The 57,671-nt window shown below is 38.5% G+C and carries 57 protein-coding genes, 1 other RNA gene, 1 pseudogene and 2 other annotated features (2 of these 61 cut by a window edge); of the genes and pseudogenes, 53 read left to right on the top strand and 6 right to left on the bottom strand.

The features are described from left to right. The 22 genes from C8K15_RS10910 to pheA form a co-directional block, all read left to right on the top strand. A protein-coding gene (locus C8K15_RS10910) for a sensor domain-containing diguanylate cyclase (RefSeq protein WP_233260447.1) crosses the window boundary here: on the top strand, window positions 1-137 show its end. 1,540 nt of this gene lie to the left of the window's left edge; only the last 137 of its 1,677 coding nucleotides appear in the window; the start codon falls outside the window, past its left edge; its stop codon occupies window positions 135-137. A 239-nt stretch (window positions 138-376) separates the two neighbouring features. Continuing rightward, the gene (locus tag C8K15_RS10905; RefSeq protein ID WP_108586439.1) at window positions 377-928 is read left to right on the top strand and encodes a LysM peptidoglycan-binding domain-containing protein; all 552 of its coding nucleotides are present in this window, start codon (window positions 377-379) and stop codon (window positions 926-928) included. A gap of 134 nt (window positions 929-1,062) precedes the next feature. After that, complete coding sequence (locus C8K15_RS10900) at window positions 1,063-1,818, top strand: prepilin peptidase (RefSeq protein WP_108586438.1); 756 nt, start codon at window positions 1,063-1,065, stop codon at window positions 1,816-1,818. Window positions 1,819-1,905: 87 nt separating this feature from the next. Then, complete coding sequence (locus C8K15_RS10895) at window positions 1,906-2,541, top strand: hypothetical protein (protein ID WP_108586437.1); 636 nt, start codon at window positions 1,906-1,908, stop codon at window positions 2,539-2,541. Between the two features lie 95 nt (window positions 2,542-2,636). Continuing rightward, window positions 2,637-3,248, top strand: a complete 612-nt coding sequence (locus tag C8K15_RS10890; RefSeq protein ID WP_108586436.1) for a Maf family protein — start codon at window positions 2,637-2,639, stop codon at window positions 3,246-3,248. Further along, window positions 3,238-3,936, top strand: coding sequence for a RadC family protein (gene radC, locus C8K15_RS10885; protein WP_108586435.1), 699 nt, complete (start codon window positions 3,238-3,240; stop codon window positions 3,934-3,936). Before C8K15_RS10890 ends, radC begins: the two co-directional genes overlap by 11 nt. Window positions 3,937-4,030: 94 nt before the next feature. Beyond that, window positions 4,031-5,047: a rod shape-determining protein gene (locus C8K15_RS10880; RefSeq protein ID WP_108586434.1), complete on the top strand. Its 1,017-nt coding sequence runs from the start codon at window positions 4,031-4,033 to the stop codon at window positions 5,045-5,047. Between the two features lie 14 nt (window positions 5,048-5,061). After that, window positions 5,062-5,949 (top strand): rod shape-determining protein MreC, encoded by an 888-nt coding sequence (gene mreC / locus C8K15_RS10875; protein WP_108586433.1) that lies wholly within the window; start codon window positions 5,062-5,064, stop codon window positions 5,947-5,949. Continuing rightward, a complete protein-coding gene (gene mreD / locus C8K15_RS10870; RefSeq protein WP_108586432.1) occupies window positions 5,946-6,470 on the top strand; it encodes a rod shape-determining protein MreD in 525 nt (174 codons plus the stop codon). The genes mreC and mreD overlap by 4 nt, the downstream gene beginning before the upstream one ends. Before the next feature lie 25 nt (window positions 6,471-6,495). Beyond that, the gene (minC, locus tag C8K15_RS10865) at window positions 6,496-7,167 is read left to right on the top strand and encodes a septum site-determining protein MinC (protein WP_108586431.1); all 672 of its coding nucleotides are present in this window, start codon (window positions 6,496-6,498) and stop codon (window positions 7,165-7,167) included. A 1-nt stretch (window position 7,168) separates the two neighbouring features. Next, the gene (gene minD, locus C8K15_RS10860; RefSeq protein WP_108586430.1) at window positions 7,169-7,966 is read left to right on the top strand and encodes a septum site-determining protein MinD; all 798 of its coding nucleotides are present in this window, start codon (window positions 7,169-7,171) and stop codon (window positions 7,964-7,966) included. Between the two features lie 47 nt (window positions 7,967-8,013). Continuing rightward, complete coding sequence (locus tag C8K15_RS10855; protein ID WP_233260446.1) at window positions 8,014-8,994, top strand: nuclease-related domain-containing protein; 981 nt, start codon at window positions 8,014-8,016, stop codon at window positions 8,992-8,994. A gap of 728 nt (window positions 8,995-9,722) precedes the next feature. Beyond that, window positions 9,723-9,980, top strand: a complete 258-nt coding sequence (locus tag C8K15_RS10845; protein WP_158268297.1) for a hypothetical protein — start codon at window positions 9,723-9,725, stop codon at window positions 9,978-9,980. Window positions 9,981-10,081: 101 nt separating this feature from the next. Then, complete coding sequence (locus C8K15_RS10840; protein WP_108586427.1) at window positions 10,082-10,642, top strand: hypothetical protein; 561 nt, start codon at window positions 10,082-10,084, stop codon at window positions 10,640-10,642. A 7-nt stretch (window positions 10,643-10,649) separates the two neighbouring features. Next, window positions 10,650-11,228, top strand: coding sequence for a metalloprotease (locus C8K15_RS10835; RefSeq protein WP_233260445.1), 579 nt, complete (start codon window positions 10,650-10,652; stop codon window positions 11,226-11,228). A 39-nt stretch (window positions 11,229-11,267) separates the two neighbouring features. Next, window positions 11,268-11,343, top strand: a sequence feature (ribosomal protein L21 leader region). A gap of 14 nt (window positions 11,344-11,357) precedes the next feature. After that, window positions 11,358-11,666: a 50S ribosomal protein L21 gene (gene rplU / locus C8K15_RS10830; RefSeq protein WP_108586425.1), complete on the top strand. Its 309-nt coding sequence runs from the start codon at window positions 11,358-11,360 to the stop codon at window positions 11,664-11,666. A gap of 12 nt (window positions 11,667-11,678) precedes the next feature. Beyond that, window positions 11,679-12,014, top strand: a complete 336-nt coding sequence (locus C8K15_RS10825) for a ribosomal-processing cysteine protease Prp (protein WP_108586424.1) — start codon at window positions 11,679-11,681, stop codon at window positions 12,012-12,014. Between the two features lie 15 nt (window positions 12,015-12,029). Continuing rightward, entirely contained in the window at window positions 12,030-12,320 is a 291-nt protein-coding gene (gene rpmA, locus C8K15_RS10820; RefSeq protein WP_024534383.1) for a 50S ribosomal protein L27, read from the top strand. Window positions 12,321-12,432: 112 nt separating this feature from the next. Next, entirely contained in the window at window positions 12,433-12,963 is a 531-nt protein-coding gene (locus C8K15_RS10815) for a Spo0B domain-containing protein (protein ID WP_108586423.1), read from the top strand. A 3-nt stretch (window positions 12,964-12,966) separates the two neighbouring features. Then, on the top strand, window positions 12,967-14,256 hold the full coding sequence (gene obgE / locus C8K15_RS10810; RefSeq protein ID WP_108586422.1) for a GTPase ObgE: 1,290 nt from the start codon (window positions 12,967-12,969) through the stop codon (window positions 14,254-14,256). 17 nt (window positions 14,257-14,273) lie between these two features. Next, window positions 14,274-14,729, top strand: a complete 456-nt coding sequence (locus tag C8K15_RS10805) for an ACT domain-containing protein (RefSeq protein WP_108586421.1) — start codon at window positions 14,274-14,276, stop codon at window positions 14,727-14,729. Between the two features lie 12 nt (window positions 14,730-14,741). Further along, window positions 14,742-15,614, top strand: coding sequence for a prephenate dehydratase (gene pheA / locus C8K15_RS10800; RefSeq protein WP_108586420.1), 873 nt, complete (start codon window positions 14,742-14,744; stop codon window positions 15,612-15,614). A 134-nt stretch (window positions 15,615-15,748) separates the two neighbouring features. Here pheA and C8K15_RS10795 read toward each other — a convergent pair whose 3' ends face one another. Then, window positions 15,749-16,282, bottom strand: a complete 534-nt coding sequence (locus C8K15_RS10795) for a transcription repressor NadR (RefSeq protein WP_108586465.1) — start codon at window positions 16,280-16,282, stop codon at window positions 15,749-15,751. A 122-nt stretch (window positions 16,283-16,404) separates the two neighbouring features. Here C8K15_RS10795 and C8K15_RS10790 point away from each other — a divergent pair, with 122 nt between their 5' ends. Then, a complete protein-coding gene (locus C8K15_RS10790; protein WP_233260444.1) occupies window positions 16,405-17,442 on the top strand; it encodes a LysM peptidoglycan-binding domain-containing protein in 1,038 nt (345 codons plus the stop codon). A gap of 39 nt (window positions 17,443-17,481) precedes the next feature. Continuing rightward, window positions 17,482-18,294 (top strand): phosphotransferase, encoded by an 813-nt coding sequence (locus C8K15_RS10785; protein WP_233260443.1) that lies wholly within the window; start codon window positions 17,482-17,484, stop codon window positions 18,292-18,294. 175 nt (window positions 18,295-18,469) lie between these two features. Here the strand turns inward: C8K15_RS10785 and C8K15_RS10780 are convergent, their stop codons facing one another. After that, window positions 18,470-18,655: a hypothetical protein gene (locus C8K15_RS10780; protein ID WP_108586417.1), complete on the bottom strand. Its 186-nt coding sequence runs from the start codon at window positions 18,653-18,655 to the stop codon at window positions 18,470-18,472. A 199-nt stretch (window positions 18,656-18,854) separates the two neighbouring features. Here C8K15_RS10780 and ruvA point away from each other — a divergent pair, with 199 nt between their 5' ends. The 6 genes from ruvA to C8K15_RS10750 all read left to right on the top strand — a co-directional run bounded on the left by ruvA (window position 18,855) and on the right by C8K15_RS10750 (window position 24,003). Further along, window positions 18,855-19,475 (top strand): Holliday junction branch migration protein RuvA, encoded by a 621-nt coding sequence (ruvA, locus tag C8K15_RS10775; protein ID WP_108586416.1) that lies wholly within the window; start codon window positions 18,855-18,857, stop codon window positions 19,473-19,475. 18 nt (window positions 19,476-19,493) lie between these two features. After that, window positions 19,494-20,495, top strand: a complete 1,002-nt coding sequence (ruvB, locus tag C8K15_RS10770; RefSeq protein ID WP_108586415.1) for a Holliday junction branch migration DNA helicase RuvB — start codon at window positions 19,494-19,496, stop codon at window positions 20,493-20,495. A 21-nt stretch (window positions 20,496-20,516) separates the two neighbouring features. Further along, window positions 20,517-21,575: a tRNA preQ1(34) S-adenosylmethionine ribosyltransferase-isomerase QueA gene (queA, locus tag C8K15_RS10765; protein ID WP_108586414.1), complete on the top strand. Its 1,059-nt coding sequence runs from the start codon at window positions 20,517-20,519 to the stop codon at window positions 21,573-21,575. After that, on the top strand, window positions 21,572-22,711 hold the full coding sequence (gene tgt, locus C8K15_RS10760; protein WP_108586413.1) for a tRNA guanosine(34) transglycosylase Tgt: 1,140 nt from the start codon (window positions 21,572-21,574) through the stop codon (window positions 22,709-22,711). The genes queA and tgt overlap by 4 nt, the downstream gene beginning before the upstream one ends. 272 nt (window positions 22,712-22,983) lie before the next feature. After that, on the top strand, window positions 22,984-23,256 hold the full coding sequence (gene yajC / locus C8K15_RS10755; RefSeq protein ID WP_108586412.1) for a preprotein translocase subunit YajC: 273 nt from the start codon (window positions 22,984-22,986) through the stop codon (window positions 23,254-23,256). A 99-nt stretch (window positions 23,257-23,355) separates the two neighbouring features. Further along, window positions 23,356-24,003 carry a DUF421 domain-containing protein gene (locus C8K15_RS10750; protein WP_108586411.1) on the top strand — a complete coding sequence of 216 codons (648 nt, stop codon included), beginning with the start codon at window positions 23,356-23,358 and terminating at the stop codon, window positions 24,001-24,003. Here the strand turns inward: C8K15_RS10750 and C8K15_RS10745 are convergent. Then, on the bottom strand, window positions 23,990-25,495 hold the full coding sequence (locus C8K15_RS10745) for a putative polysaccharide biosynthesis protein (protein WP_108586410.1): 1,506 nt from the start codon (window positions 25,493-25,495) through the stop codon (window positions 23,990-23,992). The two genes, C8K15_RS10750 and C8K15_RS10745, sit on opposite strands and share 14 nt — an antisense overlap. A gap of 95 nt (window positions 25,496-25,590) precedes the next feature. Between C8K15_RS10745 and C8K15_RS10740 the strand changes: the two genes are divergently transcribed. The 7 genes from C8K15_RS10740 to dtd all read left to right on the top strand — a co-directional run bounded on the left by C8K15_RS10740 (window position 25,591) and on the right by dtd (window position 36,101). After that, window positions 25,591-25,941 (top strand): post-transcriptional regulator, encoded by a 351-nt coding sequence (locus tag C8K15_RS10740; RefSeq protein ID WP_108586409.1) that lies wholly within the window; start codon window positions 25,591-25,593, stop codon window positions 25,939-25,941. A 106-nt stretch (window positions 25,942-26,047) separates the two neighbouring features. Continuing rightward, on the top strand, window positions 26,048-28,327 hold the full coding sequence (gene secDF, locus C8K15_RS10735; protein ID WP_108586408.1) for a protein translocase subunit SecDF: 2,280 nt from the start codon (window positions 26,048-26,050) through the stop codon (window positions 28,325-28,327). 103 nt (window positions 28,328-28,430) lie between these two features. After that, on the top strand, window positions 28,431-28,805 hold the full coding sequence (locus C8K15_RS10730) for a LapA family protein (RefSeq protein WP_108586407.1): 375 nt from the start codon (window positions 28,431-28,433) through the stop codon (window positions 28,803-28,805). Window positions 28,806-29,661: 856 nt separating this feature from the next. Next, window positions 29,662-32,022: a single-stranded-DNA-specific exonuclease RecJ gene (gene recJ / locus C8K15_RS10725; RefSeq protein ID WP_108586406.1), complete on the top strand. Its 2,361-nt coding sequence runs from the start codon at window positions 29,662-29,664 to the stop codon at window positions 32,020-32,022. Beyond that, window positions 32,013-32,525, top strand: a complete 513-nt coding sequence (locus C8K15_RS10720; protein WP_108586405.1) for an adenine phosphoribosyltransferase — start codon at window positions 32,013-32,015, stop codon at window positions 32,523-32,525. The genes recJ and C8K15_RS10720 overlap by 10 nt, the downstream gene beginning before the upstream one ends. A 929-nt stretch (window positions 32,526-33,454) precedes the next feature. Then, window positions 33,455-35,650: a RelA/SpoT family protein gene (locus C8K15_RS10715; RefSeq protein WP_108586404.1), complete on the top strand. Its 2,196-nt coding sequence runs from the start codon at window positions 33,455-33,457 to the stop codon at window positions 35,648-35,650. A gap of 10 nt (window positions 35,651-35,660) precedes the next feature. Next, window positions 35,661-36,101, top strand: a complete 441-nt coding sequence (gene dtd, locus C8K15_RS10710; protein ID WP_108586403.1) for a D-aminoacyl-tRNA deacylase — start codon at window positions 35,661-35,663, stop codon at window positions 36,099-36,101. 115 nt (window positions 36,102-36,216) lie between these two features. On the opposite strand, the gene C8K15_RS10705 is transcribed toward dtd, so the two are convergent. Next, window positions 36,217-37,971, bottom strand: coding sequence for an alpha-glycosidase (locus C8K15_RS10705; RefSeq protein ID WP_108586402.1), 1,755 nt, complete (start codon window positions 37,969-37,971; stop codon window positions 36,217-36,219). Window positions 37,972-38,299: 328 nt separating this feature from the next. Between C8K15_RS10705 and C8K15_RS10700 the strand changes: the two genes are divergently transcribed. From C8K15_RS10700 to C8K15_RS10675, 6 genes and pseudogenes are all read left to right on the top strand, one after another. Further along, window positions 38,300-39,586 (top strand): extracellular solute-binding protein, encoded by a 1,287-nt coding sequence (locus tag C8K15_RS10700; protein WP_108586401.1) that lies wholly within the window; start codon window positions 38,300-38,302, stop codon window positions 39,584-39,586. 312 nt (window positions 39,587-39,898) lie between these two features. Continuing rightward, a complete protein-coding gene (locus tag C8K15_RS10695) occupies window positions 39,899-41,182 on the top strand; it encodes a carbohydrate ABC transporter permease (protein WP_108586400.1) in 1,284 nt (427 codons plus the stop codon). Between the two features lies 1 nt (window position 41,183). Next, window positions 41,184-42,026, top strand: coding sequence for a sugar ABC transporter permease (locus tag C8K15_RS10690; RefSeq protein ID WP_108586399.1), 843 nt, complete (start codon window positions 41,184-41,186; stop codon window positions 42,024-42,026). 38 nt (window positions 42,027-42,064) lie between these two features. Continuing rightward, window positions 42,065-42,280, top strand: a pseudogene (locus C8K15_RS20775) (alpha-amylase family glycosyl hydrolase); the annotation flags it as partial. A gap of 174 nt (window positions 42,281-42,454) precedes the next feature. Beyond that, complete coding sequence (locus tag C8K15_RS10680) at window positions 42,455-44,116, top strand: glycoside hydrolase family 13 protein (RefSeq protein WP_108586398.1); 1,662 nt, start codon at window positions 42,455-42,457, stop codon at window positions 44,114-44,116. A 128-nt stretch (window positions 44,117-44,244) separates the two neighbouring features. Next, the gene (locus C8K15_RS10675) at window positions 44,245-45,267 is read left to right on the top strand and encodes a LacI family DNA-binding transcriptional regulator (protein ID WP_108586397.1); all 1,023 of its coding nucleotides are present in this window, start codon (window positions 44,245-44,247) and stop codon (window positions 45,265-45,267) included. A 52-nt stretch (window positions 45,268-45,319) separates the two neighbouring features. Here the strand turns inward: C8K15_RS10675 and C8K15_RS10670 are convergent, their stop codons facing one another. After that, complete coding sequence (locus C8K15_RS10670; protein ID WP_108586396.1) at window positions 45,320-46,885, bottom strand: N-acetylmuramoyl-L-alanine amidase family protein; 1,566 nt, start codon at window positions 46,883-46,885, stop codon at window positions 45,320-45,322. A 116-nt stretch (window positions 46,886-47,001) separates the two neighbouring features. Further along, window positions 47,002-47,242, top strand: a binding site (T-box leader). Window positions 47,243-47,298: 56 nt separating this feature from the next. Between C8K15_RS10670 and hisS the strand changes: the two genes are divergently transcribed. The 5 genes from hisS to C8K15_RS20305 all read left to right on the top strand — a co-directional run bounded on the left by hisS (window position 47,299) and on the right by C8K15_RS20305 (window position 52,428). Beyond that, entirely contained in the window at window positions 47,299-48,591 is a 1,293-nt protein-coding gene (gene hisS / locus C8K15_RS10665) for a histidine--tRNA ligase (RefSeq protein ID WP_108586395.1), read from the top strand. Next, window positions 48,588-50,360 (top strand): aspartate--tRNA ligase, encoded by a 1,773-nt coding sequence (aspS, locus tag C8K15_RS10660; protein ID WP_108586394.1) that lies wholly within the window; start codon window positions 48,588-48,590, stop codon window positions 50,358-50,360. Before hisS ends, aspS begins: the two co-directional genes overlap by 4 nt. Window positions 50,361-50,418: 58 nt before the next feature. After that, a non-coding RNA gene (gene ssrS, locus C8K15_RS10655) (6S RNA) lies at window positions 50,419-50,603 on the top strand. 96 nt (window positions 50,604-50,699) lie between these two features. After that, window positions 50,700-51,461: a tRNA threonylcarbamoyladenosine dehydratase gene (locus C8K15_RS10650; protein WP_108586393.1), complete on the top strand. Its 762-nt coding sequence runs from the start codon at window positions 50,700-50,702 to the stop codon at window positions 51,459-51,461. Between the two features lie 742 nt (window positions 51,462-52,203). Continuing rightward, window positions 52,204-52,428 carry a hypothetical protein gene (locus C8K15_RS20305; protein ID WP_233260442.1) on the top strand — a complete coding sequence of 75 codons (225 nt, stop codon included), beginning with the start codon at window positions 52,204-52,206 and terminating at the stop codon, window positions 52,426-52,428. Here C8K15_RS20305 and C8K15_RS10645 read toward each other — a convergent pair. Beyond that, a complete protein-coding gene (locus C8K15_RS10645; protein ID WP_108586392.1) occupies window positions 52,409-53,698 on the bottom strand; it encodes a replication-associated recombination protein A in 1,290 nt (429 codons plus the stop codon). The genes C8K15_RS20305 and C8K15_RS10645 overlap by 20 nt on opposite strands. Before the next feature lie 135 nt (window positions 53,699-53,833). On the opposite strand from C8K15_RS10645, the gene cymR reads away from it, so the two are divergent. From cymR to recD2, 5 genes are all read left to right on the top strand, one after another. Continuing rightward, entirely contained in the window at window positions 53,834-54,253 is a 420-nt protein-coding gene (gene cymR, locus C8K15_RS10640) for a cysteine metabolism transcriptional regulator CymR (RefSeq protein WP_108586391.1), read from the top strand. Window positions 54,254-54,399: 146 nt separating this feature from the next. Further along, window positions 54,400-55,542, top strand: coding sequence for a cysteine desulfurase family protein (locus C8K15_RS10635; protein WP_108586390.1), 1,143 nt, complete (start codon window positions 54,400-54,402; stop codon window positions 55,540-55,542). Between the two features lie 194 nt (window positions 55,543-55,736). After that, on the top strand, window positions 55,737-56,858 hold the full coding sequence (mnmA, locus tag C8K15_RS10630) for a tRNA 2-thiouridine(34) synthase MnmA (RefSeq protein ID WP_108586389.1): 1,122 nt from the start codon (window positions 55,737-55,739) through the stop codon (window positions 56,856-56,858). An 18-nt stretch (window positions 56,859-56,876) separates the two neighbouring features. Next, window positions 56,877-57,533: a tetratricopeptide repeat protein gene (locus tag C8K15_RS10625; RefSeq protein WP_108586388.1), complete on the top strand. Its 657-nt coding sequence runs from the start codon at window positions 56,877-56,879 to the stop codon at window positions 57,531-57,533. A 21-nt stretch (window positions 57,534-57,554) separates the two neighbouring features. Beyond that, window positions 57,555-57,671: the beginning of an SF1B family DNA helicase RecD2 gene (gene recD2 / locus C8K15_RS10620; RefSeq protein ID WP_108586387.1), read on the top strand. It continues 2,307 nt past the right edge of the window; 117 of the gene's 2,424 nt are visible here — the first part of the coding sequence; the start codon lies at window positions 57,555-57,557; the stop codon falls past the right edge of the window.

Below are 57,671 nucleotides of genomic sequence, written 5' to 3'. Positions count from 1 at the left end.
TTACAACAAGCATTGGCGTATCAACAGCACCTGAAGACTGCGACGAAGCCATGGCCCTCATCCGCAACGCCGATCGCGCACTTTATATTGGAGCGAAGCGGGAAGGTAGGAACAGGGTTGCTGAGTATGTGAAATAGAAGAAACGCGGAGGCAAATAGTCTCTGTATTTTTTTGCGCAAATGTATCGAAAGAACGATATAATTCATTTTGAGAAAAAAATATTATACATATGGATCTGCTGAGTATGTTAAATAAACATTAATTGACAAAAGATTTTATAATAATGGCTATTTTTCTATTTATTGAGAATTTTATCGACATTTTCCTCTAACTATTAGATAATCATACTATAATACTAGGGGAGTGTGACTTTAGGATGAAAATAAGTGCTCCATTATCACGGCAGAATGGATTATCACTTGTTGAAGTTTTGGCAGCCCTAGTCCTTTTAGGAATCGTATTTGTCGGAATCATGACTGTGTTTCCTCAGATGACACTTTTTAATGAACGGACAGATGCCAAACTGGATACTATGAACCTTGCAAGATTAGAAATGCAACATCTACAAGGATTACCCATAAAATTAAACGATAACTCAACCATTAGTACTATCTATTCAGCTTCAAATTATAAGAACGTATTAATAGATGCTTTTCCGGTTGCTCCTGCTGTGGCTACCCATAAAAAAATCAAATTCACATCAAACGGTTACGATTTTGAGATATTAATTAACCTCACTAGAGAACATTTATCTGATATTGAAAAAAATATGAAGTTGGATTCAGTCAAAGTAAAACGTGGAGACACTTTGTTCTCGATTTCGCAGAAATTTTATGGAAGTCGCTCAGGCGAAAGGAAAATCAAACGAGCAAATGGCTTACTGTCGAATAAAGTCATGACTTATCAAACTCTATACATCCCAAAATAATCACGCAAAACTGGAGAGCGCATCATCTCTCCAGTTTTTGTTTCACTACTGTTCTGGTGAATTTCAGGAAATAACTTAAAATCATAATTAAACGTTAGCAAGAGTACTTAATTGTTGAAGATTGAGAGGCATTTATGGAAATCCTATATACAATTTTATTTTTTATTTACGGACTTATTTTTGGCTCATTCTTTAATGTTGTCGGATTGCGCGTACCTAAAAACGAATCAATCGTAACGCCACCTTCACATTGCACAATATGTGATCGTCGTTTGACGTTTAAAGATTTAGTTCCCGTGTTTTCTTTTGTTTTTCTAAAAGGCAAATGCCGTGGCTGTGGCACAAAAATTAATTGGATTTACCCGGTGATTGAACTGACAACTGGAGTGTTATTTGCATTTGCTTTCTGGGAAATCGGGTCTTCATTTGAGCTTATCGTAGCGATTCTATTTATTTCCATGCTAGTAATCATCACCGTATCTGATTTGGCATATATGCTGATTCCAGACAAAGTCTTGTTATTCTTTGGCGTATTATTAATTATTGCTCGTGCCTTTTCTCCACTAGAACCATGGTGGGATAGTATCATCGGTGCTGTTGGAGGGTTTGGTCTTTTGTTGTTAATTGCGATATTGTCGAAAGGTGGCATGGGTGGTGGCGATATCAAATTATTTGCGGTTATTGGGTTAGTTTTAGGGATCATTCCTACACTGTTAACGCTGTTCTTGGCCGCATTTATTGGAGCAATCGTTGGTGTTATTCATTTGCGACGTTCGAAGCAAGGACGGAAAACACCAGTCCCATTTGGTCCATCAATCGCACTTGCCGCTATTATCGTTTATTTTTACGGGACACAAATGCTCGACTGGTATACGAATTTGTTAGTTTAACTCGAAAACTTTTTTAGGCAAGCCGACACCGGTCTTGTCTTTTTTTATTGTTCAAATGTTAGCGTTAAAGAAAAACGAGGTGATAAAATGCGTTTTTCGAAAAACTTCTCAAAGTTTTCCTATACTCTCGCAATTTTACATGGCTTTTTTATCGGAGTTGTGTCGATCGGTATATTTGCGATTTTAATTCAATGGCAAGATATCTCTACTGCCGAAAAAGCTGGAACTGCATCTGAGAATCCGGAGAAATCTGAACAAATAGCTGTAGATGCACCTGGCAAGGACGGAACGACTCAATTCTTTGCAAAACAACATGGAGTTTTTACGACTGCTGAAGGTGCGACAGAGCTATTGCAATCAAGTCCTGCTATGAAGTCTGCGGCCATTATCATTGCGGGCGGCCAGTACTATGTGTGGTCAGCAGCGAGTGTCGTGGAAAGTGAAGTGAAAATCGAAGGTAGTACAGATTCGTTTGTAAAGCCATTCCAGATAAATTCAGCAGCTTGTACAGAAAAAGCTATGAAAAATCTGCCTGTTTTCCTGGCAAATCCAGACCCGGCAAAATTTAATTTTGAGAGTACTGGAAATAAGGATGCAATTCCAAAGGATTGGACAGCTAATATTGCAGCTATATCAACACTTTCAAAGGATTTTAACATCATCCGTGTGCAACTTTTATCGCACTATTCTACTCAAAATGACTGCCTCAAAATTGAATTATGACGGTAGTTAAGTAGGTAAAATTAAATTATTGCCCTTTTGACACATTTTTCAACGGAGAAATAGTTCTGTATGATGTCAAAAAGGAGCTGATTTGAATGAAATTTAAGACAACCAAACCGTTAATTTTAGCATCTGCCTCACCGAGAAGAAAAGATCTACTATCCTTGCTTGGTGCACCATTTGATGTGAAGACAATGGAAGTGGACGAGCACTCAGTTTTCGGTCTATCACCAGCCGAATTAGTTTGTAACATTGCCATGGAGAAAGGCTTACAAGTGGCGGAACACAATCAACAAGCGATCGTTATCAGTGCGGATACCATGGTATTTATCGACGACGAGGCATTAGGGAAACCGGAAAATGCGGAAATGGCGAAAAATCATTTACGCAGATTGTCTGGAAGAACGCATACCGTAATTACAGGTGTGGCTATTTATTTTGACGATATATGCAGCGTGTTTTTTGAGAAGACAAAAGTCACTTTCTTCACATTGTCCGAGGAATGGATTAGTAATTACGTAGCTAGTGGTGATTGTTTTGACAAGGCCGGGGCATACGGCATCCAAACCGTTGGTGCATTAATGGTAGAACATGTAAATGGAGATTACAACAACGTAGTAGGCTTACCAATTGCTGGACTTTATCGAGAATTAAAACATTTAGAACTTATTGAACACGTGACAGCTGGAGCGCGTTATGATAACTGATGTCAAACCAACGTTAATGATCCGAGATGTGCCAGCTTCTGATCGCCCGCGTGAAAGACTAATGAATCAAGGTGCAGTAGCTTTGTCAAATCAAGAGTTGATAGCGATTTTGTTGCGAACAGGCACAAAACAAGAATCTGTTCTACATTTAGCCAATCGAGTTTTAGTGTTTTTCGAACAACTGCACGAATTGAAAAATGCGACGATTGAAGAAATAATGTCCGTAAAAGGAATTGGGGAAGCAAAAGCAGTTCAATTACTCGCGGCAGTCGAACTCGGACGTCGCTTAGCTCAGCAACAAACAGATGGAAAATTCACCGTACGTTCCCCAAAAGATGCAGCCACTTTTTTAATGGCGGATATGACGTCTTTAAAGCAAGAAAATTTTGTTGTATTATTTATGAACGTTAAAAATCAAGTGTTACACAAACAAACTATCTTTATTGGTAGTTTAAATGCAAGTATTGTTCACCCACGAGAAATATTCAGGGAAGCGGTAAAACGTTCTGCTGCCTCGATTATTTGCGCGCATAATCACCCTTCAGGGAACCCGTCTCCATCACCTGAAGACATAGAGGTAACGAAGCGAATTCAAGAAGCTGGACAGATCATGGGTATCGAATTACTTGATCATGTAATTATCGGAGATCATCAATTTATTAGTTTGAAAGAAAAGGGTTACATGTGACACTGTGATTTTCTCTTTTTATCCGTTATAATCAAAGTTATGGTTTAAACTAAGCTAAGATTAACTGGCTAAGGATAGAAAGGAAGAACAAAACGTGTTTGGATTCGGAGCAAAAGATGTCGGGATAGACCTTGGCACAGCCAATACTTTGGTATTTATTAAAGGAAAAGGGATCGTATTACGCGAACCTTCAGTAGTAGCTAAAAACACAAATAATGGTGACATCGTGGCAGTAGGAAACGATGCTAAAAATATGATTGGTCGTACTCCAGGTTCAATCGTTGCCATTCGCCCAATGAAAGACGGGGTTATTGCGGATTTTGATATTACTACAGCGATGATTCAGTATTATTTAAAAGAAGCAATGAAAGCGTCAGGCGGTACTTGGAAAAAGCCAAACGTAATGATTTGTGTGCCTTATGGAATTACATCTGTTGAGCGTCGTGCAGTAATTGATGCAGCTCGTCAAGCTGGCGCAAGAGATGCAGTTACAATTGAAGAGCCATTTGCAGCAGCAATCGGTTCAAACTTACCAGTGTGGGAACCAACAGGTAGTATGGTGGTCGATATTGGTGGCGGTACAACTGAAGTTGCAGTTATCTCACTTGGCGGTATTGTGACAAGTGAATCAGTACGTGTAGCTGGTGACGCGATGGATCATGCGATTACTAGTTATATTCGTAAAATGTACAACTTAACTATTGGTGAACGTACTGCCGAAGCTATTAAAATAGAAATCGGTTCTGCTAGAGTCATTGAAAATGTTGAGAAAATGGAAATTCGTGGCCGTGATTTAGTGACGGGTCTTCCAAAAACACTTGAAATCTCTTCTGAAGAAATTGCCGAATCATTGAAAGAGTCTGTTACAGCAATTATCGATGGAGTGAAAAAAACATTAGAACAAACGCCTCCTGAATTATCTGCGGATGTAATGGAACGTGGAATCGTCTTAACAGGCGGTGGCGCATTACTTAAGAACTTGGACAAAGTGATTAGTGATGAGACAAGCATGCCGGTCTTCATTGCAGAGAATCCGTTAGACTGCGTTGCAATTGGTACGGGAATGGCGCTTGATCATATGAATATGATTCGCCAAAATTCTAAACATTAAGGAGGACCGTTCTAATGCCACAATTTTTTTCGAATAAGCGATTAATTTTGCTGCTTGTCGGGGTCATCTTTCTTGTGGCATTGATCAGCTTCTCTCTCAGAGATCGTGATAATGCGTCGTTACCTGAACAAATTATTAAAGATGTGGTTGGTTTTGGGCAATCTATTTTCTCAAAACCAACACAGTACATAACAGGTGTTTTCGATAATGTTGATTCTTTGTTAAATACGTATGAAGAAAATAAACGATTGAAAGGTCGTTTAGAAGAATTTGCGAAATTGCAAGCAGACGTCAACGATTTAGCATCAGAGAATACGAGATTAAGAGAAGTTGTAGACAAGCAAGACGATCTTCGAAAGTATGAACCGATTCAGGCAACTGTAATCGCAAGAAATCCTGATCAATGGGAAGAAAAAATAATACTCGATAAAGGAGAAGTTCACGGAGTCGAAAAGAACATGGCAATTATGACTGCGCAAGGATTAATTGGAAAAGTTGTACTAACGACGCCATTTACTTCTACTGTTGAACTTTTATCGACACAAAATCCAAACTATCGTGTATCTGCGATGGTGACGGGCGAAAAAGAAGTATTCGGCTTAATTGAAGGATACGATGATGAGCGAAAAGAACTAATTCTAAAACGAATCGATTCAAACATTGAAATCAAAAAAGGTCAAAAAATCATGTCATCTGGACTAGGCGGGATTTTTCCTAAAGGTATTTTAATCGGGGAAATTACTGAAGTATCGACAGACGATTTCGGCTTAACGAATATGGCTTATGTTAAACCAGCAGCTGATTTTGCTCTACTTGACCACGTGATGATTGCAAAACGCGTTATGACAACCGTCGATGGGACAGATGGAGAAAATACTGCGATTGATGAGGATGAATCATGAAGCGTTTTATCGTTCCAGCCATTGCTGTCGTCTTGTTTTATCTTGAACCCGTATTCGGGCTATTTTCTCCCTTAGACATTAATGGGGAGTATCGGTATTTAATCCCTCGATTTCTCATCATGTATTTGATATTCATTTCCATCTACTATAGTCGCAACCGCGCGATGGTGTATGCATTACTTTTTGGGCTCTTGTATGATGTGTTTTTCATTGATATTATTGGATTGTATTCATTTTTATATCCATTAATTTGTTTACTAGCTAGTTATATCGTGAAATTCATTCACCAGAATTTATTGGTGACAACAATCGTGTCACTTGTATTAGTTGCTGGTCTTGAATTCGCGTTATTCCAATTCTTTTCATTTATTGGATTGACCGATATTTCGTTACAAGCTTTTGTTAGCGAACGTCTCATTCCAACGATGATTGCAAATTCAATATTCTTAGTGGTGCTAGGCTGGGCATTTAAATATGTAATCAATGCACGATTGTTGCAACGATTAAATCAGCCAAATTAATTCTACGCGTGAGGTGACGCATTTGATGACGAAAAAGCAACTAGTCTATATAAAAGGGACAAAAGACGGTCTAGTGCTTCGGCTTGATGATCAAAGCGCATATGCCGAACTGGTGGATGAACTAAAGCTAAAAGTTTCGGACGAAGGCATCGATGGACAAGCAGAGGTATTATTACAACTTGGAAATCGATACTGCTCAGAAGAACAAATAAAAGAACTCATTGCAAGCGTGCACACGTCTCCACATTTACGTGTCTCAAGAGTGCAAAGTGATGTGATTTCCATAGAAGAAAGCAATCGCCGCATCTTAGAGCGTCAATCGGAAACTTACGTCGGCATCGTTCGTTCTGGTCAAGTTATCAAAGCAGAAGGTGATTTAGTTGTCGTAGGAGATGTAAACCCAAATGGCAAAATCATAGCTGGCGGCAATATTTTTGTGCTTGGCCGCTTAAAAGGTAGCGCACATGCAGGGGCGAATGGCAATAAAGAAGCAGTCATCGCGGCGTCTTGGTTAGAAGCGACACATATTAAAATTAATGAAACACTTGAAACTATGACGGATGAATTGACGATTCTTTCGGAACAACCCGAAATGGAATGTGCATATTTGCATGCAAATGGCTTCATTGCAATCGATCGCTTACAAGAACTACGTTTATTAAGACCGCAATTATCTACATTTAAAGGAGGAAGCTAATGTGGGAGAAGCTATCGTAATTACTTCAGGTAAGGGAGGTGTTGGCAAAACAACAACAACCGCCAACCTGGGGACTGCATTGGCACTTCAAGGCAAGAAAGTTTGTTTAATTGATACTGATATCGGCTTACGTAACTTAGACGTTGTCCTTGGATTAGAAAACCGAATTATTTATGATTTGGTTGACGTAATCGAAGGCCGTTGTAAAGTTCACCAAGCTTTAGTAAAAGATAAACGTTTTGAAGACAAATTGTATCTACTTCCAGCAGCGCAAACAACAGACAAACACGCTATAAACCCCGCACAAATGAAAGAACTTGTAACGGAATTAAAACGTGACTACGATTATGTCGTAATCGACTGTCCTGCAGGTATCGAACAAGGATATAAAAATGCAGTCGCTGGTGCAGACCGTGCAATCGTCGTTACCACACCTGAAATTTCAGCCGTGCGTGATGCGGATCGTATCATCGGTTTGCTTGAACAAGAAGATATTGCCCCGCCAAAATTAATTATCAACCGTATTCGTCAACATTTAATGAAAGCCGGCGATGCGTTAGATGTTAATGAAATTACTACACACTTATCCATTGATTTACTTGGCATCATCATGGATGACGAAAGTGTTATTACTTCTTCCAACAAAGGTGAGCCAGTAGTAATGGACCCAACAAACCGAGCAGCTCAAGGCTACCGCAACATTGCGCGTCGTATTTTAGGTGAATCGGTACCTTTAATGTCTATGGACGTGCAGAAAAAAGGCATATTCTCAAAAATAAAAGCCGTTTTTGCTAAATAAATTAGCTAAATCCTCCACTTTTGATCGAGTGGAGGATTTTTTTAGGAGTGATAAGACTGAATAATCAAAAAACATACGAGTTTAATGTGTTAAGAATGTGTGTAGTGTATTCGCGATTTAGTGATAAGCGATTGCTTAGTGAAGATTACCGGACGACGAAAGCAGGATTTGCTGGAGAAGATAAAGTATCAAGATTTCTAGAGGAAGTAGTTCTGACTCCCAAGGTTGAAATTTATCGAAATATCATGATAGGCAATACGCAAATGGATGTCATTGTAGTGACGCCAAAGATGATTTGCATTTTGGAAGTGAAAAATATGAAAGGGGAGTTTTATTTTGATTCCATTTCAAAACAATTTTATCGAATAATTGATGGTAAAAAAGAAGGTATGAGAAATCCGGAACTTCAATTGCAACGAGCAGTAAAAGTATTACAGAGAAAATTAAATCTAAAAGGAGTTCAAATACCTGTTCAAGGCTTAATTGTGTTTGCAAGTCGAGCCGGGATTGTCATTCAGCCGCCAACACTTTTCAAATCTATTCCCATCGATGCCGTGTGCGATACGCTCGAAGAAATGGAAGTGAAAAGTAAAGAAATGATATCAAACGAGGAGTTGAAAAAAGTAAGTCATATTCTGAAACGTGGAACTTGTACTATCCATGATGACGTACTAATGGGACGATTGGGAATTGAACGGAAAGGGATTCGTCCAGGTGTCAAATGCAGAAAGTGTTTTGAAGTAGGGATGAAGCGAGTATACGCTACATGGGTGTGCGGTTATTGTGGTTGTCACGACAAGGAAGCACATGTAGCGACATTGCAAGAATACCAACTACTATTTGGCAGTGAAACTACAAGTAGGGATGTAAAATGGTGGTTAGGTATTGATAACAAAGATTTAATTTCGAGAATTTTAAAGAGTTGCATAGCGAAATATACCGGTAGTCATAAAAATAGAATATATACATTGAAATTTGAACCATGGCGCTTGGAACCATTTTTAGCATTTGAAATGAAGAAGAGATAAGCAATTTCAAAAGTTTGTTGGAGTAGAATTAACCTTCTAAACACAATGAAGTTAAAATCTTAATTTGGCAGCCCAACGCTTTCGCGAAGGGCTGCGTTTTTGTGGGAAGAAAATCGAGTGGGAATTAGGAGGGAATTGGATAGTTGCGACAATAAAGGAAGAAGTTGCGACAATACAGCTAAGAGTTGAGACGATACCACGAGAAGTTGCGATAATACGAGCAATAGTAGCGTCAATATCGAAGAAAGTTGCGGCAATACCCTATCCACGCAAAGTGTTGAAATCTTAATTCGGCAGCCCAACGCTTTCGCGAAGGGCTGCGTTTTTTGTGGGAAGAAGATCGAGTAGGAATTAGGAGGAAATTGGATAGTTGCGACGATAACGGAAGAAGTTGCGACAATACAGCTAAGAGTTGAGACGATACCACGAGAAGTTGCGATAATACGAGCAATAGTAGCGTCAATATCGAAGAAAGTTGCGGCAATACCCTATCCACGCAAAGTGTTGAAATCTTAATTCGGCAGCCCAACGCTTTCGCGAAGGGCTGCGTTTTTTGTGGGAAGAAGATCGAGTAGGAATTAGGAGGAAATTGGATAGTTGCGACGATAACGGAAGAAGTTGCGAAAATACAGCTAAGAGTTGAGACGATACCACGAGAAGTTGCGATAATACGACCAAAAGTCGCGACAATATCAAAGAAAGTTGCGACAATACCTATCCACACAAAAGTGTTAAATCTTAATTTGGCAGCCCATCGCTTTCGCGAAGGGCTACGTTTTTGTGGGAAGAAAATCGATTGGGAATTAGGAGGAAATTGGATAGTTGCGACAATAACGGAAGAAGTTGCGACAAAACGACCAAGAGTTGAGTCAATAACACGAGAAGTTGCGCCAATACGACCTATAGTTGAGACGATACTACGAGAAGTTGCGACAAAACGAACAAGAGTTGCAACAATTCCTCGAGAAGTTACGCCAATCCCCTAAATCTTGTCTTCATCCTGTATAGCCCCACTCTAAAATCCATATATCAATAGAAATATATAAAACCACGTCTGCATATACTACCGGAAAAGGGGGGCTGCGGCATGAAATCTGTACAAAAATGGATTATCGCATGTATATTTACCGTTGGCATCATTGCAATTGTTCAAATCCAAGAGCAAAAAGGTGGAACTTCACAACTTCGCACAATATTTACCCAAGGGAAGGATATTCAAATGGTTCGCGAATTTGTAATCGCACAGTTACCAAGAGATTATCGTCCTGAACTTATTCCTGTGGCAGCGACTCCCAAAGACTCTATGATTCCGACGATGGCGACTTACGAGTCTATGCAACCTTATGAAGAAGGCGTGCTAGTTTCGTACACTACACCGATTCAAGTCACTGCGAGAGAAGATGGTATCATTCTCTTCACTGGACATACACGCCATACGGGGAAAACGATGACAGTTCTTTACGATGGTGGAGATATTGTGACATATGGTTTTGTTGAAAACTTTTCTAATTTACCTTATACAGCTGTCGGAGAGAATGACTTAATTGCAGAAGTGCAGCCAGGATCAATGTTTGTGAAAATAGAACGCGCAGGTAAAAATCTTGAACCCTCTGCGGTTACAGAATGGATGACGGATGTACTTTACTAAAATCCGCATGCATCCCATAATGATTCCTATTATTATTTACTTAATTGCTACTGCGCAGCTGGCGCACTATAGCATTATTATTTGTTCTTTACTTTTTCACGAATTAGGCCATATTGCGGCAGCTAAATGGACGGGCCTTAAGATGTCCAGTTGTACCATTCTTCCATATGGTGGGGCCATTAAACTGAAAAATCTTCAACTTGCTCCGCCGCATCATCAATGGCTTATTGCGATTGCTGGTCCACTCGCAACGGCAATCCTCTATTTAACTGCGCAATTTTTTTATTTTCCGGGACAAGCTTTTTTTAATGAAGTTCAATTGACCATTCTTGCGCTTAATTTAATCCCCATTTTGCCATTAGATGGTGGACAAGCATTGAAGGCCATTATTCCTAAACATCATCAAAATACACATTTAGCCCTGTCTATCTGCCTTTCAGTCCTGCTATTATTAGCTACATATAACAAATTGCATCTCGCATTTATATTTTCATTTATTGCATTTCAAAATATTCGTTCGTGGCAATACCGAAAATATGATGAAGCTTTCAATAAAATTGTCACGAAGCAGTTGACGCTACCCTAGCATTATGGTAAAGTTTTAATGTTATTGTTTGTAGCACCCGTGCTACTACAACCGCTCTGAAGAGGTCAAAGTATCTGAAAAGATCACCTTATTTAAGGCGAGTCTGAGTCTAAGAGGAGGTGCAGTAAAATGTACGCAATTATTGAAACTGGTGGTAAGCAAATCAAGGTTGAAAAAGGTCAAGAAATCTACATCGAAAAATTAGGTGTTGAAGCTGATGACGTTTTCACATTTGATAAAGTATTATTCGTAGGTGGAGACAATGTGAAAGTTGGAGTTCCTTTCGTTGAAGGAGCGACAGTTAAAGCGACAGTCGTGAAAAACGGCAAAGCTAAAAAAATCACTGTTTTCAAATATAAAGCTAAAAAGAACTATCATCGTAAACTAGGTCATCGCCAACCTTACACGAAACTTGTGATTGATTCGATCAATCTATAAGATGTGTAAAAGATGATTAAAGTAACGATTGATAAAAATCAATCCAATGACATTCGTTCTTTTGAAATGAAAGGACATGCAGATTTTGCTGAACATGGAAAAGATTTAGTTTGTGCAGCCGCAACAGCTGTTTCTTTTGGAGCAGTTAATGCAATCGTTGAACTTACAAAAGTGATTCCTGATGTGAAGCAAGGACAAGACGGCGGGTTTCTCAAAGTCTCGTTTTCTGATGACTTAGTTCCAAAAACGAATGAACAGGTACAATTAATTGTACAAGCGATGATTGTTTCTTTACAAACGATTGAAAAAGATTATGGACAGTATATAAAAATAACCTTCAAAAAGTAGGGGGTGAAACAAATGATGTTAAGATTAGATCTTCAGTTTTTCGCTTCGAAAAAAGGAGTAGGTTCGACTCGTAACGGACGTGACTCACAATCAAAACGCCTTGGCGCTAAACGCGCTGATGGTCAACACGTTTCTGGTGGTTCAATTTTATACCGTCAACGCGGTACTAAAATTTATCCAGGTGAAAACGTAGGCCGTGGTGGAGATGACACACTTTTTGCGAAAGTTGACGGTATTGTACGCTTTGAGCGTTATGGCCGCGACAAGAAAAAAGTTAGTGTATATCCTGTAGCTCAAGAAGCTTAATTCAAACAGCCAAAGGACTGCATAACTGCAGTCCTTTTTCTTTTGCAACAAAATCGCTTCATTTCTTGGTATACTAATGAAATGAGATTAGCATAATGGAGAGTGTGATTATATGACCGACAAAGCGTTTTCAGTAAATGAAGCATTGCGATTTGCAAGACATGATTTTCTAAATCAGTTGCAGCTTATTAAAATGAATATTGATCTAGCACGACTGGATGATGCGAAAGAGGTTATTGATCACTATACCACTGAAGTTAAAGCATTCTATGAATTAGCGAAGTTAAACTTACCTCTTACTTCTGAATGGCTACAAACCATGAATTGGCGTTTTGCCGGTTTTCAAGTGAACATATCTAGTCAAATTGAGTCTACCTGTAACACCTTATTAGATGCCTCTATTCGTGATGTGCTGGAACAAGCAATTACACTTTTGCACACACAATTAAGTCCGTTTAAAGAACAACATCTAAACATTCATATATTGTGTACTCAGTCTGAATTTAAACTTACGTTTGAAACAATCGGAGAATGGGAACCAATACAGCACGAAATTAACCACGAACCACTAGTTACATTGACTCATGAATGCAAAACGGCCACGAAATGGCGTTTTCATATAGAAGAAAGCAAGGAGGGATAGTCTATGTTTGTAGATCACGTAAAGATATCCATTAAAGGCGGAGATGGCGGAGATGGTATGGTCGCGTTTCGTCGTGAGAAGTATGTTCCAAACGGTGGACCCGCAGGCGGAGATGGTGGCCGCGGAGGAAGCGTAATCTTTGAAGTTGAAGAAGGTTTACGTACATTAATGGATTTCCGTTACAAACGATTTTTTAAAGCGGATCGTGGAGATCACGGACAAAGTAAAGGCATGCACGGCCGTGGTGCTGAAGATTTAATCGTTAAAGTTCCACCCGGTACAGTAGTAATGGCTGAAGAAGGAGGACCAGTTTTAGCTGATTTAGTCGAACATGGTCAAAGAGCGGTCATTGCAAAAGGTGGACGTGGAGGACGCGGAAACTGTCGTTTTGTAACACCTCAAAATCCAGCACCTGAACTGTCTGAAAAAGGTGAACCAGGATTTGAAATTGATGTGGTTTTAGAGCTTAAAGTATTAGCAGACGTTGGACTAGTTGGATTCCCAAGTGTTGGTAAATCTACATTACTGTCTGTTGTATCTGCAGCGAAACCGAAGATTGCTGCTTATCATTTCACAACGATTGTCCCTAACTTAGGAATGGTTGAAACGACTGATGGCCGTAGCTTTGCAATGGCAGATTTACCAGGTCTTATTGAAGGCGCTAGCCAAGGTGTTGGTCTAGGTCACCAATTCTTACGTCATATTGAACGTACACGTGTAATTGTGCATGTTATCGATATGTCTGGAATTGAAGGTCGTGATCCATATGATGATTATGTGACAATTAACGAAGAACTTCGTCAATATAACTTGCGTTTAACTGAGCGTCCACAATTAGTGGTTGCCAATAAAATGGACATGCCGGATTCAGAAGAAAACTTAGCAGAATTCCGTAAGAAATTACCGGAAGATGTGAGGATTTTCCCGATTTCAGCACTTTCACGTAAAGGGTTAAACGAACTTTTATTCGCCATTGCCGATTTACTTGAAGTAACAGAAGATTTCGTAATGCATGAAATGGCTGAAGAAGAATCTGACAAAACAGTTCTTTACAAACATACATCAGAACGTGAAGGTTTCGACATTACACGTGATGACGATGGTGCTTATGTATTAAGTGGTTCATCGATCGAACGTTTATTCAAAATGACCGACTTCTCACGTGAAGATTCAATTCGTCGTTTCGCACGTCAACTACGTGGTATGGGCGTTGATGAAGCACTTCGTGAACGTGGTGCAGAAAACGGTGATACTGTGAGACTTCTTGAATTCGAATTTGAATTCATCGAATAGAAAGTGAGGATGGGAACATGAAAGACGTATCTGAACAACGATATTTTTTAGTACGCGAAGATGTGTTGACAGAAGCAATGCAAAAAACCCTTGAAGCCAAGGAGTTGTTGCAAAGTGGAGAAGTCGCGTCAATTTGGGACGCGGTGAAAAAAGTGGACTTATCACGTAGCGCTTTTTATAAATATCGAGATGCCGTCTTCCCATTCCATTCCATTGTGCGCGAACGTATATTAACGGTGTTTTTGCAACTAGAGGATCGCAAAGGAACTTTGGCGACGTTGCTTCATACAGTTGCTGAGTCACATTGTAATGTGCTGACGATTCATCAAACCATTCCTATCCAAGGACGTGCTAATGTGACGCTTTCTCTGGATGTAACGGCGATGAATGTGCAATTGGATGATTTCATTCAACAATTGAAACGTTTAGATTTTGTGGAGTCAGCGGAAGTTATTAGTTCGGGTGCATCTTAAGGAGTGTTTAACATGGTAAAACAAGCGTGGGAATCACGAGTAGCTTATTTAGGTCCAGAAGCATCCTTTACACATTTAGCAGCAGGTGAAGTGTTTGAAGGGGAGTGGCTGATGCCATATACGACCATTCCAGAGTGTATTGAGGCAGTTGCGAACGATGAAGTCGAATATGCTGTTGTACCTCTAGAAAATGCTCTAGAGGGCTCTGTACCCCTAACTATTGATTATTTGTTTCATGATGTGAAATTACATGTGTCAGCAGAAATTTTATCACCGATTGAGCAACATTTTATGGTACATCCTGAGCAAGTGCCGAACTGGCAAGATATCGAATCGGTATTTTCCCATCCTCATGCGCTAGCACAGTGCCATAAATATTTGTATTATCGTTTCCGTGGGATACCTTTAGAACAGACGACGTCGACTGCAGCTGCAGCGAAATTTGTTTCTGAACATCCTGAAAAAACGTATGCAGCAATCGGTAATGAATTTGCTGCGAAGAAATATGGATTAACCATTGTGGAATCGAATATACATGATTTTCATTTCAATCATACACGATTTTTTGTCCTTCAAAAAGCAAACAGAAAGCTGACTAAAGCAGGTCATGACGAATCGCCTAAAACGACACTTATGATCACGTTACCAGTCGATGATCGATCGGGTGCACTACATCAAGTGTTATCTGTATTTGCATGGCGTCAGTTGAATTTGAGTAAAATTGAATCGCGTCCATTAAAAACAGGTCTTGGTCATTACTTCTTTATCGTGGATGTCCTAGAAGATGAAAATGTAACGATGATGCAAGGTGCTAAAGAAGAATTACGTGCTTTAGGGTGCGAAGTAAAATCTCTAGGTACATATTTTACATACAAAAAGGAATGACTGCAGACTCTGCAATCATTCCTTTTTGTATTTATTGGATAATGATTGTCGCAACTTCTTTGTTTATCGTCGCAACTTCTTCGATTATTGTCGCAACTAACCAATTATCTCCTAATTCGCACGTAGAGCACTACCTATTGGTCATCCGCTAAAAATCCTTTAGATCTCATGCCTTCAATAGCTGCTTCTAAGAATTCACTTGAAGTGGCCGCGATCAAATGTAAATGAATGCCGCCTGTCAATTCGGATAAATAACTAGCACCGGTTTCTTTTACACGACTCAAAAATAAATCCACTTCATGACGATTGGAAACCATAATGGATGCAGTTAATTCACCGTAGACAGGGTGTTCGACCGTGACGTTTTTTACTACCACACCTGCATCAACAAGGGTATATAATTCTTCTTGCGCATCATGAGGTGTGTGAACACACGCTAATTGACGCTCAAAAGCAAGGCTGGTATTTGATTGATTCATATAAATGTATCCTTGACTGGTAGCTAAAATGGGCTCATTGCGTGCTTTTAATAGGGTCATGTCGCCAACTATGACTTGTCGGCTAACGCCTGCTTTTTTCGCAAAGTCGGTTCCTTTAATAGGCTCGGTTGCCAACTTTAACAGTTCAAGTAATTTTTGTCTTCGTTCTTCACCTAATAATTTCTTCAATACAATCCCGTCCTTTTCATGCATAACTATAGCACTTGTTCTCATAGTTTATCATGTACACCAAAAAAGTGACCAAATCAAATCTTCATTCATACGATACATGGATGAGAGGGGGAAGTATTTTGCACGTACATGTTGTGCAAAAAGGAGATACACTATGGAAAATTTCAAGACAGTATGGTGTATCTTTTGATGAAGTAAAACGTTTAAACGCGCATTTGGCAAATCCCGATTATATCGTTCCGGGGATGAAAATTTTTGTACCGGAAAAATCGAAAAAAATGCATGAGATGAAAGAACACCCGTATAGCAATGAGCGGCCGGTTAAGAAGAGTAAGGAGGAGTACACAGCTCAGCCAGCTCCAAAACCGATGCCACAACCTGCGCCGAAACCAATTTCTAAACCAAGCATGAAGCCGATGCCAAAGCCATTACCAAAGCCGATCCCGCAACCGATGCCACAACCGATGCCACAACCGATGCCAAACCAGATGCCAAACCTGATGCCACAACCGATGCCGCAAATGATGCCTCAACCGATTAATAATCAAAATTTAATGATGACTCAGATGATGCCTCAGTTTATTCCTTATGGTTGGATGCCAGTTCCTGATATGGATGTTAATCTTCACGTTCAACTGCCTGCTCAAGCTGCGCCACCGCCACCACCACCAATACCTGCACCAACTCCAGTACCGAAGCCAATGCCAGTACCGAAGCCAATGCCAGTACCGAAGTCAATGCCATTGCCAACACCAACACCAAAACTAAAACCTACACATGGTTGGGAATTAGATGATACAAGTTCTTTCCGTGATTCTTCTTCACTAGAAATTCCAATGTTGCCTCCACACTATCAAAACTATCAACACCAACAACCGCCATGTGGTTGTGCACCACCACCACCGCGACCTTGCAGATGTGGATGTGGATGTGGACATCATCAACCTGTACAACACGGTTTCGCTCAATATCCATATCCACCGCAAACACTTGGAGAAAGCCAAGGTCAAAATAATATGATGCCTGAAAATAATATGATGCCTCAACATATGATGATGCCTCAGCACATGGCTCCGTATATGGCATGCGCGCCTTGTCACATGTGGCCTGGTCCACAAGGGCAATGGGGATACCAAAATCCCGTTCGCCCCTACTGAAAAGTGGAGCGAGGGAATTATGTTCAATTAAAGCCGAATGTGTGGAAATGGCAAATTGGACCCCAAACATATTCATTAAAGAAATACGAACGTCATGATGATGCAGCAAAAATCCGCTTCATTCATGATCAATTAAAAACTATTGGTGCTGATTTTATTGTGCCGGTAGAGCCATACCCAGATGCACTGGTCATTCAACAACCATGGATTGATAGTGGTCGTAAAGTAAAGTTTAGTTTGCCAGAAGACCGCATTAAATCACTTTCTTTAATACAGCAACTCCATGATACAAGAAAAAAAATTGCTTGGCACAATTCTATATATTTTCATGAAATCGATTTAAATCGAAAATGGGCACATCGTTTAGAAAAATGGCAACAACTTGAACCGTTTTTATTTCAAAAACTCGGTCCGTCAAAAACACAGAGAATCACACAACTTGCGAAAGCTTCTTTAGATCAGCTTGAACCAGTTAAAAGTGACCACTTAACACTTTTACATGGTGATATCGTTCATCATAATTTTGTAATCGATAAAAAAGACGAAATGTACATCATTGATTTTGACTTGGCTTGCATAGGTCCAGCCGAGGTCGAACTAATTTTATGGTCACATCGAGTGTTACCTCATTTTGATTATGATTTACAAGCACTTATTCAAGAGAATCCATCTCTGCGTAAAATTGATTGGAATTATTTATTATTTCCAAACGAACTGATGCGTGAGTGGTTGTATGCTAGTACATTATCTGAATTGCAACTACGTGGATTTTTACCGAAATTAAAAGTTTTCACTGACAAAGCATTAAAACATATGCCACAATTATGGGATGATTGTGGTAGGTTCTCGTAAACAATCGAACAGCTACGGTTATCAAATGAGCTCAATAAATTGCGAAATCGTCGCGTTGAAAGTGATTAGTTCGAAAAAACGATGCAATATGTTTGACATAAATGTAATTAAATTACGATAAAAATAAAACAACACCCGTGATTATTGAAATCACGGGTGTTGTTTGCTTTTATGTCTATTCTTTAGAATCTTCCACACTTTGTTCATTTTGTTCAATTTCTACCTTTTCATTTTCTTCACGGTTGCTATGTTCCTGATTATACTGTAGCTTTTTACGCTGTAATTCATTTACTTCGCCTTGTTCATTTTGATTGTTGTGTTGATTGTTTTGGTGAGTAAAGGTATCATTATTTTTCCCCATCTAAAACCGCCTCCAATTTAGTAGAATAGTTGATGAGAATCTTTTCCCATCTATACTCAGATTGAAACATTTTATATAAAAGATTGTCCGGTACCTAGTAAAATACGAAGCTTTATACATGGATGATTGCTAGGTTTCTTCCTGCGAACATCCGTTTTATATGCTATAATCAGTACGTTGAATGTGAGGAGAGACTTAAATGTACGATTACATAAAAGGTGTAGTTACACGAATAACACCTGAATATATGACGGTGGAACAACAAGGCATAGGGTGGCAAATATTCACACCAAACCCATATGCTTTTCGTGTGTCGCCAGAACCAAAACAAATCTTTACACATTTAAATGTTCGTGAAGATGCCCAGTTACTTTTTGGCTTCGTTTCACTTGATCAACGCGAACTTTTCCGTAAACTAATTCAAGTCTCTGGTATTGGACCGAAAGGCGCGTTAGCCATACTTGCCAGTGGACAACCGTCCCAAGTAGTACAAGCTATTGAGCGAGAAGATGAGACCTTTTTAGTGAAATTCCCGGGAGTTGGGAAAAAAACAGCGCGTCAAATGATTCTTGATTTAAAAGGAAAACTAGGCGACTTATCCATTGACTTTGAAATGCCAAGTGGTGAAGATGAACTTCAATTATTCCCTGAAACGTCAGGAAAGCTTGAGCTCGAAGAAGCATTCTTAGCACTTGCTGCACTTGGATATTCAGATCGTGAACTAGTGAAAGTACGTCCGCAATTAGTATCCTTACCAGAGGCACTTGATACAGAAGGCTACATGAAAAAAGCATTACAATTGCTATTAAAACAAGGCTGATGAAGGGAGGTCATAGGCATGGAAGAACGTGTCATTTCGACTGAAGTCTCGGAATTTGATGAACGATTTGAGCAATCACTTCGCCCACAATATTTGTCTCAATACATTGGCCAAGATAAAGTCAAAAATAATTTAGATATTTTTGTGAAGGCAGCAAAAATGCGCAAAGAAAGTTTGGATCATGTTTTATTGTATGGACCTCCTGGACTTGGGAAAACTACGTTAGCAGCAGTAATTGCTAATGAAATGGAAGTCAATATTCGAATGACGAGTGGACCTGCCATTGAACGCCCAGGCGATTTAGCGGCGATTGTCAGTTCACTTGAACCAGGCGATGTCTTATTTATCGATGAAATTCATCGTTTAAATCGTTCAATTGAAGAAGTATTGTATCCCGCGATGGAAGATTTTTGTCTTGACATTGTGGTTGGAAAAGGACCATCAGCTCGTTCAGTGCGGCTTGATCTACCACCTTTCACGTTAATTGGAGCCACCACGAGAGCGGGCGCATTATCTGCTCCACTCCGAGATCGCTTTGGGGTCCTACTACGTCTTGATTATTATGATAATCATGCGTTAACTGAAATAGTGTCTCGAAGTGCAACACTTTTTGACGCTGAAATTGACCATCCTTCTGCAGGTGAAATTGCCAGTCGTTCTCGAGGAACGCCTCGTATCGCCAACCGCTTATTAAAAAGAGTGCGAGATTTTGCACAAGTCAGAGGAAACGGAACCATTTCAATTGATGTTGCACAAGATGCCCTTGAATTGTTGCAAGTAGATGCACTTGGTCTAGATCACATCGACCACAAGTTATTGGTTGGCATGATTGAACGCTTTCGAGGTGGTCCGGTTGGACTGGATACAATTGCTGCAAGTATTGGGGAAGAATCGACGACGATTGAGGATGTCTATGAACCATACTTATTACAAATTGGTTTCTTACAACGGACACCAAGAGGCCGTGTCGTAACGAAACTCGCGTATGATCATTTTAATTACCCTTATTACGAGGAATAAAGATAAAAAGGAAGTATACCTATGCAAGTAGAAGATTTTGATTTTCATTTACCAGAAGAATTAATAGCGCAAACACCGCTTGCCGACCGCACATCGAGCAAGCTTTTAGTACTGGATAAAGATAGTGGTGAAGTTTCTCACCACACGTTTAAAGATATTCTCCATGAATTTCAAGCAGGCGATTGCCTTGTGTTAAACGATACCCGTGTGCTCCCAGCGCGTCTTATGGGAATTAAAGAAGAGACTGGAGCCAATATTGAAATCCTTCTCTTAAAGCAAACGGAAGAAGATGTGTGGGAAACTTTAGTGAAACCATCAAAGCGAGTTAAAATTGGTACAGTTGTATCCTTCGGCGAAGGCTTACTGCGAGCACAATGTGTTGGTGAAGCAAACCACGGAGGTCGTCTGTTCAAATTCACTTATGAAGGTATTTTTTATGAAATTTTAGATCAATTAGGCGATATGCCATTGCCTCCTTATATTCGGGAGAAATTAGATGATAAAGATCGCTATCAAACTGTCTTCGCTAAAGAAAGAGGTTCTGCAGCTGCACCTACAGCAGGTCTTCATTTTACAGACGAGTTATTAGATGACATTAAATCAATGGGTGTGGAAGTCGTATTTATTACACTTCACGTAGGGCTCGGTACGTTTAGACCTGTAAGCGTCGATTCTATTGATGACCATGAAATGCATTCGGAGTTTTATCGACTTTCGAAAGAAACAGCAGATACTATTAATCGAGTAAAAGCTGCAGGTGGTCGTGTTATTTCGGTAGGAACTACATCTACTCGTACGCTTGAAACGGTTGCTAACAAATTTAATGGTCAATTACAAGAAGACAGTGACTGGACTTCGATTTTCATTTTCCCAGGCTATGAATTTAAATGCATTGATGGGTTGATTACGAATTTCCACTTACCAAAGTCTACACTTGTCATGTTAGTAAGTGCCTTAACTTCACGCGACAAAATACTACATGCTTACGAGCAAGCTATAACTCACAATTATCGATTTTTCAGTTTTGGAGACGCGATGTTCATTCGCCCATCCGCTAATCAGAAAGGAGTTCGTGCATGACAGCCATTCGATACGAACTAATTAAAACATGTAAACAAACAGGTGCACGTTTAGGCATTGTGCATACGCCACACGGTTCATTTGAAACACCAACATTTATGCCAGTTGGAACACAAGCGACGGTAAAAACAATGTCTCCTGAAGAATTAAAAACCATGGAAGCAGGAATTATTTTAAGTAACACGTACCATTTATGGTTGCGTCCAGGTAACGATATTATTAAAGAAGCGGGCGGATTGCATAAATTCATGAACTGGGACCGTGCGATTTTAACGGATTCTGGTGGTTTCCAAGTGTTCAGTTTAAGCGAATTCCGTAAAATTGAAGAAGAAGGCGTTCATTTCCGTAACCATATGAATGGGGACAAAATGTTCTTAAGCCCGGAAAAAGCAATGCAAATTCAAAATGATTTAGGCTCAGACATTATGATGGCGTTTGATGAATGTCCACCATTCCCAGCGACTCGTGAATATATGCAATCAAGTGTGGATCGTACGTCACGCTGGGCAGAGCGTTGTCTAAAAGCACATGCTCGTCCAAATGATCAAGGGTTATTTGGAATCATACAAGGTGGCGAGTTTGAAGATCTTCGCCGTCAAAGTGCAGCAGATATTACATCACTAGATTTTCCAGGTTACGCAATTGGTGGACTGTCAGTAGGAGAGCCAAAAGACGTAATGAACCGCGTGTTAGAATTCACTACTCCATTTATGCCTGCCGATAAGCCTCGTTATTTAATGGGTGTTGGATCACCAGATTCACTTATTGATGGGGCGATTCGTGGTGTTGATATGTTTGACTGCGTACTGCCAACACGTATTGCACGTAACGGAACACTTATGACGAGTAACGGTCGTTTAGTTATCAAAGGTGCTCAAAATGCCCGTGACTTCGGTCCTATCGACGAAAATTGTGACTGTTATGCGTGTAAGAACTATTCCCGTGCCTACATTCGTCATTTAATCAAAGCTGAAGAAACATTCGGACTTCGATTAACTTCAACCCATAACTTGCATTTCTTAATGAATTTGATGAAGCAAGTACGTCAAGCTATTAGAGAAGATCGTCTAGGAGATTTCCGTGCAGAGTTCTTTGAACAATATGGATATAACAAACCTGATGCAAAAAATTTCTGATTCTTGTATACTTACTGAAGATGATGTTCAAAAAGTCCGCTAAAAATAGCTGAGGCCTGCAGAAGGCAGGTCATGCAGCCTGTGCCACAGAGAGTGGCGAATTTAGGCTGTATACCTTTATCGTTTGCTTACTTCTCCGCCTCAGGGCAACAGACGTTGGTCACTCAGGTGTTGCCACATTGTGTGGCGTTCTTTGCCTGAGTTCCAAAAACGGCTCTTTTTATGCTCCTTTTGAACACGTGTTGTATAGATAGAGAGGGGGAATATATAAAATGGAAACATTAATCGGTTTAGCACCAATTATATTGATGTTCGTTGTAATGTGGTTTTTCATTATTCGACCAGCACAAAAACGTCAAAAAACGACAGCTTCTATGCAAACTAACTTAAAACGTGGGGATCGTATCGTAACAGTAGGTGGCCTTCACGCTTTAGTTGATGCAGTAGATGACTCAACTGTTTTTGTAACAATTACAGATGGTACTCGCCTTCAATTTGAACGTGCAGCTATCGCGCGTGTTATCGACGAATCAGCAACACTTTAAGTGAACAGTCAAAAACCTGTTTTTCCTTTATGGAAAAACAGGTTTTTTTGTATAGTGCAGTCTTCTTTTTCTCATACTAAGTAGAAAAAGGGGATGCATATGGAAGAACTTCTTGTTGTAGCGTTGAGGACCATATTTCTTTATATATTAATATTAATTATCTTTAGATTAATGGGAAAACGTGAAGTTGGCGAATTAAGTCTAATGGACTTAGTTATATTTGTTTTAATCGCAGAAGTGGCATCGTTTGCAATTGATGATCCAAAACGCGACTTGTTTGGTTCCATTATGCCAATGATATTATTATTGTTCATCCAACTAGGAACTTCCTACTGGTCATTAAAAAGTAAAAAGGTTCGAGATTTAATTGATGGAAGTCCTACAATCATAATTCGCAATGGTGAAATAATAGAATCGGAAATGCGGAAAATAAGGTACAATTTGGACGATTTGTTCCAACAACTTCGTGAACAGCAAGTTGGTTCTGTTCAAGATGTTGCTTATGCTTTTCTAGAGTCGTCGGGAAATTTGTCTGTATTTAAAATGGGTGGAGATCATCCTGTTTTGCCTCTTATTGTAGATGGTGACGTACAAGAATCTCATTTAGAGTTGATTCAACAAGATAAACAATGGTTGCTAGAAGAATTAAAAAACCTTGACATTGATGACCCATCAACCGTGTTTTATTGTAGCTATGAAAAAGAAAAGTTATATATACAAATGAGAGAACGGTTTAAGTCTTCTTAATCAGTTTACGTAGGAGACGAATATCAGTTAGACGAATTTGCCCAAAAACAATTAAGCCAGCAAAAATCATTAAACCAGTAACGAAGCTATCAGCTACCCAAGGCATTTCCGCTAAAGGCCAAATGACCGGACGAAGTATCGTGACGATGATAAATAATAAATACGGTATAGCAAAAAATGTGAAGCCAATACCGGCTTCTTTTTTTTGACGAAGTGTTGCCATATGTAAAAATGAAGTTAAACAAACACCAAATCCAATGGCCAAAATCGCACCTTTTTCTTCAATCCCAGCTTGAGATGCTAACACAAACATCACAAATAATTTGCCAAGTCCACCATAAATGGAATTCATCATAGCAGCCTTTGCTTCATGCATTGCTTGCAGAATTGCATGAAGTGGACTTTGTATGTAATAGAAAAAGAATACTGGAGCTAAAAGTTGCATATATCCTTTTCCTTCTGTTACATGAAATAACACCCGAACAATATGCTCTCCGTGTAAATAAAAAATGGTCGCTGCAAAACAACCAGTAATGGCAGACACGCGCATGGCTAAGGATACACGTTCTTGTAACATGGCACGATTTGAACGAGCTCGCGCATCACTTACGGCTGGCACTAAGACGATCGATAAAGCATACGGAATAAACGCAGGAAATAACAATAACGGTATATAGACAGCAGAAATCATTCCATATAAATTGGTGGCTGCTACTGCGGTCACACCAGCAACAGCTAATGCTTTAATAAAGACAATGGGTTCTAAAAACCATGTAAATGAACCAAACAGCCGACTTCCAGCTGAAGGCAGTGCTACTTCTAAAATAGGAGTAGTTGGATAGGTAACGACTTTTTCAGTTGTTTGTTTCACCCGTTTGTACTTATACCATAAGTACAAGAACGAGGCGAGTTCTGCCAATAACGCAAGAGACATGGCAGCAGCAGCAGTAGCTCCAGGACTTGATTGGTTGACTACATAAGGCAATAACCAAGTGATTAAAGCAATGCGGAAAAATTGTTCAATTAGTTGTGACCAAGCAGTTTCTTCAACTTTTGCTAGTCCTTGAAAATACCCTTTTAGAATTCCACCAAAAGCTGCAATTGGAATGGTAAATAAGCCGATATATAGCGTAGTGCTAATATTTGCGTTTTCTAACAAACTGGTCGCGATATACGGAATGGTGAAAAATAATAGAGGACCGAAAATGAATATGGAAAGCCATGTTAGTTTCCATACTTTGCGCATGAGTGATTGAATCTCAGCATGTTTTTTTCCTGCATACAATTCTGCTGTAATTTTGGCAACGGCAATCGGTAAACCTAATTGTATTAAGGATAAGAAAAAAATAAATGCTGGATAAGCCGCTGAGTATATTCCTACAGCTTCTTCTCCTGCAATTCGCACAAATTGAATGCGAAAAACAAAACCGAACAATTTAGATAAAAAAACAGCACCCATTAATACCATTGTCCCACGTAAAAATGTCGACAATTCTGCCACTTCCTTCTCAAGTCACCCAAATTCGTATACAATATTCTTATGCGAAAATAACGATGTTTAATACCATAGAAGAGGGAAGTGTTTAAATGAGTGTTAAATACGAAGATTTATTTCAACTTGTGCAGCCCGCATTGAAAAGTAAGATTCACGAGTTTCGCTTGTATAACTACAATTCCATTAAAGAGGCGGATATTTGGCATTATTGTATAAATAAAAAATGGCGGAAGCGAGACATACTGGAAATGCGAGTATCTGAAATGGTCAATGACGTTTTAGCCGTTTCACCTGCACAGTTTATGACACACACTCAAATAGAAGACTTTAAAACATCGAATTGGTTCTCAGAACTAAATGAAGGTAACCTTCAAGCATTATTGAATCCTACAGTTAAATCTGTTAAACCAGTACCAGTATTGCCAGAGTCGTCTGAATCTTAAGTCCATTTGACACATTGCCTTACGTGTTTCATAATAATCTTAATTGTGTTTTTTGAGAATGGTAGTGTTTTACTATCATTTGACAATTTGAGGAGGAAATATACATATGAAAACAAGAGGCCGAATTATCGCATTTTTATTACTTATCGTAGTATTTGCGGCTTCCATTGGTACAACCGCACAATCGGTTGTCAGCAACATCAAATTGGGATTGGATTTACAAGGTGGATTCGAAGTATTATACCAAGTCGAACCGCTTAAAAAAGATGGGCCAAAAGTTACGGAGAAAATGGTAACTGATACTTCTACCGCTTTATTGAACCGAATTAACGTACTCGGTGTAAGCGAACCGAACATTCAAGTTGAAGACGGCAATCGCATTCGTGTTCAATTAGCTGGTGTGGAAGATCAAGAATCAGCGCGAGAATTATTGTCTACGCAGGCGAATTTATCATTCCGCGATGTTGACGATAATTTAATGTTAGACGGTTCCGATTTAAAAGAAGGTGGAGCTAAAGATACATTTGACGCGAATGGTCGTCCAATAGTTACACTTACACTAAAAGACCCTTCAAAGTTCGCAGATGTGACTCAGCAAATAAGTCAAAAACCAGTCGGGAAGAACTTATTAGTTATTTGGTTGGATTTTGAAGAAGGCGTAGATTCTTTTGCTAAAGAAGCTAGTAAAGCAAATCCTAAATTTGTCTCTAGCCCTACTGTTGATGAACGAATTAATTCAACTGGTGTTGAAATTAACGGTGCTTTTACAGTAGAAGAAACGAAAAGTTTAGCAGGTGTATTAAATGCTGGTGCATTACCTGTTAAATTAATAGAAACGTATTCAACATCTGTTGGTGCTCAGTTCGGTGAAAAAGCACTTCAATCAACGATTTTTGCCGGAGTTATTGGGACCATCCTTGTTTCTTTATTTATGCTTCTCTACTATCGTTTACCTGGTTTGGTTGCAGTTATTACGCTAGGTGTATTTGTATATTTAAACTTACTTGTATTCGAGTTAATCAATGGCGTTCTTACCTTGCCAGGTATTGCAGCCATTGTCCTAGGAATTGGTATTGCAGTTGATGCCAACATTATTACCGCGGAACGAATTAAAGAAGAATTACGTATTGGACAATCTATAAAAGTAGCATTTCAAAATGGTGCAAAAGATTCGTTCTCTGCAATTTTTGATGCTCACATTACTTCATTATTAGCTTCAGTCGTATTATTCTATTTTGGGACAAGTTCAGTAAAAGGATTCGCAACGACGTTAATCATTAGTATATTAGTGAGTTTCCTTACAGCTGTTTGGGGATCAAGAATACTCCTTGGTTTACTAGTCAATAGCGGATTCTTCGATGGCAAACCATGGTTGTTTGGTGTGAAAAAATCAACTATCCATCCTGCTGAAGATAATTACAGTACGCTAGATTTACCAACAAAGTTTGATCGCTTTGATTTCGTGAAATTCCGTAATAAATTCTTTACCGCTTCCATTGCTTTTCTTGTGCTCGGTATGATTTTACTTGGGGTTTTCCGTTTGAATTTAGGCATTGATTTCACAAGTGGTACGCGTGTCGAAATCTTGTCTGAAGATTCTTTGACAAAAGAGGAAATCACATCTTATTTAAAGTCAATTGATCACCCTTCTGAAGACATTGTCATTTCAGGTGATAAACAAGAAATTGGGGTAATTCGATATGCAGAAGATTTCTCTCAAGAAGAAATAAACGGACTGAAATCGACGATTAAGAAGGAATATGGTGTAGCGCCAAACATCAGCACTGTCTCTCCTACAATCGGACGTGAACTAGCGAAAAATGCATTGTATGCGTTGATTTTCGCATCAATCGGAATTATTATTTACACTGCATTCCGCTTTGAATGGAAAATGGGAATCGCAGCGATTGTGTCCCTTTTATATGATGCATTCTTTATGATTGCCGTGTTTAGTGTTTTCCGTTTAGAAGTCGATATTACATTTATTGCTGCAATCCTAACGATTGTTGGTTATTCGATAAATGATACGATCGTAACGTTTGACCGTATTCGTGAAAATATGAAACGATCTAAGAAAATCGAAACTGAAGAAGAGCTTGCAAGTATTGTTAACAAATCACTTCGTCAAACTCTTGGACGATCGGTTAACACGGTTTTAACAGTTGTGTTTGTCGTTGTCGCATTATTAGTATTCGGTGCAGAATCAATTCAAAACTTCTCACTTGCATTACTAATTGGTTTAATTTCCGGTACGTATTCTTCAATCTTCATCGCTGCACAACTTTGGTTCGTACTGAAAAAACGCGAACTTAAAAAACGTGGAGCAATTGATGTTGAAGCTGACGAAAACAGCAAAAAATGGGGTTCTGACGAGCCTGTAGTATAAAAGTTTATAAATCAAAGGGAACAGGGTATAGAAAACTATACTTTGTTCCCTTTTTATACGTATACTGTAACAAATGTATCATTTAGAAAAAGGAGGAATACCAATGAAATTTCAATGGTCCTTACTACTCGCACTTATTTTTGCCATAATTGTAGCTATTTTTGCTGTGGTAAATGTCGATGATGTTCCAGTTAACTACGTCTTTGGTACTGCACAGTGGCCGCTAATTTTAGTTATATTAGTTTCTGCTTTACTAGGCGCTCTAGTTAGTGGCTCAGTAGCAATCTTCCGCTCATTCGTATTGCAACGTCGGGTTAAGCATCTTGAAAAAGATAACACTGCTAAAGAATCCCTGATCGCAACTCAACAAAATGAAATATCCGCATTGAACAAAAATGAACCCGTGAGATATCAAGACACTCATTTAAAAGATGAGATTCCTGATGATACTTCGGGTGATGTTCGTTCAACCATTTAAAGGTTTAAAAAACACCCATTACGGGTGTTTTTTATTTGAGAAGATTTAACTTTTTGGCTCTGTTGAACTATACGGTTGCTTATCGTACATTTGAGGTGCCGCACGTCACGCATGAGACAACAAGTATGAAAACCACATACTTGTGAGTCTCAAGTTTCACGCTCTTGCGGCGTTTGGCGCAAATGTACTCTTTTGTACGTTCTTCAATATCAACAGCATTATTAAACTTTGCAAAATTTAAAAAAGCAGAAAGAGGCCGAAATAGCATCTTCGGGCGAACATCTACTTAAAGAAACCTTCTATTCTGTAGTAAAGCAAACCCAAATTACTGTGTCCTTCCAGGTTGCAAGGGAGCGAAGGATGAATACCCACCGCAGGATGATCTGCAAAAAGAGAGATGTGCGAGTGACGTATTCACAAGCCCATACTATTTATTCTCTAGATTATTGTGCATCAGGTAAAAACGTCCGGAGCGAACTGGAAACCTGTCATCCACAGTGAATGGAATCAAGGTTTCGGTTTGTAGTTTTAATAAGATGTTTTGAAAATAAAGGGTCTGTTAAACGATACAGTTGTTTATCGTACGTTTACGATAGCCGCACGTTCCGCAAGAGCCAACAAGTATGAAACCGCATAGTTGTGGGTCTCACGCTTCACACTCTTGCGGTATGTGAGGCGCAAATGTACTTTTTCGATTGTTTAAATTTCAACAGCATTTCTTTTTGTTAGGTATTAATATAACTCTATTTAGTGAAATCGTATTTTTTCCACCAAAAATATTACTTAGTTTTATTCCTGTAAATTACATAGGGAGACAGATAAGGTATAATGGATAGTATGAGGAAGTGACATAAAAATGATTGAATCTAAAAAGAGATGGCGAATGGAACATCCAGATGACCAAATCGTTCAACATTTACAGCAAGAATTAAATATACCTGCAGTTTCAGCTAAACTTCTCGCCTCTCGAGGCTTTTTTGATGTCAATAAGACGAAAGCTTTTTTACAAATGGATGAATCTTCTATGCATGACCCATTCTTACTTCATGACATGGACAAAGCTGTTGCACGGATTAAACAAGCAATTGCAAATGAAGAATTGATTTTAGTTTACGGAGATTATGATGCAGATGGCGTGACGAGTACATCAGTTATGATGACTGCACTTCAACAATTAGACGCGCATGTTACATTTGCCATTCCTAATCGTTTTATAGATGGCTATGGACCAAGTGAACGATTATTTAAAGAAGCATTTGAAGATGGTGTGAACTTAATTATTACAGTTGATAATGGGATTTCAGGTGTTAATGAAATTCAAATGGCAAAAGACCTTGGCATGGATGTTATCGTCACTGATCACCATGAAGCTGGTGAAATTCTACCGCCTGCTGATGCCATAATTCACCCAAGACATCCCTTAGGTAGTTATCCTTTTGGAGAACTTGCTGGAGTGGGGGTAGCATTTAAAGTTGCCCACGCATTACTCGGCGGCGAGATTCCAAAACAGTTATTAGAACTTGTTGCTATTGGAACGGTTGCAGATTTAGTTTCCCTGCACGATGAAAATCGTTATTTTGTACAAGAAGGAATTAAACAACTTCGATCTTCAAGTCGACCTGCCATTCAAGCATTATGTCAGATTGCAGGAACCGAACAAAACCAGATTGATGAAGAAACAATAGGCTTTTTATTTGGGCCACGAATCAACGCTCTTGGCCGTTTAGCAGACGCAGCTCCAGGTGTTGATTTGTTCTTATCAACGGATTCAGTGGAAGCAATGGCACTTGCTAAAGTTTTAGATTCACATAATAAAGAACGACAAGGAATCGTTAGTCAAATGACGGACGAGGCTATAGCGATGGTTGAATCTGGAGAAGTAGGGCAAGATCCACACGTCATTATTGTCGCAAAAGAAGGCTGGAATCCAGGAGTAGTCGGGATTGTCGCATCAAGACTCGTTGAAAAATACTATCGTCCTTCCATCGTTTTAGGACTTGACACTGAAAAAGGAATAGCTAAAGGGTCAGCACGTAGTATTGAAGGATTTCACTTATTCAACGAGCTTGCAAAAAACCGTGATATTCTACCACATTTCGGTGGACACCCAATGGCAGCTGGAATGACTTTAGCTATTGAAAATGTAGCAGACCTACGCCATCGTTTACAGGAGCAAGCAGAAGCAGAATTGACTGAAGAAGATTTGCAACCTATTCAACAAATAGATATTTCGATTAGTTTAGAAGAAATTGATTTAGCTTCAATCGAATCATTAAAAAAACTCGGACCATTTGGCATGGATTTCCCTAAACCGATGTACTGTATCGAACGTGTCAATATTTCATCTATGAGAAAAATAGGGGCTAACCAGAACCATGTGAAAATGGAACTTTCCGATGGTCCTCAAGTACTTGATGCTGTAGGGTTTAGCCAAGGTCATTTAGCGGATGAATTAACCCCTGGTGTCGCTGTATCCTTTATTGGGGATCTTCAAATCAATGAATGGAATGGCCGGAAGAAACCCCAATTTATGATTACAGACGCCAAGACAGATGACTGGCAGCTGTATGATATTCGAGGAATTCGACAAGTGAACAGATGGAATCAAATGATCCAAGCAGATCAAACAATCTATCTGGCATTTGATAAAAAAACGGTTATTCATTTCGAGTCATTATTAAAGGTAGACATCACTCTGATTTCAAAAGATCAAGCATTGCCTACTCCAAAACCATATATAGTGTTACTTGATATTCCACATGATGAACAAATACTTGAGGCGATATTGACGCATATTCAACCAAAAAGAATTTACGCACATTTCTTTGCATCTGACCCGACATATTTTGAAGGAATACCAAGTCGCGACCATTTCAAATGGTATTATGGTTTTTTAGCTAAACGTCCTTCTTTTGATTTACAACAACATGTAAATGAACTCGCCAAACATAAAGGTTGGAGCACAAGTACATTATTTTTCATGACAGAGGTGTTTTTTGACCTTGGGTTTGTTAAAATAAACAATGGACGAATTGACATGCAAGAAGCTGGTGTAAAACGAGATCTTACGGAGTCAAAGGTCTATCAATCTCGAGAACAGCAAATGCAGCTAGAACAAAAGCTGTTATATGCGCCATATATGGAATTAAGACAATGGTTTGACACACGCTTAGCCGAGCAGACCGTTCCTGAGGAGGAGCAACAACAATGGATTTAAAGCAATACGTAACAATAGTTGAAGATTGGCCGAAACCAGGTATTCGTTTCAAAGATATTTCAACCATTATGGATAATGGGGAAGCTTACAAATACGCAACAGATGAAATCGTAAAATATGCAGTACAAAAGAATGTAGATATGATTGTAGGACCTGAAGCTCGTGGGTTTATTATTGGTTGTCCAGTGGCATATGCTATGGCTAAAGGCTTTGCACCTGTCCGTAAAGAAGGGAAATTACCTCGTGAAGTTATTCGTGCTGAGTATGACCTTGAGTACGGTACAAACGTATTAACAATGCACAAAGATGCGATTAAACCGGGACAACGTGTTCTGATTATAGATGACTTATTAGCAACAGGCGGAACAGTAGAAGCAACCATCAAACTTATTGAGCAAATGGGTGGAGTAGTTGTAGGCTGTGCGTTCCTAATCGAATTAACTTATCTTGATGGTCGCGAAAAATTAAAAGGCTACGACATCTGCACTTTAATGCAATATTAAGTAGGAAAAGGTGAACTTTAAAAGTTCATCTTTTTTTATGCTCTTATAATGATTATCTCATTACTAGTTAGCTTGGATAATGAAACGTTTTTTTATAGCAAGAACCGATTGTGAAATATTTATCACTCATTTTGAGGGGTTTATCGCTCAATCTGAAGATTTATCGCTCAAATACGTCTCATTGCCGAGTTAACTTATTGGAACAATAACGTAAATGTCACTTTCAGTAGTGATGACAATAAAAATAATTGATGCAGTAAGAGGCCGAAATTGGATCTTCGGCCGAATATCAACTTAAAAGATTGCAACAATTCTTTCATAACCAAAACAAGCATCACTGATTGTTTCCAGATTGTAAGGTTGTGAAGGACGTACAAAAGCCGCAAGATGATCTAAATAAAGAGGATGGGCGAAGTGACCAGTCACAAGCCCATCCCTTTTTGTTCGTTAGACCAAGGTGCAGCAAGAAGGACGTCCGCAGCAACCTGAAAACCTTCATTCTTCAGAGGGGCAATAAACATTTTTTCATTTTCTTAATAAAAAAAGTTCCAATTCTTTCATAAACAAAACAAGCATCACTGATTGTTTCCAGGTTGTAAGGTTGCGAAGGACGTCCAAAGCACCCTGGAAACCTTTATTCATCACATTGTTTAATATGAGCATCCTTTCCAAGGTAGCCGTACCATTTTGCTTAAATCTCCATAAATTAAGTGAATGAAATGAATGACGATAGTTGGTGAAGTGGCTTTAATTATGCCGGTACATCAATCAATTAAACTCTATTTAAATGGCAAATAATGAAAAACATTCACAAATCATTCTAAGAAAACTCATCATCTTTCATCATTTGGGGTGCAAGAAGTGTTTTTCTGCTATACAATAGACAATAAATATATTTATCGAAATTGAATGGAGTCTGGTGATTCGACATGGCGAAAGACCAAGTATTTACAGCTGAAGAAGTATTCGCAATTGTCGCGACGTACATGAATGACAAAAACGTTAATTTTGTCAAAAAATCGTATGAAATGGCAGAGTACGCTCACCGAGAACAATTCAGAAAATCGGGAGAGCCTTATATCATTCACCCGATCCAAGTAGCGGGGATTTTAGCACAACTACAAATGGATCCTGCAACAGTTGCTGCAGGGTTTTTACATGATGTCGTAGAAGATACTGACATCCATAGAGAAGACATCGTTCGAGAATTCAGTGAAGAAGTAGCTATGCTAGTAGAAGGCGTTACTAAGTTAAGTAAAATTAATTTTATGTCGAAAGAAGAACAACAAGCGGAAAACCACCGTAAAATGTTTGTTGCTATGGCACAAGACATTCGCGTAATTTTAATTAAATTAGCTGACCGTCTCCACAATATGCGTACATTGAAATTTCAACCAGTTGAAAAACAACGACTCAAAGCAGGTGAAACGCTTGAGATATTTGCGCCACTTGCACATCGACTAGGCATTTCCACAATTAAATGGGAACTAGAGGACATTTCATTGCGTTATTTAAATCCACAACAGTATTACCGTATTGTGAATTTAATGAAACGTAAACGAAATGAGCGAGAAGAGTATTTAAATAACGTAATGACCAATATTAAAACTGAGCTAGAAGAAGTTGAAATTGATGCAGATCTATTTGGTCGTCCTAAACATATTTACAGCATTTATAAAAAAATGAATGTCCAAAACAAACAGTTTAATGAAATTTATGATTTATTGGCAGTGCGAATTACTGTTGAAAGTATCAAAGATTGTTACGCTGTACTCGGGATTATCCATACGCTGTGGAAGCCAATGCCTGGTCGTTTCAAAGACTATATCGCTATGCCAAAACAAAACCTGTATCAAGCACTTCATACTACTGTAATTGGTCCACAAGGTGATCCTTTAGAAGTGCAAATTCGAACAGAAGAAATGCACAAAATTGCAGAGTTTGGTGTTGCTGCACATTGGGCTTATAAAGAAGGCAAAACAGTAGAGTCTTCTAATAAATCGGTTGATTCAAAGCTCACGTGGTTCAGAGAAATATTGGAGTATCAAAATGAGTCTTCCAATGCAGAAGAGTTTATGGAGTCATTAAAATTCGATTTATTTTCTGATATGGTCTATGTTTTTTCTCCGAAAGGAGATGTCATGGAACTGCCAGCAGGATCAGTTCCTATCGATTTTGCCTATCGAGTTCACTCTGAAATTGGCAATAAAACCATTGGCTCAAAAGTAAACGGGAAAATGGTTCCTTTAGATACCAAACTAAAGACAGGCGATATTGTTGAAATATTAACTTCAAAACAATCGTTTGGTCCAAGTCGAGATTGGTTGAAAATTGCCCAATCATCGCAAGCGAAAAATAAAATTAAGCAATTCTTTAAAAAGCAACTTCGTGAAGACAACGTCCATAAAGGTCGTGAAATGATCGAAAAAGAAATTAAATCTCAAGAGTTTGATGTAAAAGAAGTGTTAGTTAATGAAAACATCAAACGTGTTTGTGAAAAATTCAATTTTACAAGCGAAGAAGATATGTATGCGGCTGTAGGATTCAGCGGCATTACCGCACAACAAGTCGTGAACCGATTAGCAGAAAAAATGCGAAAAATTCGTGACCATGAAGAAGCATTGGAAAAAATCACTAAAGAAATGAATGCACCGACCACTAAAAAGGCGACAGAATCAGGTGTAATCGTTAAAGGCATCGAAAACCTACTTATTCGTTTATCGAGATGTTGTAGTCCGGTTCCAGGTGACGAAATCGTCGGTTTTATTACGAAAGGTCGCGGCGTTTCAGTTCATAGAGAAGATTGTCCTAATGTTCAAGACTCAGATGTCAACGAACGCATTATCGACGTTGAGTGGGGGAGTCATATCACGCCGATTCGTAAAGAGTATCAAGTCGATATTGAAATTCAAGCATTTGATCGTGCTGGATTGCTTAATGAAGTGATGCAAGTGGTCAGTGAAACCAAAACGAATATTTCCGCAGTTAGTGGAAAAGCCGATCGAGATAAAATTGCAACTATTCATATGACCGTGATGATTACTAATATTGCCCACTTACATAAAGTGGTAGAACGTATAAAACAAATTCCAGAAATTTATTCAGTACAACGCATGACGAATTGAGGTTTCTAATGTGAGAGTAGTATTACAAAGAAGCTTATCTGCAAATGTAAAAGTCGATGGGATAGTAACGGGTCAAATTGACAAAGGATACGTATTGCTTGTCGGACTAACACATGAAGATACAAAAGAAGATGTTCGTTACGTTGCAGAAAAAGTAGCAAACTTACGATTATTTGAAGACGAAGAAGGTAAAATGAATCGTTCCATTTTTGAAGAAGGTGGCTCCATTTTATCGATATCACAATTCACTCTTTATGGTGATACGCGAAAAGGCAGACGACCTAGCTTTAGTGAAGCAGCTAAACCGGACGTTGCGAAACCTCTTTGGGATTTATTTAACGAAGAATTACGCAATTTGAATCTTCAAGTTGAAACCGGTATTTTTGGAGCGATGATGGACGTGTCATTAACAAACGATGGTCCTGTCACTTTAATTGTAGAGTCAAAATAGATAGTTGAAATCAAACAAAAAAACACCCTTCACTTACACGTAGTTTGTTACTACGAAGTAATGAAAGGGTGTTTTTGTTATGGTACTACTTGTTTAAATTCATTTCCGTAACCATTTAGTAGGCTAAGATTGTAAACTCTAGAGGTTTAAGTTGAACTGCAGTTGTATCATCAGTCGAAACAAATTCCTCATCAGTCCATAGATTCTTAACGTTGTTTCCTTTTAATAAATGGGGGATATTAAACGTTTGATCAGCATCTGTTGGATTAATGATAACTAAGACATTTCGGTCATTGTTATATTTTCGATAAGCAACAACTTCAGTTTGATGTTGATTCAAGAATTGAAAACTACCTTCATTAGCAAGCAAATTTTCGGATTGGCGTAATGACATTAATTTTTTAACATGGTTTAGTAAATCCGTGTTTTGTTTTTCTGGATTCCACTCCATACATTTACGACAACCAGGATCTTTTCCGCCAGTCATGCCAATCTCATCTCCATAATACATGCATGGGGACCCCATAAACGTGTAGAGTAATGTGTAAATGAGTTTCAAACGATCTACATTTTCCTGGCATTCGGTAAGTATTCTTGGAGTATCATGGCTGCCTACTAAATTGAATGTGACGTCCATTACATTCTTTGGATAGCTCTGGATGACTGTCGTCATATCATTCATAAATTGTTCAGCTGATATGGTTTGGCTTGCTAGTAAATTTAATACATTGGTTGTAAATGGATAGTTCATAACTGCGTCGAATTGATCTCCTAACAGCCAAGGCATGGAATCATGCCATACTTCGCCTAGAATATAAATATCTGGTTTCTGTTGTCGCACGAATGTTCGGAACTCTCTCCAAAATTGATGATCAACTTCATTTGCAACATCGAGACGCCAGCCATCAATATCAAATTCATTAATCCAATAGGCAGATACATCGAGCAAATATTTTTTAACTTCAGGACTTTGTGTATTCAGCTTAGGCATTGAAGCTACGAATGCAAAGGTCTCATAATTTGGACGCTCTCCACCCTGAAGAGGGAAGTTATGTGGATAAAACCAATCTGCATACTCAGATTGTTGACCTTTTTCAAGAACGTCTTGGAATGGTGTGAAATAATAACCACTATGATTGAAAACGGCATCAAGCATTATTTTGATTCCTCTATTATGACATTCACTAACTAGTCTTTTTAAGTCCTCTTTCGTTCCAAATTGAGGGTCAATTTCAAAATAATCGATGGTGTCATATTTATGATTGGAAGGAGACTTAAATATTGGCGTAAAATAAATCCCATTAATGCCTAGGTCTACTAGGTAATCTAGTTGTTGAATGATTCCTTCAAAATCGCCGCCGAAGAAATTGTTTGGTTCAGGTTCTACTTCTCCCCAAGGCAGGGTATTCTCAGGATTAATAGAGGGATTCCCATTTCCGAAGCGCTCAGGAAAGATTTGATACCATCTTGTATCTTTCACCCAGTCAGGAGCATTGAAAAGTTCAGATGCATGTAAGTATGGAAAACAAAAATAGTATTGACAGTCATGTAGCACTTCGTCATAAAATCCTTTTTCCGTATAGAGCAGTGTTTCCCCGTTCGCATGCAATTCAAAGCCATACCGTATTCTTCGATGAGGGGGGGTGATAGTAGTGTCCCAGTAATTAAATAAAGCATCAGTAGCAATCAATTTCATTTCAGTCCTATGGAATACCCACAGATTATCTTTCCAAATATATGGATCACCATGTAGAAGTTCAATTCTTTCTACGTCATCTTTTTTGGTTCTAATTCTAATTCCCAGAGTTGTATCATCTAGAATATAAGAAAAATTTTGGTCTGGTCTGTGAAAAACTGCTGAACGTTCCAAAATAATCACTCCTATCTTAATTTACTGCAACCGTTTGCACTAACGATATCTCTGTTTCAGAATAACAAAAGGATTCAGTTTATTCAATACAGTGCAACGATTATAAATTCGTTATCATTAGAAAAATAAAAAGAATGATTAATTTATAAAGTATTTTTCTAACAAGGAAATAGTAAAGTAATTCAAGGTAAAAAAAGTTGTTGTAAAATTTAATTTAATCATTATAATTAAATTAATATTTGTGCAAGCGCTTTCACAATCATTATTGTGAATTTGTGCAACCGTTTGTATAGATTGATAAATATATAAAGATAATAGGAGGGTCATGATGAAAAAGAATTTACTATTAATGATGCTTATTCTTTTACTAGGTATGCTTGCTGCATGTGCACCAGACCGAGAAGAAGGAACTAAACCTGCTGAAGGTGAAAAACCGGAAGCAACGGAAGAGCCAGAAAAACCTGAGAAATTGGTCATTTGGGAAGATTTAGAGAAAAGTAAAGATTGGTTACCAGCTGCACTTGCTTCATTTGAAGAAGAGTACGGTATCAAAGTTGAATTCAAAGAATTAAACATGGCGGACAAAATCCGTGATCAATTACGTCTTGATGGTCCAGCTGGAAATGCTCCTGACGTAGTAACACTTCCACATGACCAAATTGGCCAAGTGGTTACTGAAGGTCTAATTCAAGAAATTACTGTAGAAGATTCAGTACTTAAAACATATAGTGAGTCTGCAATAAATGCTCAAATGTATGATGGGAAACTATTCGGTCTTCCTAAAGCAACTGAAACTCCAGTTTTAATTTATAATAAAGCGTTAATGCCTGAAGCTCCAAAAACTATGGATGAGCTATACACATTCTCTAAAGATTTCACTAAAGGAGATAACTATGGTTTCCTAGCACTTTGGGATAACTTCTACTTCGCACACGGTCCAATCGCTGGCATGGGTGGATATGTGTTTAATGAAAAAGACGGTGCTCCTGACCGTGAAGATATTGGCTTAAACAACGAAGGCGCTGTTAAAGGTGCTGAATTTATTCAAAAATGGTATGCAGAAGGTTTATTCCCTAAAGGAATCATTGGGGAAAGCGGCGGTGCTGCAATGGACGGATTATTCAACGAAGGTAAAGTAGCAGCAGTAATGAATGGTCCTTGGGCATTCCAAGGCATGAAAGATGCTGGAATTGACATTGGTATTGCTCCAATGCCAACACTTCCTAACGGAGAACCAGTCAAAACATTCATGGGTGTTAAAGGATGGCACGTAACAGAATTTACTGAAAATCCTTACTGGGCAACAAAATTAATTGAACATATATCAAACGATGAAAACTCTAAAGCTCGCTTCCAAGCAGTTTCTGAGATTCCAGCTAACGTAGCGTTAGTTGAAGATCCAATTATTGCAGATAACGAAGGCGCTAAAGCTGTTGCAGTTCAATCACAATACGCTGTTCCAATGCCAAACATTCCTGAAATGGGAGAAGTATGGGGCCCAATGGCTTCTGCACTTCAAACATTGGCAACTGGTAAAGCTGAACCAAAAGCTGCTTTAGATGAGGCTGTAAAATCTATTCAAGCAAATATTGAAACTAGCCACCCTGCAAAATAGAAAAGTGCGAGCTGGGCTTCGGAGCTAGACAATAATAGAGAGTTAAACCTTTCCTAACTTGCAGATTAATACGTAGTGAAAAGTAAAGGGCGATATCTTCCTTCTTGGAAGGTATTGCCCATCCTTTTATTAAGAAACTGACAGAAGTAAAGAAAAAACTGTGCTCGAAATTGCTTGAAGAAATCGATTGTACACGTTGTAACTGAATTATAATATTTAATTAGTTTTACATAGGTAACAAAAAGAAAAGGTTAATAGTTTGATATAAAATCAAATAATTTCTCCGATTCTGAAAGAGGAGGCTTAGCAATTATGGAAGAAATAAAAACCACTACTCATCATGGAAGAAATGCTGTTTTGCTTTCCATTATTCCTGGATTCGGACAGTTTTATAATAAGCAATTTTTAAAAGGATTCATCTTTTTAATTTTAGGGCTCTCTTTTGGTATTGTATTTAAAGATATATTACCCGTCGGATTTTGGGGACTTTTTACGCTAGGTGAAATTTCGAAGCTGGATCATTCCGTGTTCCTATTAGTCGATGGAATTATCGCATTAATAATTACGATCATGGGCTTGGGTGTTTATGCAATGAATTTAAATGATGCGTATCGCAATGGTGAAAAACGCGATAGGGGATTCAATTTAAACTCTGTGCGGCAACAATATCATAATTTAATAGATAATGGATTCCCTTACTTAATGATTACACCTGGATTTTTCCTATTAATTTTTGTAGTAATCTTCCCAATTTTGTTCGTAGCCCTATTGGCATTTACCAATTATGATTTATACCATTCGCCACCAGCAAAATTAGTAGATTGGGTTGGTTTCCAAAACTTTATTGATATCTTCAAATTGGATATTTGGAGAACTACTTTCTTCGCCGTTTTGGCTTGGACAATTATTTGGACATTCGGTGCAACAACTTTACAAGTTGGAATAGGAATTTTCCTTGCAATTCTTGTTAATCAAAAAGATTTAAAAGGTAAAGCAATCATCCGTACTATCATGATTTTACCTTGGGCAGTTCCATCGTTTATTACAATCTTAATATTCTCTGGAATGTTTAATGAAACTTTTGGAGTTATTAATAGAGACATTCTTCCTTTCTTTGGAATTGAAGGTCTGTCTTGGATGACAAATGAAACGTGGACACGATTAGCATTAATCATGATTCAAACGTGGTTAGGCTTTCCATTTATTTTTGCCATGACGACTGGCGTTCTTCAATCGATTCCAGATGAACTTTATGAAGCGGCTACTGTAGATGGTGCCTCCATCTTCCAAAAGTTCTTTTCTATTACATTGCCACTAGTATTATTTGCAACAGCACCTATCATTATTACGCAATATACGTTTAACTTTAATAACTTTAACGTCATTTTTCTTTTCAATGGCGGTGGTCCAGCAATACCGGGTCAAAATGCAGGTGGAACGGATATTCTCATTTCGTGGATTTATCGCTTAACTATGACAAGTGCACAATATGGTAAAGCAGCAGCTGTCACAATGATTCTATCAGTCATTGTTATCTCGGTTGCACTATGGCAGTTCAAGAGAACAAAATCTTTCCAAGAGGAGGATATGATGTAGCATGAACAATAAAACAAGCAAAATTATCCGACTCACAATATCATATATCTTAATTTTAATGATGATTTTTATTGTTGTGTATCCATTACTTTGGGTACTTGGTTCTTCATTTAACCCTGGACAAAGTCTATCTGGTTCTAAAATGTTCCCAGATAATCCAACGTTGAAACACTATCAATTCTTGTTCGATTTGGATAAATCAAAATATCTTTTATGGTATTGGAATTCAATGAAAATAAGTATTATCACAATGGTTTTATCTGTAATTGCAATATCTTTTACGGCGTATTCATTCTCACGCTATCGCTTTGTTGGACGAAAAAATGGTTTACTGACATTTTTAATTTTGCAAATGATTCCTAACTTTGCAGCATTAATTGCAATATTTGTGTTAGCAAACCGCACAGGATTAATCGATACACATATCGGTTTAATTCTTGTCTACGTTGGTGGTCAAATTCCAATGAGCACATGGTTGATGAAAGGGTATTTAGATACGATTCCTAAAGAACTTGATGAATCAGCTAAAATGGATGGTGCAGGTCATCTGCGCATCTTCTTCCAAATTGTTATGCCTTTAGCTAAACCGATCATTGCAGTTGTCGCTTTGTTCTCATTCATTGCTCCATTAGGGGACTTTATCCTGGCAAGAATTTTATTACGTTCAGAAGACAAATTTACATTAGCTGTTGGGTTATATGAACTAGTTGCGAAACAATTCGGCAATGAATTCACGAAATTCGCAGCAGGGGCAGTTTTAATTGCCATTCCAATTGCTATTCTGTTCTTAATGTTCCAGAAGTATTTTGTATCTGGGTTAACTGCTGGTGGTACAAAAGGATAATTCAAAGAGCCATATTAATAAGCGAGGAGGGACGGAAAATGAGAAAAACACAAGTATTGCTCATTTTAATTCCGTTTCTTCTTTTTTAAGCATTCCCTGTATGTGCTGATGAAAAAGATGAGCGCAAGTGGCAGGACGAATCCATTTATTTCATCATGGTGGATCGTTTTAATAATGGTTATACATCCAACGATTTTAAAGTGAATACAAGAGATTTGAAGGAATATAACGGTGGAGACTTCAAAGGAATCACCAAGAGCGTGAAGTGTAAGACCCGCAAGTATGTGGTTTTCATACTTGTTGGCTCATGCGGAATGTAAGGCAGGCGCAAATGTACGATAAACAACTTAAGATTTATAAAAATAATGGTTTTTGAATGCTATTGATTTTACGATTAAAGTAACAACTAGGATTCGGAGGTTTTATAAATGAATAAATATTGGTGGAAAGAAGCTGTATGTTATCAAATTTATCCACGTAGCTTTATGGACAGCAATGGTGATGGAATTGGAGACATACAAGGTATTATTTCGAAACTGGATTACTTACAAGAATTTGGAGTCGATGTACTGTGGATTTGTCCATTTTTTAAATCACCGAACGCAGATAACGGCTATGATATAAGTGATTATCAAGATATCATGGAAGATTTTGGAACGATGGAAGATTTTGAACTTTTACTAAAAGAATCCCATAAACGTGGAATGAAAGTAATCCTTGATCTAGTCATAAATCACACAAGCGATGAGCATCCTTGGTTCATTGAATCTCGTTCTTCGAAAGATAATCCAAAAAGAGATTGGTATATATGGAAAGACGGCGTGGATGGTAAAGAACCGAATAACTGGGAAAGTATTTTCTCAGGTAGCGCGTGGGACTTTGATGAGAAAACACTACAATACTACTTGCATCTATTCCATCAAAAGCAGCCGGATTTAAATTGGGAGAATCCAGAAGTTCGCATTGCTCTTTTTGACATGGTGAACTGGTGGCTCGATAAAGGGATAGACGGATTCCGTGTCGATGCGATTTCACATATTAAAAAATACCCAGGTATGCCTAACTTACCGAATCCGGAAAATCTCGATTTTGTCTCTTCTTTTGACATGCATATGAACCAAGAAGGCATTCATGAATTCTTAAAAGAATTAAAAGAAGAAACGTTTGATAAGTACGACATTATGACTGTCGGAGAAGCAAATGGCGTAAAAATTCACCAGGCAGATGAATGGGTTGGTGAACAAAATGGCAAGTTCGATATGGTTTTCCAGTTTGAACATCTAGGATTATGGCAAAAAGGAGCCGATGCTTCAGTAGATGTAGTAGGTTTGAAACAAACTTTGTCCAAATGGCAAACTGAATTACATGGAAATGGATGGAATGCTTTATTTTTTGAAAATCATGATCAACCTCGTAGTGTATCAACATGGGGGAACGATGAAGAATATTGGATGGAAAGTGCAAAAATGCTAGGTGCTTGCTATTTCCTTATGCAGGGAACTCCGTTCATTTATCAAGGTCAAGAAATTGGGATGACCAATGTTCAATTTGACTCAATTGATGATTATGACGATTTAGGAATGAAAAATTATTATCGAATCGAAACATCAAAAGGTCGACCTCATCAAGAGATGATGGAGATTATTTGGAAAAGCGGTCGTGACAATTCCCGTACACCAATGCAATGGAATCATCATCAAAATGCAGGTTTCACAGAGGGTACTCCATGGATGAAAGTCAATACTAATCATCAAAATATTAATGTGGAGTCTCAAATGAAAGACCCGCAATCCATTTATTCATTTTATAAAGACATGATTTCCTTACGGAAGGAACATGAAGTTTTCGTTTATGGAGATTACAAATTACTTTTAGAGAATCATGCTACTGTTTATACTTATAAACGGACGTACGAAGATTCTTCTGCAATTGTGATTTGTAACTTTGGTGAACAGCCAAAAAACATTACTTTAGAAGATCTGCCTGTAGGAGATGGAAAGCTTAAGTTAAGTAATTATGATTCTACAGATCATGTACTTGCAGAAAACGTGTCGCTTAAACCATTTGAAACTAAAGTATACTTATTCTAGAGTAAATAAGAGTGCAAATTGAATATTAGCACTCTTGCTTATGTGAAAAGTATATTGTCTCTATTATCGATGAATTCAGCCTGTTTACCATTAAAGAATAACAAGGATTAATTAGAGGAGGGTGAATTTTGGCCATTACCATTAAAGACGTTGCAAAACTGTCAAATGTCGCCCCATCTACCGTATCAAGAGTCTTAGCGAATAGCCCTCGTATTAGTGAAAAAACAAAAATTAAAGTTAGAGCTGCGATGGATGAACTCGGATATCATCCGAATTTTATTGCTCGAAGTTTGGCTAATCAATCCACAAGAGTCATCGGATTGGTGTTACCTAACTCTACAGATGTGTTTTTCCAGAATCCATTTTTCCCTACTGTTTTAAGGGGACTGAGTGATGGGGCAAATGAACGTCAGTATGCTCTTCAAATTAGTACAGGTAAAACGGATGAAGAAATTTACGAAGGCGTTATCCAAATGGTTCAAGGTGGTCGTGTGGATGGTGTTATTTTGCTTTATTCTCGAATCGAGGACAACGTATTAAATTACTTGCGGGAAAGAAAATTCCCTTTTGTCGTGATCGGTAAACCGTTTAAGGACGTAGAACTTATTACATATGTGGATAACGATAATTATTTAGCCGCGAAGGAAGCAACTAACTATTTGCTAAGTCTGGGACATAAGCAAATCGGTTTTATTGGTGGGGATTTAAATTTTGTTGTGACGATTGAACGGTTGCTCGGATTTGAAAAAGCTTTACGTGAAGTAGGTATCAAAAGTGAGGACGATTATATCATTCATAGTGAGTTTTTGCGTGAAGGTGGTCAAGAGGCAATTAGGAAGCTATTAAACTTAAAAAACCCACCGACAGCATTGGTGGTCGCAGATGATTTAATGGCACTAGGTGTATTGAATACATTAATTGAAATGAATATTTCTGTACCCGAGGATATTTCAATACTTAGTTTCAATAATGTGTTATTTTCAGAACTTTCCCAACCACCATTAACATCGGTCGATATTAATATTTTTGAGCTTGGCTTGCAAGCTTCAAGAAAATTGATTCAACTTCTGGAAAATCCGCATGAACCTGTAAAGCGAATGATCATTCCTCATCAATTAATCAAACGGTTTTCTTGTTCTAAAACTCAATAAAAAACTAATGTATCAAAAAAACTCGTCCATATGAATCTTGGACGAGTTTTTTCTAGTTTGCTTGATTGTCAAAGAAGTTAACGACGCCGTTGTAAATACCTAGAGTCGCTTGCTCTCTAAATTTTTCAGTAGTTAACGTACTTTCCTCGGATGGGTTACTTAAGAATCCAAGTTCAATCAAAATGGCTTGCTGACGATTTTCGCGAAGTACTAGGTAGTTTCCTTGCTGCGCTCCACGATCACGCAAATTAATTTTTTCTCCAAGTGCTTTATGAACGCTTTTCGCAAGTGCTTTTTGATAGCCATGCATGTAATACGTAGTAAATCCATTTATTGAACTGCTATCAGTTGCATCATAATGAACACTTATAAATGCATCGGCTGATAACTGATGACCAATTGAGACACGTTTACGCAAATCAACATATACATCAGAATCTCGCGTCATGACGACATTAGCACCTGCAGAACGAAGTTTACTAGCTAACAATTCAGCTGTGCGAAGCGTGATTCCTTTTTCATGTGTGCCTCGTGCACCAGTCGTTCCACCGTCATTGCCACCATGACCTGGATCAATGACAAGTGTAAGACCGTTGAGAGTGCCTTTTTTTCTGTGTACATTCGTTTGTTTATTTTCGGTTTCTTTTATAGTTGTATTTGTAGATACAACCCAGTTAGCTACAAATGCTTTCGAACCCTTCGGTAATTTAACTTCGTACCAATCACCACTTTGTCCGATGGTTTCAAACGATTCCCCTGCATTCGCTCGATATACTACTTCACTTGAAGTGGAAGCAGTGGACCGTAAGTTTGTACCGTTATAGACAATCGAAACTTTTTTCGTAGTTGTAGCTTTGCTCTGCTGTTTTTGGTGGGATTTTTCAGGAGTACTCCCACTAGATGCAATCTGAGTTCCATAAAAAGAATAAACCCAACCACTTTTTTTACCTGACAGTTCAATTTTTACCCAGTTATGTTGCTTTTCGATAATTTTGAAACGTTCACCTTTTTTCACTGTACTAACTTTCTTAGAAGTTAAATCAGGTTTTGAGCGTACATTCAAACTATTCACAGAAACTTCAAAGTGATTACTATTATTCACTTTAGCTGATGTAGTATGTGTATTGTTCGTTTGAATGGTAATGTATTCTTTTGCCACATAACCTTTTACTTGGTTAAACGAAATTTCGACCCATTTGCCATGATCAGCGATAAGCTTAGCTTGATCACCAGCTGACAATTGAGTAAGCACCGCTGCACCTATAGAGGCTTGTGAACGAACATTTAGCTGGTCTACTTTAGAGACGACAAGTTGCTCGGATAGTTTTTTCTTTTGACCTAATTGCTTGGTGTACCATGAAGCCACCCAGCCTTCAGCCGATCCACGGCGTACATTAATCCAATCGCCTTGTTGTTTTAGAACAATCATTTGATCTCCCATTTTTAGGGAGCCAATAATAGGATATGCTAGACCAGGACCCGATCTCATATGGAGGTTTGATACTGTTGATTGAACATTTTCTCCATTTGCATATGTAATTGAAGGAAGAATAAGTGATAATAACAAAATAAGTCCAATAAAAATTTGTGCATTATTTCGAAGTTGAATTTTTAGCATATAATTCCTCCTTTTGTTTATTGTAAAGACTGTTCACCAAAAAGACTATAACTTTTTATGAAAAGGTTGACATCTTATTGTACAGTCATTAAGATAAGGTATAATCTGAAACAAACAAAGTGCCAATGACCAAGAAAGTAACTGTTTAATACGCTGTTAAGAGAGGGAAAGACGTGGCTGAAATCTTTCCTACAGAAGCACTCAGTGAACAACACTTGAAAGGCTTTTCGTCGAAATACTCCTTGAAGTAACGTAGGCGAAAACGGAACCGGCCGTTATCCGGATTTGAGAGGACATGAAGTATTTGTGTCAACTAGGGTGGAACCGCGGAAGCTAACAATAGCTCTCGTCCCTTGCGTATTTGCGCAAGGGACGGGAGCTTTTTTAATTTATAAAAGAGAGGAGCCATTATCATGTCGATTAATGTGCCAAGAGGAACGAAAGATTTATTACCAGGTGAAACTGAAAAGTGGCAAGCAGTCGAAGAACTTATTCGTGATACATGTCGATTATTTCAATATAAAGAAATTCGAACGCCAATTTTTGAGCATACCGAACTTTTCACGCGAAGTGTCGGTGATACAACTGATATCGTCCAAAAAGAGATGTATACATTTACCGATAGAGGTGACCGTTCATTAACTTTGCGTCCTGAAGGAACCGCACCCGTTGTCCGCTCTTTTGTTGAAAATAAATTATTTGGTTTACCTAATCAACCAGTAAAACTTTATTACACAGGACCGATGTTCAGATATGAACGCCAACAAGCAGGTCGCTACCGTCAATTCGTTCAATTTGGAGTTGAAGCAATCGGTAGTAAAGATCCAAGCATTGATGCAGAAGTTATGGCTCTTGCAATGAGTGTGTATAAAAAAGCCGGATTGAAAAAAATTAAGCTAGTGATTAATTCACTGGGAGATACCGAAAGTCGACAAGCTCATCGAGTTGCACTTAGTGCTCATTTCTCTCCGCACATCCAAGAGTTCTGCTCAGATTGTCAAAATCGATTAGAAAAAAACCCGTTACGTATTCTCGACTGTAAGGTGGATCGAGAGAATCCATTGATGGCAACAGCTCCAAAACTACCAGATTATTTGAATGAAGAATCGGCTGCTTATTTTGCAAAAGTAAAACATTACTTAGATATCTTAAACATTAAATATGAAGTTGACCCAAATTTAGTAAGAGGACTCGATTACTATAATCACACAGCTTTTGAAATCATGAGTGAAGGCGAAGGATTCGGTGCCATCACAACACTAGCTGGTGGTGGTCGCTACAACGGTTTAGTTGAAGATTTAGGTGGTCCGGAATCACCTGGTATTGGTTTTGGAATGAGTATTGAACGATTGTTACTAGCGTTAGAAGCTGAAGGAGAAGAGTTTAAAAACCTGCCTACACTTGATGTCTATGTAGTCGCAATGGGTGAAGCAGCAAAAGATAAAGCAGTATCGTTTGTCTCGCAGCTTCGTCAAAATAATGTCTCAGCTGAAATGGATTATTTAGATAGAAAGATTAAAGCTCAAATGAAATCAGCCGATCGTTTAAATGCCAAGTTCTCAGTTGTAATTGGTGACAATGAACTTGAAAGTGGCAAAATTTCATTGAAATACTTAGCAAATGGAAATCAACAACAACTTACGTTTGAAGAAATAGTCGAAAACTTTACTAAAATCGCAACTAAAGCAACGGAGGAATTAGCATGACTAAACGTACACATCCATGTGGAGAAGTAGCAGAACAAGCAATCGGGGAACAAGTCGTATTAAAAGGATGGGTTCAAAAAAGACGTGATCTTGGCGGACTCATTTTTGTGGATCTTCGCGACCGCACAGGAATTGTGCAAATTGTTTTTAACCCTGCCATTTCAGCTGAAGCATTAGCAGTTGGTGATGCCTTACGAAATGAGTATGTTGTTGAAGTAACAGGTGAAGTGGTTGCTCGTAATGAAGCACAAATGAATCCAAACATGAAAACTGGACGAATTGAAGTGCAAGCTACACAAGTGACGATTATTAATGAAGCAAAAAATCCACCATTTGCGATAGAGAACCAGAACGATGTTAATGAAGACTTACGATTAAAATACCGCTATTTAGATCTTCGTCGTCCAGTTATGTATGACATTCTCAAAATGCGTTCTGAAGTATCAAAATCGATTCGTCGATTTTTAGATGAAGAAACATTTATAGAAGTTGAAACACCTATTTTAACAAAATCAACACCAGAAGGAGCACGAGATTACTTAGTTCCTAGTCGTGTGCATAACGGTGAATTTTACGCTTTGCCACAATCTCCTCAATTATTTAAACAAATGTTGATGGTGTCTGGATTTGAAAAGTATTACCAAATTGCTCGCTGTTTCCGTGATGAAGATTTGCGAGCAGACCGTCAACCAGAGTTCACACAAATTGATATGGAAATGAGTTTCATGTCAATGGAAGATATTTTAGAAATGAACGAACGCATGATGAAAAAATTAGTAAAAGATGTTAAAGGAATTGACGTTGAAACGCCATTCCAACGTATGAAATACACAGAAGCCATGGATCGTTTTGGTTCTGACAAACCGGATGTTAGATTTGGCTTAGAGTTACAAGATGTTTCTTCACTTGTCGAGCAATCTTCATTCAAAGTCTTTGCTGGAGCAGTTGAAAGTGGAGGACAAGTAAAAGCAATCAATGTTAAAGGCAAAGCTGACAATTATTCACGTAAAGACATCGATGCTTTAGGAGAATTTGCAGGAAGACATGGTGCCAAAGGCCTTGCTTGGCTTAAAGTGGATGCAGAAGGATTAAAAGGACCAATCGCGAAATTCTTTGAGGGTGAAGTAGGGGAGAAATTAGCTCAAACACTTCAAGCAGAACCAGGGGACTTATTATTATTTGTTGCCGACAAAAAATCAGTTGTAGCTGATTCATTGGGCGCTCTTCGTTCGAAATTAGGAAAAGACCTCCAATTAATCGATGAAAGTAAAAATGCATTCCTATGGATTATAGACTGGCCGTTATTTGAATATGACGAAAAAGAGGGACGGTACTATGCTGCTCACCATCCATTTACAATGCCGTTTGTAGAAGACATTGAGTTAATGGATACTAATCCTGCAGAAGTACGCGCTCAAGCATATGATTTAGTGTTAAATGGCTATGAACTTGGTGGTGGATCAATACGTATTTATTCGCGCGATATTCAAGAAAAAATGTTTAGCATTCTTGGGTTTTCAAAAGAAGAAGCAAATGCTCAATTTGGTTTCTTGCTCGAGGCGTTTGAATATGGAACCCCTCCTCATGGTGGTATTGCCTTCGGTCTTGACCGTATCGTTATGTTATTAGCTGGCCTCACGAATCTACGAGACACGATTGCATTCCCGAAAACAGCGAGTGCAAGTGACATTTTAACGAAGGCACCAAGTGCTGTTTCAGAAGAACAATTAAATAATTTGTCATTAAAAATAAGTATTCAGAAAAGTTAAATTTAATTGTAAAATATGGTTGTATTTGAAATATGGATATGATATTATACAGGTAACACGAATCCTGATGTGTTCGTTAATTGCCACATCGATTTTGACCGAACTTATTTATCGTAGGGAATCCTCCTTTTGTAATGGCAAACATGCCCCCAGGGGACGTTTTAAGTTATAAAGTGGATACCCACCTGCTGTGTGCGGGTTCAAAACGATACGCTTCATAATGACGGCACGATTGGGATTCGTCCTACATTATGTATAATCCCTCTAGCTTTCTTCAAGCTAGGGGGTTTTTATTGAGGATAATCCCTACTAAAACGATATAGATTGTGAGGACAAAACATGTTACATCAGTTTTCCCGAAATGAATTAGCAATAGGCTCAGAAGGTGTTGATCTTCTAAAAAACACAACAGTAGCCATTTTAGGAATAGGTGGCGTTGGTTCTTTCGCGGCAGAAGCATGTGCAAGAAGCGGTGTTGGAAAAATCATCTTGGTTGATAAAGACAATGTAGATATAACCAATATTAATCGTCAATTGGTTGCGTACACATCAACCGTGGGACGCTCGAAATCTGAAGTTATGAAAGAACGAATTTTAGATATTAATCCTCAGTGTGAAGTACACGATTTACATATGTTTTACACTGAAGAAACATTTGAAGAGTTCTTCAGCCACAATATTGATTATGTAATCGATGCCTCTGACACGATTATTTATAAAATACATTTAATGAAAGAATGTTTAACGCGTGGAGTGAAAATTATTTCATGTATGGGTGCAGCAAACAAGACGGATCCTACTCGATTTAAAATTGCAGATATTTCTAAAACCCACACAGATCCATTAGCAAAAGTCATTCGCTCAAAATTACGTAAAGAAGGCATTTACAAAGGGATTCCCGTTGTCTTTTCTGATGAAAGCCCAATCATTGTTAGAGAAGATGTAGTAGAGACGGTTGGAAAACCAGATGCTAAAATTCGTAAAGCGAAAATGCCACCATCATCCAATGCATTTGTTCCTTCTGTAGCTGGATTAGTAGCAGCTAGCTGGGTCATTAATGATATTACAAGAGAAATTCCAGTGAAACGCGTTCGTAAATAAATAACGAATGGAAGGCGGCCTGAAATGGTCGTCTTTTTTGTTTTTTTACAAATAATGGATGAGATTTTAGTGGATTGTCGCAACTTTAGTGATTATTATCGCAACTTTAGTGGTTTTCGTAGCAACTTTAGTGATTATTATCACAACTTTTGAGTTTATCTTCGCAACTTCTACGATTATCGTCGCAACTATCCAATTTCCTCCTAATTCCGCACTCACTTGATTAAACAAAAGGCTCTGTTAAACTATCCTGTCGTTTATCGTACATTTGCGCTAGCACACGTTCCGCATGAGCCAAAAGTAAGGAAACCACATACTTGTGGGTCTCAAGCTTCACGCTCTTCCGGCATGCAAGGCGCATATGTACTTTTTTGTTTCTTTTTAATATAGACGGCATTCTTAAACTTTACCAAAATATAAAAAGCAGAAAGAGGTCGAAATAGTATCTTCGGCCGAACATCTACTTAAAGAAACCTTCTATTCTGTAGTAAACCAAACCAAAATTACTGTGTGCTTCCAGGTTGCAAGGGAGCGAGGGATGCACACCCGCCGCAGGATGATCTACAAAAAGGGGATGGGCGAGTGACGCAGTCACAAGCCCATCCTCTTTATTCTCTAGATTATTGTGCAGCAGGTAAAGCGTCAGAAGCGAACTGAAAACCTGTCATCCTCAGTGAATGGAATCAAGGTTTCGGTTCATAGATGTAGTGTTATTTCTTAAATTGAATGTTATTAAGATGTTTTGAAAATAATGGGTCTATTAAACGATGCTGTCGTCTATCGTACATTTGCGCTAGCACACGCTCCGCATGAGCCAACAAGTATGCAAACCACATACTTGTTGGTCTCACGTTTCACGCTCATGCGGTATGCAAGACGCAAATCAATATCAACAGAATTCTTTAACAAAACCCCCAAAAAAGAAGTAAATCGCTACCTTCAGCGATTTACTTCTTCTTCTGTTTAAAGCTCTCTAATTTCTGATAAATCCCAGCAAGTTTTTTCTCTTCGCCAGCTAAAACGGGATCATAATATTTCGTTCCAACTAAGTTATCTGGCAAGTATGTTTGATTGACCCAACCTCCGAACGAGCCAATTGGGGTATTGTGCGGATACTTATATCCTCCGTGTCCAAGAGCGGCAGCTCCAGCATAATGTGTATCTTTTAAATGACTTGGAATATCACCAACTTTTCCAGCATGAATAGAAGCTATAGCGGCATCTATCGCTTTATAAGCTGAGTTTGATTTTTCCGATAAACACATCTCCACAACGGCATTTGCTAAAGGAATACGAGCTTCAGGCAATCCCAATCTTTCTGCGGCCTGTATACTTGCGAGAACATGAGGACCCACAGATGGATTGGCAATACCGATATCTTCGTATGCCATTACCAGTAATCTTCTTGATACCGCTACTAGATCACCATTTTCAAGTAGATGTGCTAAATAATACATCGCTGCATTCACATCACTACCTCGTACTGACTTTTGTAAAGCGGATAATAAATTGTAGAAATGCGAGCCTTTTTTGTCGCCGAAGACCCCGATCCGGTCAACCAAGTTTTGCAGTAATGCATCTTCAACTATGGTGACTCCATCTTCTTCATCTGAAGCGGAAACAACAGATTCCAATATGGTTAATGCCTTTCTCGCATCTCCATTTGCGGCTCCAGCAATTTTCAATTGTTGCGGTTGTGAAATTTCAATTTTTTGTCGCCCTAGTCCTCGTTTTTCGTCACTTAATGCACGTTGAATAAGAGTCAAAAGATCTTCATCCGTTAAACGTTTAAGTTGTTTAATTTCACCGCAACGTGAACGAATTGCCGGATTAACATCGTGAAAAGGATTTTCGGTTGTAGCTCCAATTAACACAATTGAACCATTTTCAACATGAGGAAGCAGGGTGTCTTGTTGTAGTTTATTAAAACGGTGGATTTCATCCAGAAACAGTAACACTTTTCCAGTCACGCGTGATTCATTAACTACATCTTCGATATCTTTTTTCCCTGAGCGAGTTGCATTGAGTGCAATGAATGGTATATTGCTAGTTCCGGCGATTGCATAAGCAAGAGATGTCTTGCCAATTCCTGGTTCTCCATATAACAACATGGATGGAACATGTCCATTTATAATCATTTTATATAAGGGTGTGTGTTTACCAATAATGTCTTGTTGACCTGCAATTTCTTCTATTTTGTGTGGTCTCATACGATAAGCAAGTGGTTCATTTTGCAATCGATGCACCTCCTAAATTCGTACATTTGTTCTCTATTATACGTGGTCACTAGTGAAAAGTCATTTCAAAGGCGATTGGTCGGAAATGTGCTATACTATGTAAATGAATTCAGAGGATTTATAGAGGTGAATAACTTGAAAATATCGACAAAAGGTCGCTATGGTTTAACGATAATGATCGAACTGGCCAAACAGTTTGGAGAAGGACCAGTGCCACTCCGTAAAATAGCTTCAGAAAATGAGTTATCCGAGGCGTATTTAGAACAATTAGTATCTCCACTGCGTAATTCTGGACTTGTAAAAAGTGTCAGAGGTGCACATGGTGGATATAAGCTTTCAAAACCCCCACATTTAATTTCTGCGGGGGATGTTATTCGTGTTTTAGAAGGACCGATTCAACCTGTAGAAGGTATTGAAAACGAAGCGCCTCCGCAACGAGAATTGTGGTCACGCATTCGAGATGCAGTGAAAACGGTATTAGATACAACGACAATTGAAGATTTAGCTAAGTACAGTGAATCGCCTTCAGATGACGGATACATGTACTATATATAAATGTTTGTTCAAAAAGGCGAGGAAACAACAGGAATATGTGCTTATTAAAAATGTCAATCTTATGAATTACTGATAACCTATTCCTGCTTTTAACCTTTGCAAAACCTAGACGGAGACTTTTTGAATAATTTATAAAGGAGTTCGACATGAATAGAATCTATTTAGACCACGCAGCTACTTCACCCATACATCCACAAGTAATTACAAAAATGATGGAAGCGATGGAGCAAACGTATGGCAATCCATCGAGTATTCATGCGACTGGTCGTGAAGCGCGGAAGCAATTAGACATTGCGCGACAACAATTTGCTAGTAGCATCGGTGCAAAAGATCAAGATATTATTTTGACGAGTGGAGGAACGGAAGCAGATAACTTTGCGATTTTCGGTACTGCTTATGCCAGAAAAACTGAAGGTTCACATATTATTACTTCTCAAATCGAGCATCATGCAGTTCTAACGGCATGTGAAAAGCTTGAAAAAGAAGGATTTGAAGTCACCTACTTGCCTGTTAACTCGCAGGGACGACTAACTGTCGAGGATGTTAAACAAGCTCTACGTGACGATACAATATTAGTTACCATAATGCTTGGTAATAACGAAGTGGGTACCATACAACCGATTCAAGAAATTGGGGAGTTATTAAACGACCATAAGGCAACTTTCCATACAGACGCTGTTCAAGCATACGGATTATTACCAGTTTCAGTAGATGATTTAAAGGTCGATCTTTTATCTGTTTCATCACATAAAATTAATGGACCTAAAGGAATTGGCTTCTTGTACCATCGGAAAGGAACGAAGTTATCCCCACAATTCTTTGGCGGGCAACAAGAACGAAAACGTCGAGCGGGGACAGAAAATGTTCCAGGAATTTTGGCTTTCGCAGAAGCCGTCACTATCGCACAACAAACAATGGAAGAAAAACGCGATCAGTATAGCCAATTCAAAAAAGAGATGGTTTCAATTTGGCAACAAGCTGAAATTGATTTCAAAGTAAATGGCGAAGAACAGTTTACACTCCCGCATATCTTGAATGTGAGCTTTGCTGGTACAGATGTCGAATCATTACTCGTTAATCTAGACATGGCGGGATTAAGTGTATCGAGTGGTTCAGCATGCACTGCAGGTTCAATAAATCCTTCTCACGTTCTAGTTGCGATGTACGGCGAAAAAGCAAGTGAACTTCGTAACTCAATTCGCTTTAGCTTCGGGTATGGAGTAACGGACGCGGAAATAAAAGAAGCAGCAACTATAACAGCTAATGTAGTCAAACGACTTGTAAAATAGAAATGAATGTTCAAAAGTCAATCAAAATAGCACATCGGGGCCTGCACAAAGCAGGTCACTCAGGTGTTGCCACAAAAGGAATTTTACGACGAGTAATCGTAAGGGTACGGTGTGGCGTTCTTAACCTGAGTTCCAAAACTGGCTCTTTTGATGCTCCTTTTGAACAAAATAATATTATAGAAAAGGTGAGAATCATGCAACAACTAAAAGATCCTGCAAATACACGTGTCGTTGTTGGCATGTCGGGCGGCGTTGATTCGTCCGTTGCAGCTCATTTACTGAAACAACAAGGGTATGATGTAATCGGAATCTTTATGAAAAACTGGGACGACACAGATGAAAATGGTGTTTGTACAGCTACTGAAGATTATGATGATGTTATAAAAGTATGTAATCAAATCGGGATTCCATATTATTCGGTTAACTTTGAAAAACAATATTGGGATAAAGTGTTCTCTTACTTTTTAGAAGAATATAAAGCAGGCAGAACGCCAAATCCAGATGTGATGTGCAATAAAGAGATCAAGTTTAAAGCGTTCTTAGAACATGCTGTTAGTCTAGGTGCTGATTATTTAGCGACTGGACATTATGCCCAAGTAAAAGAAGTAGATGGGGAAACTCAACTTCTTCGTGGACATGATAATAACAAAGATCAAACGTACTTTTTAAATCAATTATCTCAAGACCAATTATCAAAAGTTATGTTCCCAATTGGACATCTCGAAAAGAAATTGGTACGTGAAATTGCTGCAGAAGCTGGACTTGCTACGGCAACTAAAAAAGATTCAACAGGAATCTGCTTTATCGGCGAACGTAATTTCAAAGAATTTTTAAGCCAATATTTGCCGGCTCAACCTGGTGAAATGGTGACAATGGATGGCGTGAAAATGGGCCGACATGACGGATTAATGTATTACACAATCGGTCAACGTCAAGGTTTAGGCATTGGCGGAGCAGGGGACCCTTGGTTTGTTCTAGGGAAAAATCTGCAAACAAATGAATTGCTTGTTGGTCAAAATATACACCATGAAGCGTTATTTTCTGATCAATTAACTGCGGTGAATATGAGTTTTACAACGAGTGAACCTAAAAACAAAACATTCTCATGCACTGCCAAATTCAGATACCGTCAAGAAGACGTTAAAGTAGAAGTTGAGTTAACTCCTGATAAAGGAGCCATTATTACATTTGCAGAACCGGTCCGTGCTATCACGCCTGGTCAAGCTGTTGTTTTATATGATGGTGAAATTTGTTTAGGTGGCGGTACAATTGATGAGGTTATGAAAAACGGGAAAAAATTAACCTATGTAGGTTGATGGACGAGGAGTGAGACGATGAATGAACTAGAACTTGGCATTGCAGCCATTCAAAATAAGGATTATGAACAAGCAGTGGTGCATTTTAATAACTCCATTGAAGAAGAACCAAATAATCCATTAGGTTATATTAACTTTGGAAATTTGTTAGCTCGAATGAATGAAACTGAACGAGCGGAGCGTTTTTTCCAAAAGGCGATTACACTTGACCCGACGGCAGCTACAGCGTTTTATGGACTTGCCAATTTGTATTACGAGCAGGAACGTTATGAAGAGGCAGCAAAGCTCTATGAAAAATCAATTAAGTTTGAAATTCAGGGTGCGGATGCTTATTTCATGTTAGGTAAATGTTTTGAACGGTTAGAAAATCCAAAACTTGCACTTCCATATTTACAGAGAGCAGCTGAACTCGATCCAACTGACGTGCAGATCCGCTTATCTTACGGCATTGGTTTAGCAGCTTTAGAAATGTTCAAAGAAGCAGAACCTGAATTTATGTATGTAATTCTTGAAGATTTAAACAATGCAGATGCACATTATAATCTAGGAGTGTTATATGCGGTTTCAACAGACCGCACGGATGATGCTCTGTATCATTTAAAACAAGCATTCACTTTGCAACCAAACTTCGATCAGGCTCGTTATGTACATGACATGATTGCATTAAGAAAATAATTATTCCAGGAGGCGACAGTTTTGCCAAATCAAATCGATTTATTTCAAAAAGAAGAGATGTTTATTAAAGGCAAACCTGTCGTCACCATTTTTCATAACTCCACTAACTTATTCTCCATTGTCAAACTCAAAATCGAT

Origin of the sequence: Paenisporosarcina sp. OV554 (genome assembly GCF_003058165.1) — a bacterium.
Classification (GTDB): domain Bacteria; phylum Bacillota; class Bacilli; order Bacillales_A; family Planococcaceae; genus Paenisporosarcina.
The sequence above is the reverse complement of the archived record's forward strand: the minus strand, read 5'-3'. Positions and strand labels throughout refer to the sequence as shown.

Bases quoted from the DNA above. Each gene is read 5' to 3' on its own strand.
- C8K15_RS10900 (WP_108586438.1), top strand. From the start codon at position 1,063: ATGGAAATCCTATATACAATTTTATTTTTTATTTACGGACTTATTTTT.
- C8K15_RS10780 (WP_108586417.1), bottom strand. From the start codon at position 18,655: ATGGGGAAAAATAATGATACCTTTACTCACCAAAACAATCAACACAAC.
- C8K15_RS10720 (WP_108586405.1), top strand. From the start codon at position 32,013: ATGGATTTAAAGCAATACGTAACAATAGTTGAAGATTGGCCGAAACCA.
- C8K15_RS10715 (WP_108586404.1), top strand. From the start codon at position 33,455: ATGGCGAAAGACCAAGTATTTACAGCTGAAGAAGTATTCGCAATTGTC.
- mreC (WP_108586433.1), top strand. From the start codon at position 5,062: ATGCCACAATTTTTTTCGAATAAGCGATTAATTTTGCTGCTTGTCGGG.
- mreD (WP_108586432.1), top strand. From the start codon at position 5,946: ATGAAGCGTTTTATCGTTCCAGCCATTGCTGTCGTCTTGTTTTATCTT.
- C8K15_RS10890 (WP_108586436.1), top strand. From the start codon at position 2,637: ATGAAATTTAAGACAACCAAACCGTTAATTTTAGCATCTGCCTCACCG.
- ruvA (WP_108586416.1), top strand. From the start codon at position 18,855: ATGTACGATTACATAAAAGGTGTAGTTACACGAATAACACCTGAATAT.
- ruvB (WP_108586415.1), top strand. From the start codon at position 19,494: ATGGAAGAACGTGTCATTTCGACTGAAGTCTCGGAATTTGATGAACGA.
- C8K15_RS10650 (WP_108586393.1), top strand. From the start codon at position 50,700: ATGTTACATCAGTTTTCCCGAAATGAATTAGCAATAGGCTCAGAAGGT.
- C8K15_RS10840 (WP_108586427.1), top strand. From the start codon at position 10,082: ATGAAATCTGTACAAAAATGGATTATCGCATGTATATTTACCGTTGGC.
- obgE (WP_108586422.1), top strand. From the start codon at position 12,967: ATGTTTGTAGATCACGTAAAGATATCCATTAAAGGCGGAGATGGCGGA.
- mnmA (WP_108586389.1), top strand. From the start codon at position 55,737: ATGCAACAACTAAAAGATCCTGCAAATACACGTGTCGTTGTTGGCATG.
- aspS (WP_108586394.1), top strand. From the start codon at position 48,588: ATGACTAAACGTACACATCCATGTGGAGAAGTAGCAGAACAAGCAATC.
- tgt (WP_108586413.1), top strand. From the start codon at position 21,572: ATGACAGCCATTCGATACGAACTAATTAAAACATGTAAACAAACAGGT.
- C8K15_RS10750 (WP_108586411.1), top strand. From the start codon at position 23,356: ATGGAAGAACTTCTTGTTGTAGCGTTGAGGACCATATTTCTTTATATA.
- C8K15_RS10815 (WP_108586423.1), top strand. From the start codon at position 12,433: ATGACCGACAAAGCGTTTTCAGTAAATGAAGCATTGCGATTTGCAAGA.
- yajC (WP_108586412.1), top strand. From the start codon at position 22,984: ATGGAAACATTAATCGGTTTAGCACCAATTATATTGATGTTCGTTGTA.
- hisS (WP_108586395.1), top strand. From the start codon at position 47,299: ATGTCGATTAATGTGCCAAGAGGAACGAAAGATTTATTACCAGGTGAA.
- secDF (WP_108586408.1), top strand. From the start codon at position 26,048: ATGAAAACAAGAGGCCGAATTATCGCATTTTTATTACTTATCGTAGTA.
- rplU (WP_108586425.1), top strand. From the start codon at position 11,358: ATGTACGCAATTATTGAAACTGGTGGTAAGCAAATCAAGGTTGAAAAA.
- C8K15_RS10695 (WP_108586400.1), top strand. From the start codon at position 39,899: ATGGAAGAAATAAAAACCACTACTCATCATGGAAGAAATGCTGTTTTG.
- C8K15_RS10895 (WP_108586437.1), top strand. From the start codon at position 1,906: ATGCGTTTTTCGAAAAACTTCTCAAAGTTTTCCTATACTCTCGCAATT.
- pheA (WP_108586420.1), top strand. From the start codon at position 14,742: ATGGTAAAACAAGCGTGGGAATCACGAGTAGCTTATTTAGGTCCAGAA.
- radC (WP_108586435.1), top strand. From the start codon at position 3,238: ATGATAACTGATGTCAAACCAACGTTAATGATCCGAGATGTGCCAGCT.
- minC (WP_108586431.1), top strand. From the start codon at position 6,496: ATGACGAAAAAGCAACTAGTCTATATAAAAGGGACAAAAGACGGTCTA.
- C8K15_RS10805 (WP_108586421.1), top strand. From the start codon at position 14,274: ATGAAAGACGTATCTGAACAACGATATTTTTTAGTACGCGAAGATGTG.
- C8K15_RS10670 (WP_108586396.1), bottom strand. From the start codon at position 46,885: ATGCTAAAAATTCAACTTCGAAATAATGCACAAATTTTTATTGGACTT.
- C8K15_RS10835 (WP_233260445.1), top strand. From the start codon at position 10,650: ATGCATCCCATAATGATTCCTATTATTATTTACTTAATTGCTACTGCG.
- queA (WP_108586414.1), top strand. From the start codon at position 20,517: ATGCAAGTAGAAGATTTTGATTTTCATTTACCAGAAGAATTAATAGCG.
- C8K15_RS10635 (WP_108586390.1), top strand. From the start codon at position 54,400: ATGAATAGAATCTATTTAGACCACGCAGCTACTTCACCCATACATCCA.
- rpmA (WP_024534383.1), top strand. From the start codon at position 12,030: ATGTTAAGATTAGATCTTCAGTTTTTCGCTTCGAAAAAAGGAGTAGGT.
- C8K15_RS10905 (WP_108586439.1), top strand. From the start codon at position 377: ATGAAAATAAGTGCTCCATTATCACGGCAGAATGGATTATCACTTGTT.
- C8K15_RS10740 (WP_108586409.1), top strand. From the start codon at position 25,591: ATGAGTGTTAAATACGAAGATTTATTTCAACTTGTGCAGCCCGCATTG.
- C8K15_RS10690 (WP_108586399.1), top strand. From the start codon at position 41,184: ATGAACAATAAAACAAGCAAAATTATCCGACTCACAATATCATATATC.
- C8K15_RS10825 (WP_108586424.1), top strand. From the start codon at position 11,679: ATGATTAAAGTAACGATTGATAAAAATCAATCCAATGACATTCGTTCT.
- C8K15_RS10730 (WP_108586407.1), top strand. From the start codon at position 28,431: ATGAAATTTCAATGGTCCTTACTACTCGCACTTATTTTTGCCATAATT.
- C8K15_RS10700 (WP_108586401.1), top strand. From the start codon at position 38,300: ATGAAAAAGAATTTACTATTAATGATGCTTATTCTTTTACTAGGTATG.
- C8K15_RS10680 (WP_108586398.1), top strand. From the start codon at position 42,455: ATGAATAAATATTGGTGGAAAGAAGCTGTATGTTATCAAATTTATCCA.
- C8K15_RS10625 (WP_108586388.1), top strand. From the start codon at position 56,877: ATGAATGAACTAGAACTTGGCATTGCAGCCATTCAAAATAAGGATTAT.
- recJ (WP_108586406.1), top strand. From the start codon at position 29,662: ATGATTGAATCTAAAAAGAGATGGCGAATGGAACATCCAGATGACCAA.